Source organism: Tateyamaria sp. syn59 (assembly GCF_007995245.1).
Classification (GTDB): domain Bacteria; phylum Pseudomonadota; class Alphaproteobacteria; order Rhodobacterales; family Rhodobacteraceae; genus Tateyamaria.
This window is the reverse complement of sequence record NZ_VCBA01000005.1, coordinates 223,451-275,655: the sequence shown is the minus strand read 5'-3', so window position 1 is coordinate 275,655 and position 52,205 is coordinate 223,451. Positions and strand designations below refer to the sequence as shown.

Annotated in this window: 49 protein-coding genes (1 of these 49 cut by a window edge); 31 read left to right on the top strand and 18 right to left on the bottom strand. The window is 58.5% G+C overall.

All coding sequences use genetic code 11. The annotated features are described in order from the left end of the window. The 3 genes from FD715_RS11945 to FD715_RS11935 all read left to right on the top strand — a co-directional run. Nucleotides 1-1,053 (top strand): COG4223 family protein (locus FD715_RS11945; protein ID WP_189799481.1); only part of this gene is annotated, 1,053 nt, incomplete at its 5' end. A 12-nt stretch (nt 1,054-1,065) separates the two neighbouring features. Further along, entirely contained in the window at nt 1,066-2,538 is a 1,473-nt protein-coding gene (locus tag FD715_RS11940) for a heme biosynthesis protein HemY (RefSeq protein ID WP_147109864.1), read from the top strand. 141 nt (nt 2,539-2,679) lie between these two features. After that, complete coding sequence (locus FD715_RS11935) at nt 2,680-3,795, top strand: polysaccharide biosynthesis/export family protein (protein WP_223274852.1); 1,116 nt, start codon at nt 2,680-2,682, stop codon at nt 3,793-3,795. A gap of 72 nt (nt 3,796-3,867) precedes the next feature. Here FD715_RS11935 and ahcY read toward each other — a convergent pair whose 3' ends face one another. Both ahcY and FD715_RS11925 read right to left on the bottom strand, forming a co-directional pair. Further along, nucleotides 3,868-5,253, bottom strand: a complete 1,386-nt coding sequence (ahcY, locus tag FD715_RS11930) for an adenosylhomocysteinase (protein WP_147109862.1) — start codon at nt 5,251-5,253, stop codon at nt 3,868-3,870. A gap of 77 nt (nt 5,254-5,330) precedes the next feature. Next, entirely contained in the window at nt 5,331-5,702 is a 372-nt protein-coding gene (locus FD715_RS11925) for an S-adenosyl-L-homocysteine hydrolase (protein WP_189799476.1), read from the bottom strand. A gap of 128 nt (nt 5,703-5,830) precedes the next feature. Here FD715_RS11925 and FD715_RS11920 point away from each other — a divergent pair, with 128 nt between their 5' ends. Then, nucleotides 5,831-6,427 carry an HD domain-containing protein gene (locus FD715_RS11920; RefSeq protein ID WP_147109860.1) on the top strand — a complete coding sequence of 199 codons (597 nt, stop codon included), beginning with the start codon at nt 5,831-5,833 and terminating at the stop codon, nt 6,425-6,427. Then, complete coding sequence (locus FD715_RS11915) at nt 6,424-6,909, top strand: GNAT family N-acetyltransferase (RefSeq protein WP_147109858.1); 486 nt, start codon at nt 6,424-6,426, stop codon at nt 6,907-6,909. The genes FD715_RS11920 and FD715_RS11915 overlap by 4 nt, the downstream gene beginning before the upstream one ends. A gap of 199 nt (nt 6,910-7,108) precedes the next feature. Here FD715_RS11915 and FD715_RS11910 read toward each other — a convergent pair whose 3' ends face one another. Then, the gene (locus FD715_RS11910; RefSeq protein ID WP_039685909.1) at nt 7,109-7,663 is read right to left on the bottom strand and encodes an ActR/PrrA/RegA family redox response regulator transcription factor; all 555 of its coding nucleotides are present in this window, start codon (nt 7,661-7,663) and stop codon (nt 7,109-7,111) included. A gap of 84 nt (nt 7,664-7,747) precedes the next feature. Further along, nucleotides 7,748-8,368 carry an SCO family protein gene (locus tag FD715_RS11905; protein ID WP_147109856.1) on the bottom strand — a complete coding sequence of 207 codons (621 nt, stop codon included), beginning with the start codon at nt 8,366-8,368 and terminating at the stop codon, nt 7,748-7,750. Between the two features lie 91 nt (nt 8,369-8,459). On the opposite strand from FD715_RS11905, the gene regB reads away from it, so the two are divergent. The 8 genes from regB (at nt 8,460) to trxA (ending at nt 20,277) form a co-directional block, all read left to right on the top strand. Next, nucleotides 8,460-9,857, top strand: a complete 1,398-nt coding sequence (gene regB, locus FD715_RS11900; protein WP_147109854.1) for a sensor histidine kinase RegB — start codon at nt 8,460-8,462, stop codon at nt 9,855-9,857. 207 nt (nt 9,858-10,064) lie between these two features. Then, on the top strand, nt 10,065-11,462 hold the full coding sequence (locus FD715_RS11895; protein ID WP_189799475.1) for a PAS-domain containing protein: 1,398 nt from the start codon (nt 10,065-10,067) through the stop codon (nt 11,460-11,462). A gap of 44 nt (nt 11,463-11,506) precedes the next feature. Beyond that, complete coding sequence (gene tsaE, locus FD715_RS11890; protein WP_147109851.1) at nt 11,507-11,980, top strand: tRNA (adenosine(37)-N6)-threonylcarbamoyltransferase complex ATPase subunit type 1 TsaE; 474 nt, start codon at nt 11,507-11,509, stop codon at nt 11,978-11,980. Further along, on the top strand, nt 11,973-12,992 hold the full coding sequence (locus FD715_RS11885; protein WP_223274850.1) for an aminoglycoside phosphotransferase family protein: 1,020 nt from the start codon (nt 11,973-11,975) through the stop codon (nt 12,990-12,992). The genes tsaE and FD715_RS11885 overlap by 8 nt, the downstream gene beginning before the upstream one ends. Then, nucleotides 12,992-13,660 (top strand): nucleotidyltransferase family protein, encoded by a 669-nt coding sequence (locus FD715_RS11880; RefSeq protein WP_147109847.1) that lies wholly within the window; start codon nt 12,992-12,994, stop codon nt 13,658-13,660. The genes FD715_RS11885 and FD715_RS11880 overlap by 1 nt, the downstream gene beginning before the upstream one ends. After that, nucleotides 13,653-16,604 (top strand): double-strand break repair protein AddB, encoded by a 2,952-nt coding sequence (gene addB, locus FD715_RS11875; RefSeq protein ID WP_147109845.1) that lies wholly within the window; start codon nt 13,653-13,655, stop codon nt 16,602-16,604. Before FD715_RS11880 ends, addB begins: the two co-directional genes overlap by 8 nt. Beyond that, nucleotides 16,601-19,918 (top strand): double-strand break repair helicase AddA, encoded by a 3,318-nt coding sequence (addA, locus tag FD715_RS11870; protein ID WP_147109843.1) that lies wholly within the window; start codon nt 16,601-16,603, stop codon nt 19,916-19,918. Before addB ends, addA begins: the two co-directional genes overlap by 4 nt. Before the next feature lie 38 nt (nt 19,919-19,956). Beyond that, complete coding sequence (gene trxA / locus FD715_RS11865; protein WP_147109841.1) at nt 19,957-20,277, top strand: thioredoxin; 321 nt, start codon at nt 19,957-19,959, stop codon at nt 20,275-20,277. 51 nt (nt 20,278-20,328) lie between these two features. Here trxA and FD715_RS11860 read toward each other — a convergent pair whose 3' ends face one another. Beyond that, nucleotides 20,329-21,300, bottom strand: coding sequence for a phosphotransferase (locus FD715_RS11860; protein ID WP_189799474.1), 972 nt, complete (start codon nt 21,298-21,300; stop codon nt 20,329-20,331). A gap of 86 nt (nt 21,301-21,386) precedes the next feature. Here FD715_RS11860 and hslV point away from each other — a divergent pair, with 86 nt between their 5' ends. The 4 genes from hslV (at nt 21,387) to FD715_RS11840 (ending at nt 25,711) form a co-directional block, all read left to right on the top strand. After that, nucleotides 21,387-21,944, top strand: coding sequence for an ATP-dependent protease subunit HslV (hslV, locus tag FD715_RS11855; RefSeq protein WP_147109838.1), 558 nt, complete (start codon nt 21,387-21,389; stop codon nt 21,942-21,944). A gap of 69 nt (nt 21,945-22,013) precedes the next feature. Continuing rightward, nucleotides 22,014-23,321, top strand: a complete 1,308-nt coding sequence (hslU, locus tag FD715_RS11850) for an ATP-dependent protease ATPase subunit HslU (RefSeq protein WP_147109836.1) — start codon at nt 22,014-22,016, stop codon at nt 23,319-23,321. Nucleotides 23,322-23,375: 54 nt separating this feature from the next. Beyond that, nucleotides 23,376-24,476 (top strand): alpha/beta hydrolase, encoded by a 1,101-nt coding sequence (locus FD715_RS11845; RefSeq protein ID WP_147109834.1) that lies wholly within the window; start codon nt 23,376-23,378, stop codon nt 24,474-24,476. Then, nucleotides 24,473-25,711: a nitrate/nitrite transporter gene (locus FD715_RS11840; RefSeq protein WP_223274848.1), complete on the top strand. Its 1,239-nt coding sequence runs from the start codon at nt 24,473-24,475 to the stop codon at nt 25,709-25,711. Before FD715_RS11845 ends, FD715_RS11840 begins: the two co-directional genes overlap by 4 nt. Here the strand turns inward: FD715_RS11840 and FD715_RS11835 are convergent. From FD715_RS11835 to FD715_RS11825, 3 genes are read right to left on the bottom strand one after another with little or no spacing between them, the layout of a single operon-like run. Then, nucleotides 25,694-26,284: a Smr/MutS family protein gene (locus FD715_RS11835; protein ID WP_147109832.1), complete on the bottom strand. Its 591-nt coding sequence runs from the start codon at nt 26,282-26,284 to the stop codon at nt 25,694-25,696. The two genes, FD715_RS11840 and FD715_RS11835, sit on opposite strands and share 18 nt — an antisense overlap. Further along, a complete protein-coding gene (locus tag FD715_RS11830) occupies nt 26,281-27,270 on the bottom strand; it encodes a murein transglycosylase A (protein WP_147109830.1) in 990 nt (329 codons plus the stop codon). Before FD715_RS11830 ends, FD715_RS11835 begins: the two co-directional genes overlap by 4 nt. Nucleotides 27,271-27,311: 41 nt before the next feature. Beyond that, a complete protein-coding gene (locus FD715_RS11825; protein ID WP_147109828.1) occupies nt 27,312-27,971 on the bottom strand; it encodes a Tim44/TimA family putative adaptor protein in 660 nt (219 codons plus the stop codon). Nucleotides 27,972-28,086: 115 nt separating this feature from the next. Between FD715_RS11825 and FD715_RS11820 the strand changes: the two genes are divergently transcribed. Next, complete coding sequence (locus FD715_RS11820) at nt 28,087-28,554, top strand: FxsA family protein (RefSeq protein WP_147109826.1); 468 nt, start codon at nt 28,087-28,089, stop codon at nt 28,552-28,554. Nucleotides 28,555-28,615: 61 nt separating this feature from the next. After that, complete coding sequence (secB, locus tag FD715_RS11815) at nt 28,616-29,101, top strand: protein-export chaperone SecB (RefSeq protein ID WP_147109824.1); 486 nt, start codon at nt 28,616-28,618, stop codon at nt 29,099-29,101. A 33-nt stretch (nt 29,102-29,134) separates the two neighbouring features. On the opposite strand, the gene dnaQ is transcribed toward secB, so the two are convergent. The 4 genes from dnaQ to FD715_RS11795 are packed head-to-tail and all read right to left on the bottom strand — an operon-like array spanning nt 29,135 to nt 31,865. Then, nucleotides 29,135-29,836 carry a DNA polymerase III subunit epsilon gene (gene dnaQ / locus FD715_RS11810; protein ID WP_147109822.1) on the bottom strand — a complete coding sequence of 234 codons (702 nt, stop codon included), beginning with the start codon at nt 29,834-29,836 and terminating at the stop codon, nt 29,135-29,137. Next, nucleotides 29,829-30,422, bottom strand: a complete 594-nt coding sequence (gene coaE, locus FD715_RS11805; protein ID WP_147109820.1) for a dephospho-CoA kinase — start codon at nt 30,420-30,422, stop codon at nt 29,829-29,831. The genes dnaQ and coaE overlap by 8 nt, the downstream gene beginning before the upstream one ends. Then, entirely contained in the window at nt 30,419-31,249 is an 831-nt protein-coding gene (locus tag FD715_RS11800; RefSeq protein WP_147109818.1) for a shikimate dehydrogenase, read from the bottom strand. The genes coaE and FD715_RS11800 overlap by 4 nt, the downstream gene beginning before the upstream one ends. A gap of 16 nt (nt 31,250-31,265) precedes the next feature. Then, nucleotides 31,266-31,865 (bottom strand): nucleoside triphosphate pyrophosphatase, encoded by a 600-nt coding sequence (locus FD715_RS11795; protein ID WP_147109816.1) that lies wholly within the window; start codon nt 31,863-31,865, stop codon nt 31,266-31,268. Nucleotides 31,866-32,276: 411 nt separating this feature from the next. Between FD715_RS11795 and hemJ the strand changes: the two genes are divergently transcribed. The 7 genes from hemJ (at nt 32,277) to FD715_RS11760 (ending at nt 39,596) form a co-directional block, all read left to right on the top strand. Next, the gene (gene hemJ, locus FD715_RS11790) at nt 32,277-32,723 is read left to right on the top strand and encodes a protoporphyrinogen oxidase HemJ (RefSeq protein WP_147109815.1); all 447 of its coding nucleotides are present in this window, start codon (nt 32,277-32,279) and stop codon (nt 32,721-32,723) included. Nucleotides 32,724-32,846: 123 nt separating this feature from the next. After that, nucleotides 32,847-34,118: a transcription termination factor Rho gene (rho, locus tag FD715_RS11785; RefSeq protein ID WP_147109813.1), complete on the top strand. Its 1,272-nt coding sequence runs from the start codon at nt 32,847-32,849 to the stop codon at nt 34,116-34,118. A gap of 22 nt (nt 34,119-34,140) precedes the next feature. Continuing rightward, on the top strand, nt 34,141-35,424 hold the full coding sequence (gene mnmE, locus FD715_RS11780; RefSeq protein ID WP_147109811.1) for a tRNA uridine-5-carboxymethylaminomethyl(34) synthesis GTPase MnmE: 1,284 nt from the start codon (nt 34,141-34,143) through the stop codon (nt 35,422-35,424). A 13-nt stretch (nt 35,425-35,437) separates the two neighbouring features. After that, nucleotides 35,438-37,297, top strand: coding sequence for a tRNA uridine-5-carboxymethylaminomethyl(34) synthesis enzyme MnmG (gene mnmG / locus FD715_RS11775; protein ID WP_223274846.1), 1,860 nt, complete (start codon nt 35,438-35,440; stop codon nt 37,295-37,297). Continuing rightward, nucleotides 37,294-37,905 (top strand): 16S rRNA (guanine(527)-N(7))-methyltransferase RsmG, encoded by a 612-nt coding sequence (gene rsmG, locus FD715_RS11770; protein ID WP_147109807.1) that lies wholly within the window; start codon nt 37,294-37,296, stop codon nt 37,903-37,905. The genes mnmG and rsmG overlap by 4 nt, the downstream gene beginning before the upstream one ends. Next, nucleotides 37,898-38,707 carry a ParA family protein gene (locus tag FD715_RS11765; protein WP_147109805.1) on the top strand — a complete coding sequence of 270 codons (810 nt, stop codon included), beginning with the start codon at nt 37,898-37,900 and terminating at the stop codon, nt 38,705-38,707. The genes rsmG and FD715_RS11765 overlap by 8 nt, the downstream gene beginning before the upstream one ends. 1 nt (nt 38,708) lies before the next feature. After that, nucleotides 38,709-39,596 carry a ParB/RepB/Spo0J family partition protein gene (locus tag FD715_RS11760; RefSeq protein ID WP_147109803.1) on the top strand — a complete coding sequence of 296 codons (888 nt, stop codon included), beginning with the start codon at nt 38,709-38,711 and terminating at the stop codon, nt 39,594-39,596. Here FD715_RS11760 and hemW read toward each other — a convergent pair. From hemW to rph, 3 genes are read right to left on the bottom strand one after another with little or no spacing between them, the layout of a single operon-like run. Beyond that, complete coding sequence (gene hemW, locus FD715_RS11755) at nt 39,593-40,738, bottom strand: radical SAM family heme chaperone HemW (RefSeq protein ID WP_147109801.1); 1,146 nt, start codon at nt 40,736-40,738, stop codon at nt 39,593-39,595. The genes FD715_RS11760 and hemW overlap by 4 nt on opposite strands. Continuing rightward, entirely contained in the window at nt 40,731-41,342 is a 612-nt protein-coding gene (gene rdgB, locus FD715_RS11750; protein ID WP_147109799.1) for an RdgB/HAM1 family non-canonical purine NTP pyrophosphatase, read from the bottom strand. Before rdgB ends, hemW begins: the two co-directional genes overlap by 8 nt. Next, the gene (gene rph, locus FD715_RS11745; protein WP_147109797.1) at nt 41,339-42,052 is read right to left on the bottom strand and encodes a ribonuclease PH; all 714 of its coding nucleotides are present in this window, start codon (nt 42,050-42,052) and stop codon (nt 41,339-41,341) included. Before rph ends, rdgB begins: the two co-directional genes overlap by 4 nt. Nucleotides 42,053-42,151: 99 nt before the next feature. Here rph and hrcA point away from each other — a divergent pair, with 99 nt between their 5' ends. Together hrcA and FD715_RS11735 are read left to right on the top strand one after the other, a co-directional pair. Further along, a complete protein-coding gene (hrcA, locus tag FD715_RS11740) occupies nt 42,152-43,222 on the top strand; it encodes a heat-inducible transcriptional repressor HrcA (RefSeq protein ID WP_147109796.1) in 1,071 nt (356 codons plus the stop codon). A gap of 3 nt (nt 43,223-43,225) precedes the next feature. Next, the gene (locus FD715_RS11735) at nt 43,226-43,789 is read left to right on the top strand and encodes a nucleotide exchange factor GrpE (protein WP_147109794.1); all 564 of its coding nucleotides are present in this window, start codon (nt 43,226-43,228) and stop codon (nt 43,787-43,789) included. A gap of 34 nt (nt 43,790-43,823) precedes the next feature. Here the strand turns inward: FD715_RS11735 and mutS are convergent, their stop codons facing one another. Beyond that, nucleotides 43,824-46,454 (bottom strand): DNA mismatch repair protein MutS, encoded by a 2,631-nt coding sequence (mutS, locus tag FD715_RS11730; RefSeq protein ID WP_147109792.1) that lies wholly within the window; start codon nt 46,452-46,454, stop codon nt 43,824-43,826. A gap of 121 nt (nt 46,455-46,575) precedes the next feature. Between mutS and FD715_RS11725 the strand changes: the two genes are divergently transcribed. Both FD715_RS11725 and FD715_RS11720 read left to right on the top strand, forming a co-directional pair. Continuing rightward, a complete protein-coding gene (locus FD715_RS11725) occupies nt 46,576-48,831 on the top strand; it encodes an NADP-dependent malic enzyme (RefSeq protein ID WP_147109790.1) in 2,256 nt (751 codons plus the stop codon). Continuing rightward, nucleotides 48,831-49,706 carry a ribokinase gene (locus FD715_RS11720; protein ID WP_147109788.1) on the top strand — a complete coding sequence of 292 codons (876 nt, stop codon included), beginning with the start codon at nt 48,831-48,833 and terminating at the stop codon, nt 49,704-49,706. Before FD715_RS11725 ends, FD715_RS11720 begins: the two co-directional genes overlap by 1 nt. On the opposite strand, the gene msrA is transcribed toward FD715_RS11720, so the two are convergent. Then, nucleotides 49,703-50,362 carry a peptide-methionine (S)-S-oxide reductase MsrA gene (gene msrA / locus FD715_RS11715; RefSeq protein ID WP_147109787.1) on the bottom strand — a complete coding sequence of 220 codons (660 nt, stop codon included), beginning with the start codon at nt 50,360-50,362 and terminating at the stop codon, nt 49,703-49,705. The genes FD715_RS11720 and msrA overlap by 4 nt on opposite strands. A 141-nt stretch (nt 50,363-50,503) precedes the next feature. On the opposite strand from msrA, the gene FD715_RS11710 reads away from it, so the two are divergent. After that, a complete protein-coding gene (locus FD715_RS11710; RefSeq protein ID WP_189799473.1) occupies nt 50,504-51,190 on the top strand; it encodes an HAD family hydrolase in 687 nt (228 codons plus the stop codon). Here the strand turns inward: FD715_RS11710 and FD715_RS11705 are convergent. Next, nucleotides 51,183-52,205, bottom strand: the 3' portion of a protein-coding gene (locus FD715_RS11705) for an argininosuccinate synthase (protein WP_147109783.1). It continues 195 nt past the right edge of the window; the window shows 1,023 of its 1,218 coding nt (coding positions 196-1,218); the start codon falls outside the window, past its right edge; its stop codon occupies nt 51,183-51,185. The genes FD715_RS11710 and FD715_RS11705 overlap by 8 nt on opposite strands.

The window sequence follows — 52,205 nt, the reverse complement described above, 5'->3', positions numbered from 1 at the left end:
CCTGAGCCTGAGCCTGAGCCTGAGCCTGAGCCTGAGCCTGAGCCTGAGCCTGAGCCTGAGCCTGAGCCTGAGCCTGAGCCTGAGAATGTGGTCGCTCCGCCACCGCAACCTCAACCCGAAAAACGCAGCGCCGTGCCGCTTGTCCTTGCTGGGGTCATCACGGCGCTGGCCGGGTTTATCGCAGGGCGCACCGACATCCTCGACCCGATCTTCCCACCTCGCGTGTCAGCGGACCCGGAAGTGGTTGCTGCGTTGAATGACACGGTGGCGGATCTGACGGCACAGCTCGACGAAACCACCGCCGACCTCGCGCTGCTCCGCACGCAGGTGCAGGATCAACCGGCAGGTGTCCCGGCTGACTTGGGCCCGCTGGAACAGCAGATCGCAGAACTGGCAGAGCGGATGGACGGATTGGCGGACCGCCCCGCTTCCACAACCGTTGTGCCCGAAGATGCAATTGATGCGGCACTGGCCGATCTGCGCGCCACTGCAACCGCACAGCAGGAAGAGATTGACCGCCTGCTCGCCGATGCGCGGCTGGCGCGCGAAAATGCGGACACTGCGGCATCTGCCACACTTGCACGCGCCGCCATGAACCGGGTGATGGCCGCCGTCGACAATGGCGCGCCTTTTGCCGCGGCCTTGGGTGATCTGGAAGAAGCCGGTGTCTCGGACATCCCGGACATTCTGCGCAGCGCCTCAGTAGACGGCGTTCAACCCCTGTCGGGCCTGCAAGCCACTGTGCCCGACGCGGCACGCGACGCGCTTGCGGCGGCACGACAGGCCGATGGTTCTGGTGGCCTCGGCGCATTCTTTGAACGACAACTGGGAACCCGGTCGATCCTGCCGCAGGAAGGGTCGGACCCCGACGCCGTTCTGTCGCGGGTCGAGGCAGCCACGCGCGACGGCCGACTGGGCGACGCATTGGCCGAAGCGGATGCACTGCCGGACGCGGCAAAAGCGGCCCTTGGGCCTTGGTTGGAACAGGCGCAACTGCGTCACGACGCGGTCACGGCCGCAAACGCATTGGCAGAACGCCTGTCGGCACTCTGAAGGGGCCTTTTTATGATCTGGTCATTGGTAAAAATCATCTTTTTCGTCGTCGCTGTCGCGGCGCTGGCGCTTGGCGCCGGTTGGCTGCTGGAAAGTGAAGGCGGCATTCAGATTGTCGTTGCCGGCAGGGAATACACGCTTGGCCCGCTCCAGTCGGTCATCGCGCTTGTTGCGCTGATCTTTGCGGTTTGGGTACTGCTCAAGCTGTTGGGCCTGCTGCTTGCAGTCTGGCACTTCCTGAACGGTGATGACACGGCCATCTCGCGCTTTTTCGCGCGGCGCAAATATTCCAAGGGCTTCGACGCGCTGGCCGAAGGCATGATGGCGCTCGCCTCGGGTGAGGCGCGCACTGCACTGGCCAAGGCCGAAAAGGCGGACCGCTACCTCGACCGGCCCGAACTGACCAGTCTGCTGACAGCACAGGCTGCGGAAATGGCGGGCGACCGGAAAAAAGCGGAGGAAACCTATCGCAAGCTGGTGACAAACGATGCCACTCGCTTTGTCGGCGTACGCGGCATCATGAAGCAAAAGCTGGCGGACGGAGACACTGACACCGCCCTGCAACTGGCGGAAAAGGCGTTCGCCATCAAACCCAAACATGAAGAGACGCAGGACATTCTGCTCAAACTTCAGGCCGACAAAGAGGACTGGAAAGGCGCGCGGGCCACGCTCAGCGCCAAGCTGAAGCACGGCAGCCTGCCCCGCGACGTACACAAGCGCCGGGATGCTGTGCTGGCACTCAGCGAAGCGCGCAAAATCCTGGAAGAAGATGAAACGATCGAGGCGCGCGAGGCGGCGATCGAAGCAAACCGCCTGTCGCCCGACCTGATCCCCGCGGCCGTGATGGCCGCGCATGGGTATATCGAAAAAGGGCAAAAGCGCTATGCCACGCGTGTTCTGAAAAAGGCATGGGAGGCTCAGCCGCACCCCGATGTCGCTGCGGCCTTTGCAGAAATTGAACCAAATGAAGGGCCCGCAGAGCGGCTCAAGCGCTTTGTTGCGCTGACCAAGACCAAGGCGGACCATCCCGAAACCAAGATGCTGATGAGCGAACTGCACATCGCAGCCGAAGACTTTCCGGCCGCACGTCGGGCACTTGGCGATCTGGCCGAAAGCGATCCGACAACCCGCTCGCTGACCTTGATGGCAGCCATTGAACGGGGCGAGGGTGCAAGCGACGCTGTCGTTCAGGGCTGGCTGGCGCGCGCCGTGACCGCATCACGCGGCCCGCAATGGGTCTGCGACAATTGCCAGAACATCATGGGCGCGTGGGCACCGACCTGCAACAATTGCGGCGCCTTCGACACTCTGACATGGAAACGCCCACCAAGCGCTGAAATCGCTCTGCCCGGCGGCAGTGAAATGCTGCCTCTTCTGGTCGGTGCACCAGAGCAGACCAAGGACGGGACCGACGTCACGGTCGTTGACGACGCCGACGTGATCGAAGCCGAGGATATGGGAAACCCAGCGGTCAAAAGCAGTTGAATTAAGCGGCACTCCCTATTGTCATTCAGCAACGTTTTGGGCGATTGACCGCCCGTGTGCGAAAAATTTGTGTGTGCCCCCGACATTTCCGGATAGACCATTTTCAAACATGACGCCTCCACAGGCTCAGAGGGATAGATCGTGCAAAATCCATTTCGCTTTCTTGCGTCACTCGTATTTCTTTTCGCACTGACCGCCTGCACCCTACCACGCGGCGCCGCCATCGAAGGCGAAGTGATCCGCAATCAGAACAATGAAGATGCGGCATTTTCGGTCATTCCGATCACGCGCGAGAACGTGGCGCAGCTGGCCACCTGGCCTGCAACCGGATGGGAAGGCCAATATCATTGGTTCACCCGCAACCCCGGACCCAAGTCCAACGTCATCCAACCCGGCGACAGCATCAACCTTGTGATCTGGGACAACCAGGAAAACTCGCTGCTCACTGGCCTGCAGCAACAGAACGTCGCGCTTGAGGGGATCGTCGTGTCGCCCAGCGGCACGATCTTTGTGCCCTATATCGATGAGGTGCGGGTCAGCGGATCCACCCCCGACGCCGCACGGCGCAGCATCGAAGAGCAGTTGCGGTCGGTTGTGCCTGATCCGCAGGTTCAACTTGCTGTCCAATCCGGGCCTGACAACTCGGTAGATGCTGTTGGTGGCTTCACCGCACCCGGAAACTTTCCCCTGCCAAACCGCAACTACTCCATCCTCAGCCTGATCTCTGCGGCGGGCGGTATCTCTCCGGAATTGCAGAACCCGCTGGTGCGCGTGACCCGCGGCAATCAGACCTTTGGCATCCGCGCTGACGACCTTTTCAAGCGCCCCTCTGCCAACGTCATCCTGCGCGGCGGTGATCAGATCATCGCGGAAGAAGATGAACGGTATTTCGTCGCGCTGGGTGCCACCGGGACCGAAACCATCGTCCCCTTCACCCAGGAACGCATCAACGCGGTCGAAGCATTGGCACTGGTCGACGGCCTGAACGATTCACGTGGTAACCCCAAGGGCGTGTTGATCCTGCGCGATTATACCCGGCAGGATCTGCGTGCCGATGGGTCCGGGCCGCAAAAGACGCAAGTTGTCTTTGCTGTCGACCTGACATCCGCAGACTCGCTTTTTGCGGCGCGCAAGTTCTTTATCAACCCCGGTGACCTCGTGCTTGCCACGGAAAGCCCGATCAGCTCGGTCCGCACCATCTTTGGCCTGATCGGATCGGTCGTGGGCGTGGGCAACTCGCTTGACGGTGGCAACTGATTAAAAAAAGCCGCGCAAACGCGCGGCTTCTCATATGACAGTGAGGGCGGGGACATCCCCGCCCTTTTTCGATCAGTAGCGGTAGTGTTCCGGCTTGAACGGCCCTTCGGGCGCCACGCCGATATACGCCGCCTGCTCGGGGTCCATCTGGGTCAGCTTCACACCAATGCGGTCCAGATGCAGGCGCGCCACCTTCTCATCCAGATGCTTGGGCAGGATGTAGACGTCGTTCTGGTAATGCTCGTTACGGGTCCACAGCTCAATCTGCGCCAGCACCTGGTTGGTAAAGGACGCCGACATCACGAAGGACGGGTGGCCTGTGGCGTTGCCCAGGTTCAGCAAGCGACCTTCGGACAGCAGGATGATCCGGTTGCCCGAGGGCATCTCGATCATGTCCACCTGTTCCTTGATGTTGGTCCACTTGTGGTTCTTCAGGCTCGCCACCTGGATCTCATTATCGAAGTGGCCGATGTTGCCGACGATCGCCATGTCCTTCATCTCACGCATATGCTCAATGCGGATCACGTCCTTGTTGCCAGTGGTCGTGATGAAGATGTCGGCGTCGAGGTTCTCTTCCAGAAGCACAACCTCGTACCCGTCCATGGCCGCTTGCAGCGCACAGATCGGATCAACCTCGGTCACCTTAACACGCGCGCCCGCACCGCTCAGGCTGGCGGCAGACCCTTTGCCCACGTCACCGTAGCCCATGACGACGGCAACCTTGCCCGCCATCATCGTGTCCGTCGCGCGGCGAATACCGTCGACCAGCGATTCCTTACAGCCATACTTGTTGTCGAACTTAGACTTGGTCACCGAGTCGTTCACGTTGATGGCGGGGAAGGGCAGCTGCCCGTTCTTCACCAGCTCATACAGACGGTGCACGCCAGTCGTTGTCTCTTCCGACACACCCTTAATCTGGTCACGCATCTTGGTGAACCAGCCAGGGCTCTGCTCCATCCGCTTGGCAATCTGGGCCTTGATCACCGTCTCTTCCTCGGATGTCGGAACGGGGATGATGTCTTCTCCCGCTTCGGCCCGCGCACCCAACAGTATGTACAACGTGGCGTCACCACCATCGTCCAGGATCATGTTGGGCCCTTCGGCAAACTGGAACGACTTGTCCAGATAATCCCAATGCTCTTCCAGCGACTGGCCCTTGATGGCGAACACAGGCACGCCCGCTTCGGCAATGACGGCTGCCGCGTGATCCTGGGTCGAGAAGATGTTGCACGACGCCCAGCGCACATCGGCGCCCAGCTCAACCAGCGTTTCAATCAGCACAGCAGTCTGAATGGTCATGTGAAGCGACCCGACGATGCGGGCACCGGCCAGCGGCTTGCTCTCGCCATATTCGGCGCGACAGGCCATCAGGCCCGGCATTTCAGTCTCGGCAATATCCAGTTCCTTGCGGCCATACCCGGCCAGCGCAATATCCTTGACGATGTAATCTTGCGACATCCGTTTGTCCTTTCAAATCGGGCTGTCGCGCAGATAGCATTCACCCTGGTCAGGGGCAATCGCCACAGCGTCGCGGGTCAGGAAGCCCCAGATGTTAGCAAGTCAAGAAAGGCCAAGGCCTCGGCAGGGGCAGCGTCACCCTTGTCGCGCAACATCTGCTCAAAGGCTACGATCGGATCATCGCTCGGTGCCCAATCCTCGCCCTGGCTCAAGACGCAAGCGCGATCGCCGACGCGCAACTCCATCAACGTCCATGTGCCAGTCGCCTCGGACGCCCACAATTGCTGATCCGCGGCCCAGGCCCCGGCAACAGGTGTTTCGCCATACCACTCGATCAGCGCTGCCTCCATTTCGGCGGCGTCCATACAAACAGGGTCGGCAAGCGCGGCAGTTGCCGTCGCGAGCGGTGCAAGGGTGGCCAGAGCAAAGGCTTTCAAAACGTGTCGCATGCCAGATCAACGCCAAACTCTGGATTGCGTTCCCAAGCCCCATCCGGTCGCGACCACCGTGCACATTCAAGCAACCGCTTTCCCACCCCGCGCGGCTGCGCTAGGACAAGGGACGACCGGAGGCAGACATGGCAAAACAACCCCGTGCATGGCAGCGCATGTTGTCGGGCCGCAGGCTGGACCTGTTGGACCCGACGCCCATGGATATCGAGATCGAGGACATAGCCCACGGCCTCGCCTTCGTCGCGCGCTGGAACGGGCAGACGGCGGGGGACTACGCCTACTCCGTGGCTGAGCATTCCCTCTTGGTAGAGACACTTTTTGGCCGGATCACGCCCAGCGCACCCGCAAAATGGCGCTTGGCAGCGCTGCTGCACGACGCGCCGGAATACGTGATCGGCGACATGATCTCGCCGGTCAAGGCCGCCGTCGGGCCCGACTACAAAGTCCTCGATGAACGGCTCGAAGCCGCAGTGCACATCCGTTTCGGCCTGCCCGCCAAGGTGCCGCAAACCATCAAGCGGCAGATCAAGAAAGCGGACCGGATCAGCGCCTGGATGGAAGCCACACAAATCGCCGGATTTACGGAAGCTGAGGCAAGTAAGTTTTTCGGCAAACCGGACGCGAGCATGATCGACGGCTTGCAGATCGTGCTCCGCCCACCGGTCGAAACCCGCAATGCCTTCACCGCCCGCCACGCCAGCCTGCTTGAGGACTGCACATGATTCACGTCCGCCCCGCCATCGCACTCGATACCCCTTCGATGGCCGCGCTCCTCAATGCCATCATCGAACAGGGCGGCACCACGGCCCTGACGACCAAAGTCTCCGGCAGCGATCTGGCCGACTGGATGGCCGCCAATGACGGGCGCGCTGCATGGCACGTTGCCGTGAACGAGGCGGAGCAGGTAGTGGGTTTCCAATGGATCGAAAGCGCCGACTACCTCCCACCCGAAGCAGCCGAGATCGCGACCTTCGTGCAAATGGGCCAGACCGGTCTTGGCATCGGGTCAAAGCTCTTTGATGCGACGCGCAGGGCAGCCAAGGAGATCGGCTACGCCTGGATCAACGCAAATATCCGCGCCGACAACGAGGGCGGGCTGATCTACTATCAATCTCGCGGCTTTCAGGACTATGGCCGGATCGACGGGTACGAGATGGCAAATGGCCAGATCGTGGACAAGATCCTCAAGCGTTACGACCTCTGAGCTCTATGTGCACCACAGCGGTGTACAGGTTGTGCATACCTGGTGCGCATAGTGTGCACACGGCCTATGTCCTAGAAGTTTTCAAAAACTGACGCTCCGCCCTATCAGAAAGCGGGCGTTGGTCCACTTCTCTGTTTCCAAAAAGTCCTCGGGGGGAGGCGCGTCGCGCCGGGGGGGCAGACAGCCCCCCTCTGATCTGTCAACGGGGCGAGCGCTTCGCCAGAATGCGCTGCAAGGTCCGGCGGTGCATGTTCAGCCGACGCGCCGTCTCCGACACGTTGCGATCGCACAGTTCATAGACGCGTTGGATATGTTCCCACCGCACGCGGTCAGCGCTCATCGGGTTCTCCGGGGGCGGGGGCAGGTCGTCACCGGTGGCCAGCAGCGCGTTGGTGATGTCAGTCGCATCCGCGGGCTTCGACAGGTAGTCGGTGGCCCCGATCTTGACCGCCGCCACGGCTGTGGCGATGGCGCCATAGCCGGTCAAAACCACCACGCGCGCGTCCGGCCGCTTGTCGCGTAGCACCTCGACTACGTCCAATCCATTGCCGTCTTCCAGCCGCAAATCAACCACGGCGTAAGCGGGGGGACGGGCTGTAGCGATGGCCTTGCCAGCGGTGACGCTGTCGGCGGTTTCAATCTCGAATCCGCGCTTTTCCATGGCCTTGGCCAGCCGCCGCAGAAAGGGTTCGTCGTCGTCAACCAACAAGAGCGATTTGTCCGCGCCCAAGTCGCGCATTGCCGCTTCGGCCATCGAATTCTCCAGTTCCCGCTTATTTTTGTGGCTGAAGCGGAATATGGCGCGCCCAGACTGCGGGGTCAAATTTTTCCGGCAATATCAGGCGTTTTCTACAAAGCATGCAACACGATCCGCCATCGTTTCTGCATTGATATCGCGACGGAAAAACTCAACGAATCCATGCTCTGGCATGACGAGATAGGTGAAGGTCGAATGGTCGACGAGGTAGAACTCGTCCGACTTGTCATGCGCTTTGTAGTAGGTGCGATAGGTCTTGCTTGCCGCATCCGTCTGTTCCAGCGATCCCGTCAGGCCGATCATCTTTTCGTGCAGGTTGTAGGCGAAATCGCCAACAATCTCGGGCGTATCGCGCTCCGGATCGACCGTGATAAAGATCGGCGTGACCGACATGCCACGCTCGGCCAGAACATCGACAGCCTCAGCGTTGCGGGCTGTGTCCAGCGGACAAACATCCGGGCAGAAGGTGTAGCCGAAATAGATCAGGCTTGGTTCGGTGATCACATCCTGATCTGTCACGGTCTGCCCTTCGGCATTGACCAGTTCGAACGGTCCGCCAATTCCGTTGCCATCACCCGCGATTTGCGTGGAATTGCACTGAGCGAACTGCCCATCCTCGCCCCCGCTCTGTGTAAACCACCAGATACCACCAAGAAAAAGGGCAGCGACAAGTGCGGCGACGGGTGCGATGATACGGGTCATATGCGGCCTCCGGGCTAGAGTTGTACCCTAGCTAACAATCCGTTGCCCGGGTTCAATAAACAAAGCGTTCAATAAACGAAGAAGTGACAGAATGGCGCAACCCGACTTTGGCCTGCTGACCGGCCAGCAAAGATCGAACTGGATCCGCCTGCGCACGATGATCCTGCTGCGCTGGGTGGCCATCGTCGGCCAGCTTGTGGCCCTCACGGTGGCGCAACGGCTCTACGGCCTGCAGCTGGAACTGGGCCTGTGCTACCTCGCCGTCGGTGTGTCAGTCATCGGCAACCTGATCGCCATTTTCGTGTTCCCCGAAAACAAGCGCCTGAACGAGGGCGAGAATATGATGATGGTCCTCTTCGATGTGCTGCAGCTTGGCTTCCTGCTGTTCCTGACAGGTGGTCTGCACAACCCGTTCGCCCTGTTGTTGCTAGGGCCTGTCACGATATCGGCCGCCGTCCTGACCACACGCTCGACCCTGCTGGTCGGTGCCACCGCCATAGTGATCGTGACAATCCTGTCCGAGTACCATTTGCCGCTGCGCACGCAGCAAGGCTTTATCCTGCGCATCCCGGACTTGTTCGTGTTTGGCAATTGGATCGCGCTCGTGATCGCCATCTGTTTTATCGGCCTCTACTCCCGCCGCGTGACGTCCGAAATTCACTCGATGTCGGACGCGCTGTCGGCCACACAGCTTGCCCTGTCTCGGGAACAGAAATTGACCGACCTTGGCGGTGTCGTTGCTGCCGCCGCGCATGAACTCGGCACGCCACTTGCCACGATCAAGCTGACCAGCGCCGAGTTGATCGAAGAACTGGATGACCGGCCAGAACTTAAGGAAGACGCCGCGCTGATCCGCGAACAGGCGGATCGGTGTCGGGACATCCTGCGCGACATGGGCCGCGCCGGGAAGGATGACCTTCACCTCAGGCAAGCCCCTTTGATGACCGTTGTGCAGGAGGCAGCGGAACCGCATACGCACCGCGGAAAGGCTGTAGAATACACGCACGATCCCGATGCAGGGGACGAGATCGACCAACCCGCGATCCTGCGGCAACCCGAGATCATTCACGGCCTGCGCAACCTCGTCCAGAACGCTGTCGATTTCGCCCGCTCCACCGTCTGGATCGAAGCCCATTGGACAGACACTCAGATTACCATTCGGATCATGGATGACGGTCGCGGCTTCCCGCCTCAGCTTCTGGGTCGCATCGGTGATCCGTTTGTGCGCCGTCGCAAATCATCGTCAGAACGGGCTCAGCGCCCGGAATACGAGGGAATGGGCCTGGGACTGTTCATCGCAAAGACATTGCTTGAGCGATCGGGTGCCGAGTTGACGTTCGCCAACGGGGCGGACCCTTACGGCGCGTGGCAGCCAAACGACATTCATATCGGTGCAATCGTCGAGGTCACATGGCCGCGTGAAACCGTCGATGCGCGTCAGGGCAAAAATGCCGTGGCGATTGGTCGAAATGAGCCAATCCGCACGTAGTTTTCGCCCAACGCAAGCCACACGTTAAGCCCGCGTTAACCATCGTTACCCGATAGTGCGGTCGGGATGGCGAAAGGTTGCGAGATGGCAATCCTGGAACTGATTGTTGTTTTTGTCTCTGCCCTGAGTGCGGCGGTGGCTGGCTTTGTGTTTTTGCGCCGATCCCCGCGAACCGACGGTGCAACTCCAGAATTGCAAAACCATGGTATGAGCCTTTTGTTTGAGGGCGTGGATTTGCAACACGCAACTCCCGAGGCGGAGACAACCCTACACCGGCTGCCCAACAAGACCGATTGGCAGGCTTTGAAAGCGGGGCTGGGTGCGAGGTTTCCGGGTTTGCCGGACGCGGCTGAACTGCCCGAACTCGAAACCCTGACGCTTGCGGCCGCAAGCAAAGGCGACGGCGCCGTCCTGCGACTGCAACGCGAAGCCGACATGACGCGCGTCGAGCTGGAAGACACGGCACCCGCGGACCCATCTGCCCAACACAAGTTGAGCATGCTGCAATTCGAACTGGACACCCTGCGACTGGCCGCGACCGAAGCGCCCTATCCCATCTGGCTCGTCGACGATGACAAGACGATTTGCTGGCGCAACACGGCATACCGATCTCTTCAGGCGGCAATGCACGGCACCGACGATGACGCCCAGATCGAAGTGTTCCACTTCACGCCAACCGACGTGAGCGGGAAAACGTCGGTTCGGGTACCGGTCAAGATGGACCGGAGCGAAACAACCGAATGGTACAATGTCACCGCGACCGAGGCGGGCACGTCCACAGTATTTCACGCTGTGGACATCAACGCCGTCATCCAGGCCGAGGTGGCCCAGCGCAATTTCGTTCAGACACTGGCCAAGACCTTTGCGCAACTGTCTATCGGCCTCGCGATTTTTGACCGCAACGGGCAGTTGGCCCTGTTCAACCCGGCCTTGGTCGATTTGACCTCGCTGCCGGCCGAGTTCCTGAGTGGGCGGCCAGACATGTTGTCCTTTTTTGACCGCCTGCGCGACAATCGCGTGATGCCGGAACCCAAGAACTATGGATCCTGGCGGCAAGAAATCTCGGAAATGATCAATGCCGCGTCACATGGCAGCTATCACGAGACATGGAACCTGGACACCGGGCATACCTACCGGGTCAGCGGGCGTCCGCATCCGGACGGCGCCATCGCCTTCCTGATCGAGGACATCACGGCCGAAATCTCACTTACCCGGAATTTCCGTGCCGAATTGGAGTTGGGACAATCCCTCATGGACACGTTTGACGACGCACTTGTGGTGTTTTCTTCAGCTGGCGTCCTGACATTCTGCAACGCGGCGTACCGCGAGATGTGGAAACTTGATCCCGATAACAGCTTTGCGGACGTGACAATTGTGGACAGTCTGCAGGCATGGCAGGAAAAATGTGCGCCCGATCCGGCCTGGGGCGACATGCGTGACTATGTCATGAAATGTGGTGAACGTGCCGCTTGGGACGCGGACTTGGAACACCATGACAAGGGGCCGATCCGGGCGCAGGTGTCACCGATTGCATCCGGTGCGACCCTGATCCGGTTCACGGAATTCGCGCATGTCGCGGACAACCAGATTGCCCAAGTGACCTGACCATTCCAACTTGCAGCGGCAGGCAATGGCGGTAGGTTGACAGAATGACGACCACCCCCCTGAACCTGCATTGGCCGACCGAGGAAGACACCGCATCTGCCGCCCGTGCCATCGGCGCTAGCCTGTACCCGGGAGACGTGCTGTTGCTGGACGGCGATGTGGGTGCCGGGAAAACCCATTTCGCCCGTTCTTTGATCCAGTCTCTTTTGAACGCACCGGAAGACGTGCCATCACCCACATTTACCCTTGTACAAATCTATGAGACGAAAAACGGGCCGTTGTGGCATACGGACCTGTACCGGATTTCGACAGATAGCGAGATTGACGAATTGGGCCTGTTCGACGCTTTCGATACCGCCATTTGCCTGGTCGAATGGCCGGATCGGCTGGGCAATATGGCACCAAAACACGCTCTGACCATCAGCATCCAACCTCAAGGTGATGCGCGGTCGGCTGAATTGTCCTGGACCGACGCACGCTGGGACAAGCGATTGGGCGAGGTGGCCTATCGTGACTGATCGCGCAAAACTGAAAATCCGCTTTCTGGCAGGAATCGGCTGGGAGGACGCGCCACGCATGCTGGTTGCTGGCGACGCGTCGAACCGCAAGTACGAGCGCCTGTCACGTGATGAGCACACACGCATCCTCATGGACGCGCCGCCAGAAAAAGGAGAGGACGTACGCCCCTTTGTCCATGTCACGCAAGCCCTACGGCAGACCGGATTGTCGGCACCCAAAGTCTATGCCCAAGACATCGAAAACGGATTTCTTCTGATCGAGGATTTCGGCGACGACCTGTTTGCGCGTCTGATACACGCAACGCCGTCGCTTGAAACACCTCTTTATGAAGCCGCGATTGATGTCCTTTTGCATCTGCATGGCGCGGCGGCGCCCGATCTGCCGCGATACGATGCCGAGACCATGACTGACGTCGCTTGCCTTGCCTTCGACTGGTATCAGCGTGGGGCGACCGGAGCGGTGGACATGTTGGCGCGAGACAGTTTTGCCACTGCAATGGCGCATGCGTTGGCACCGCTGGACACAACATCACCGGTCCTGATCCAGCGCGACTATCATGCGGAGAACCTGATCTGGCTGCCGGATCGGTCAGGCGTGCAGCGCGTTGGCCTGCTTGACTATCAGGATGCGATGCTGGGCCATCCGGCATATGATCTTGTTTCGATTCTGCAGGATGCAAGGCGCGATGTGTCGCCGGATGTTCAGCACGCCATGTTAACTAGATACATCGCCGGTTCAGGCGTCAAAGCTGACGCATTCAATGACGCCTATGCACTGCTCGGAGTGCAGCGCAATCTGCGCATACTTGGCGTCTTTGCGCGCCTGTCACTGGCGTATGGCAAACCGCACTACGTCGATCTTATCCCTCGGGTCTGGGACCATATCGAGACCAATCTCGCGCATCCCAGCGCATCGCATCTGGGCCACCTGATCAAGGGGCATCTGCCGCGGCCGACCCAAGACATCCTCAACAGCCTGAAGCCTCAATGCAAAACGATACCCCTGCCATAATGATCTTTGCCGCCGGTTTCGGAACGCGGATGACGCACCTGACGAAATCGCAGCCGAAGCCCATGATCCAGGTCGCAGGGCTGCCACTGATCGACCGCGCACTTGGACTTGTGGCCGAGGTGCAGTCGCCCCGCACGGTGGTCAACCTGCACTACCTGCCTGACATGCTTGAGGCGCATCTGAAGGATAAACCCGTCATCACGGTGCGCGAAGAGCCGGATATCCTTGAAACAGGTGGCGGGCTGCGCAATGCGCTTCCATTGCTTCAAAGCGATCCGGTTTTAACGCTGAACCCGGATGTCGTCTGGATTGGGCCGAACCCGCTCAAGATCGCGCTCGGGGCGTGGGATCCGACGCGCATGGACGCCATGCTGCTCTGTGTTCCAAAGATCCGCGTGCATGGGAGGGACGGCGATGGTGACTTTCACCTTGATGAAGACAACCGGCTGCATAGAGGTGGCGATCTGGTCTATGGCGGGGTTCAGATCATGAAAACCGCGCGGCTACACGACGTTCCGCAAGCCACTTTTTCCCTGAACGTCGTGTGGAATGAGATGGCAAAAGACGCGCGGTTGCATGGCATCGTTTACCCCGGCCATTGGTGCGATGTGGGCCGACCCGAAGGCATCCGCATTGCCGAAGATACTTTGCGGCAACACCATGTTTGACCTAAGCGACAGCGCACGACTCTTTGGATGCGCGCCTGGCGTCGACTTTCCACTAGCGGTGGTGCGGGGCCTAGAAACGCGGCTGGAAACAGCGCCACCAGAGGCGTGGGCGCGCATAACGCTTCTGGTCAACACGACCCGCATGGCCCGCAGGTTGCGCGCCCTTTTTGACGCAGGCCCGGCACGCTTGCTGCCACGCATTCGGATGATCACGCAGATTGACGATCTGTGCCCGCACGCGCCCATGCCCCCAGCGGCTACACCCCTTCGCCGTCGCCTCGAGTTGGCGCAACTGATCAAGACTTTGATCGAAAATCAGCCAGAATTGGCCCCGGACGCGGGGCCGTTCGATCTGGCTGACAGTCTGGCGACTCTGTTAGACGAAATGCAGGGCGAAGGCGTCAGCGCGGATGACATCGCGCGACTGGACGTGTCGGACCAGTCGGGGCACTGGGCGCGCGCCCAGCAGTTCATTGCCATTGCGCAGCGCTACATTAACGACAGCCAAAGCGCGCCGGATCCAGAAGCCCGACAGCGGGAGATGGTGCTGCGCCTCGCGGCACACTGGGCCGAGAACCCACCGCGTGACCCGATCCTGATCGTCGGTTCGACAGGTTCGCGCGGCACAACCTTGCACCTGATGGAAGCGGTCGCACGCCTGCCTCAAGGCGCCGTGATCCTGCCCGGTCTCGACACTCACATGCCGCGCCACGTCTGGGATACTCTGGTCGACGACAAAACAGCCGAAGACCACCCGCAATATCGGTTTCAGCACCTGTGCGACGCGCTGGATATGCACCCATCCGATGTCGCGCCATGGACCGACCTGCCGCCTGCATCCCAACCACGCAACACGCTTGTTTCGCTGGCACTGCGCCCAGCGCCGGTGACGGATGCGTGGCGGGACGAGGGGCCAAAGCTGCTGGACCTGGATGCCGCAACCGACGCCGTCACACTGATCGAGGCTGACACCCCACGCGCAGAGGCCATCGCAATCGCCATGCGCTTGAGACAGGCCGCTGAAGACGGGCAAAAGGCCGCCTTGATCACGCCGGATCGTATGTTGACCCGCCAGGTGACGGCAGCCCTTGACCGGTGGGACCTTGTGCCAGACGACAGCGCAGGAACCCCGCTTCATCTGTCACCGCCGGGCCGCTTCCTCCGGCATGTTGCGGGGCTGTTCCAGGCAACGCTGGACGCCGAAGCGCTGCTCACGTTGCTCAAGCATCCGTTGACCCACTCGGGTGCCAACCGCAACCTGCACCAGTTGAACACCCAGCGTCTAGAACTGCGGATGCGCAAGGATGGGCTGCCCTATCCCGAGGCCGACAGCCTGAAACTGTGCGCGCAAAAGTCAACGCGCGCGGTCGATGAGATTGCGCCCTGGGCCGACTGGGTCGCGAGCCTGCTGTGTGAGTGCGAGACGGCAGGCTTGCTACCGCTCGAAACCTGGGTCACACGCCATCGCGCCTTGGCCGAGGCGCTGGCGCAGGGACCAGGCGGAACGGACGCGGGCGAGCTGTGGCAGAAAAAGGCGGGTCAGGCCGCGCGCAAGGTCATGGACAGTCTTTCGGACGCCGCACCCCATGGCGGTGACTTGTCCGCGCGGGACTATGGCAGTCTGATCGCCACCGCCCTACGGCAAGGCGACGACGTGCGCGACCGCGACACCCCACACCCAAACATCATGATCTGGGGCACGCTTGAGGCGCGGGTGCAAGGTGCAGATCTTGTGATCCTCGCCGGACTTAACGACGGCACATGGCCCGAAGCGCCAGCGCCCGACCCGTGGCTGAACCGGAAAATGCGTTTCGATGCGGGCCTGCTGCTGCCAGAACGCCGTATTGGTCTGTCGGCTCACGACTTTCAGCAAGCCATCGCTGCGCCAGAGGTGTGGTTGACCCGCTCAATCCGATCGGACGACGCAGAGACGGTCCCGTCCCGATGGATGAACCGGTTGCGCAACCTGTTGCAAGGCCTCGTCGCATCCGGGCATCCCGATCATTGGACAACCATGCGGGCGCGTGGCGATCACTGGCTTGGATTGGCACGGCAGCTTGATGCAGCGCCCGCCGCGCTAAAGGCGCACCGCCCCTCACCTTGCCCACCGGTCGCGGCCCGGCCCCGTCGTCTGACGGTGACCGAGATACAGACGCTGATCCGTGACCCATACGCAACCTACGCCAAGCACGTGCTAAGGCTGCGAGCGTTGCGGCCACTGGTTCAGACACCGGATGCCCTGCTGCGCGGAATCCTGTCGCATGACGTGATGGAACGGTTTGTGCGCGATACGATGACGAACACAGAAAACCTGACCACCGACGCGCTGATGCAGCACGCCCGGCACGTTCTAAAGCGCGATGTGCCCTGGCCCGCGGCACGCGCTTTGTGGCTCGCCCGTTTCGAGCGCGCAGCGGCGTGGATTGTCGAGACGGAACAGGTGCGCCAGATGCGCGCGACGCCGACCCTGTTCGAGAACGAAGCCGTTGGAAAGCTGACATTGACGGCGATCCGCACGGAACTGGAAGGACGCGCAGACCGGATTGACGTAGACGAGAGCGGTGCCGTGATCCTGTATGATTACAAGACCGGTTCACCGCCCACGAAGGATCAGCAAAGGCACTTTGACAAACAGCTGCTGATCGAGGCGGCGATGGTGGAGGAAGGGGGCTTTGCCGCCCTTGGCCCCCGACCCATCCGTGCAGCGCAATTCATCGGGATGGGCAGCACCCCCAAGATCGAAGACGCGCCGCTGGAGGAGGAACCGCCTGGGCAGGTTCTGGCAGATCTCGTCGGCCTTCTTGGCGCGTATCTGGAGGGCGACAAAGGCTACACCTCGCGCCGGGCGCTTTACGAAGATCGCGAGGCGCGGGATTACGACCAGCTTGCCCGGTTCGGTGAATGGGATGTCACGCAAGATGCTGTGCCGGAGGTGCTGATATGACCGCCGCCTTCCATGACGCAACACTGCGCCAGCAGGAAGCGGCGCAGCCAATGCAATCGACATGGCTGTCGGCAAATGCGGGATCGGGCAAGACCCGTGTTCTGACCGACCGCGTCGCCCGCCTGCTGCTTGAAGATGTCCAACCGCAGCACATCCTGTGCCTGACCTATACAAAGGCGGCGGCGTCCGAGATGCAGAACCGCCTGTTCCAGCGCCTCGGCGCCTGGGCGATGCTGGATGACCATGAACTGCAGAAAGAACTGGCCGAGCTTGGCTTGCCCCGCGCTCCGACGGCAGAAGGGTTGCGCCAGGCCCGCACCCTCTTTGCCCGCGCGATTGAAACGCCGGGCGGGTTAAAAATTCAGACGATCCACTCGTTTTGTGCGTCTCTATTACGACGCTTTCCGCTCGAAGCAGGCGTAAGTCCTCAGTTTACAGAGATTGAGGATCGCGCCGCCGACCTGTTGCGGGCCGAGCTTGTGGACCAGATGGCGGACGGTCCTGATGCCGATGTGCTGGCCGGTATTGCGCGGCAGTACAAGGGTGAGGACTTTCTGTTCCTGACCCGAGAGATCGTGGGTGGCACGGGCTATCGCGACCTCAATTTGAGTGATGCCGTAGAGTTACTTGGGCATCCCCGTGATCTGACGCGCGAGCGTCTGGTCGACATGACATTCGCACCTACCGATTGGCCGATGTTGGAAGAGTTGGTGCCGATCCTCGCCGGACAGGGTGTGACGGATAGGGCGGTTGGGGACATCCTGAAAGAAATGGTGTCGCTTGACCCATCGAGCGTAACGATGGCCGAAGCAGCATTCCTGACTCAGGCGGGCACACGGAAAAAGCGTTTTCCGACAAAGGGTACGCAAACACAGGCCGCGCATCTCATGCCGCAGCTTGAGGCGTTGATCGAACGGGTGGAGGCAGCACGCGACGCGCGTCTCGCGCTGGAGGCGGCCGAACACACTGTGGCGCTGCATCGTTTCGCACATCGCTTTGCCGCCCTTTATTCTGAGGCAAAGAAACGGCGCGGATGGCTGGATTTCGATGACCTGATCCAGAAGGCGCAACAGTTGCTCAGCGATGATCGCGTGGCGGCCTGGGTGCTGTACCGGCTTGATGGCGGGATTGATCACATCCTGGTGGATGAGGCGCAAGACACAAGCCCACTGCAATGGGACGTGATTCGACGGCTGGCCGAAGAATTTTCAAGCGGTGAGGGGGCGCGCGTTGACGTCACGCGGACCATTTTCGTGGTCGGGGACAAGAAACAGTCGATCTATTCCTTCCAGGGCGCCGACCCGAGGGAATTCGACCGAATGCAGCTTGAATTCGGCTCTAAATTGGGCGAATCCGGCCAAAAGCTGTGGGATCGAAGCCTTGATTTCTCATTCCGCTCATCGCCCGCGATCCTGAATCTGGTCGACAAGGTGTTCCAGGACGAAACGGATGCAGGCTTTGCTGGCGGGTCGCATATCGCCTTCAACACGGACCTGCCCGGACGGGTTGATCTGTGGCCGCTGGTTCCGAAACCGGAAAAGGCGCCGGAGCGTGATTGGTTCGACCCAGTGGACCGTCGGAGCCCGGAACACCAGTTTCGCACCCTCGCCATGGCGGTGGCCGGGCACATCAAACAGATGCTGGACGACACCGTTTTGATCCCGCACAAGGACGGTCCTCGGCCCATTCAACCGCGCGATATTCTGATCCTCGTGCAGCGGCGCGGAGGTATCTTTCCCGACATCATCCGCGCCTGCAAGGAATTGAACCTGCCCATCGCAGGTGCAGACCGTTTGAAGGTTGGCGCGGAAACGGCGGTGCGCGATCTGGCGGCACTGCTGGCCTTTCTTGCCACGCCCGAGGACAGTCTGTCCCTCGCCACCGCCCTGCGCTCGCCCTTGTTCGGTTGGTCAGAGCAGGATTTGTTTACGCTGGCGCATCACCGGACAGGGGATGAACTGTGGCGCGCGCTACGGACGAAAACCGACACATATCCTCAAACAATCTCTATCCTGCGCGATTTGCGCAACAACGTGGATTTCCTGCGGCCCTACGATCTGATCGAACGTGTCCTGACGCGCCATCGCGGGCGCCAGCATATGCTGGCGCGGCTTGGGTCAGAGGCAGAGGATGGGATCAACGCGCTGCTGTCTCAGGCCCTGTCCTACGAACGCAACGAAGTGCCCAGCCTGACCGGTTTCCTGACCTGGATGGAAACGGATGATCTTGAGGTCAAACGCCAGATCGACAGCGCATCGAACCAGATCCGCGTGATGACGGTGCACGGGTCTAAAGGCCTGGAAGCGCCCGTGGTGATCCTGCCCGAATGCGGCAAACGGGATGTTCAAATTCGCGATGCAATCATCGACATCAACCAAACGCCTGTGTGGAAAATGCCGTCCGGCCAACTGCCAGCACGCATGTCGGACCGTCTTGAAGAGATGAAAGCCGCCCAACGCGAGGAATCCTTGAGACTGCTTTATGTGGCTCTCACACGGGCTGAAAAGTGGCTGATCGTCGGTGCAGCGGGCGAGTTGAGCAAGGAAGGAAGTGATTGGCACCAACGGGTGCAAGCGGGAATGGAGAACATGGGCGCTGCCGCCCTTGAAACACCGGTCGGCGCCGGATTGAGGGTGGAGCATGGCAACTGGTCACTGACGCCGCAGCAGGACATGGAGGCGCAAGTCACTGAAGCGCCAATGATGCCAACACTGTTCAAGGATGCCGCGCCAAAGGCACAGAAAGAGCGTGAAACGGTGTCACCCTCAGATCTCGGAGGGGCCAAGGCCCTTCCCGGTGATGGTTTGGATGAAGAGACGGCCAAGAGGTTCGGCACTGTTGTGCACGCTTTGCTTGAGATGCCAGGTGCCACCGCACATGTGTTGGCAGAAGCCGAGTTGAGCGACGCGCTGAAGGTCGAGGCCGAACAGCAGGCGCGGCGCGTGCTGACCGATGCCAATCTCGGCTGGCTTTTCGCTGACGATGTGCTGGCCGAAGTGCCAGTGACCGCGCCGCTTGGCCACGCCCGACTGCACGGCACAATTGACCGACTACACATCACTCCAACCACGATCCATATCGTGGATTTCAAGACGAACCGCGTTGTACCGAAAGAGCCGCATCAAACCCCGGAAGGTGTGTTGCGCCAAATGGGGGCTTATGCCTATGCAATCGCTCAGATTTACCCGGACCGCGACATTCAACTCAGCATACTGTGGACCCATACGGGTGAATTGATGCCGCTTCCGCACGATATCGTGACAGCGGCTCTCGCACGCACTCAATATCTTGACGATGCTGTGGGCGATACCTAGGTTGCGACCCTACGCTTGAGCCTGGCAGGAGAACTCACATGGCAACCGTGGCAGTCACTGACGCGACTTTTGACGCCGAAGTCAAAAATTCCGATGTCCCCGTCGTGGTGGACTTCTGGGCCGAATGGTGCGGCCCGTGCAAACAGATTGGCCCCGCTCTGGAAGAGCTGTCCGCCGAGATGGAAGGCAAGATCAAGATCGCCAAGGTCAATGTGGACGAGAACCCCAACTCGCCCGCGCAGATGGGGGTGCGCGGCATTCCCGCTCTGTTCATCTTCAAGAATGGCGAAGTGATCTCGAACCGCGCAGGTGCGGCTCCCAAGGCAGCGCTGCAAAGCTGGATCGAAGACAGCATCTGATCCTGAACGGGACTATAGTTTGGAAAGCGGCCCCTCTATCGGGGCCGTTTTTTATTCTGCGCCAAAAGCCGTTGTTGCAAGCGCAGAGATATTGGCCATGCGCGCCCGTTGCCGCCAACTACGCTCTTGCGGATCAGACGGTATCGCCTTCCAGTCGTTCAGCAACTGAACATAGGGAAGAAACCGCACCGCCGGATCATCAGGATCAACCAGGGTGTAGCCATTGAAAAACGCATCAAGCGTATCTTGCGTCAGCAGCTGACCCTTTGGGAGTGGTTGAAAAAGCTCGGCATAGTCCATCAGGAAACGGACAATATCAAAACCAACAGGCGCGGAACCCGGCGGCTTGAAATCAAGGCCGGTTTCACCATCCGGACCCAAGAGGATGTTTCTGACGTTAAAATCCCCATGCTTTGAAGCAGAATATGTCTGCCGCCCTTCCGCGGCTTCCGCCAGTTTTGGAACAGCCTTGCAACAAGCAATGAAGTGATCGGGTTCCGCGACCAGCGTGGGGTCATCTTCGACCAGTTTTTGCATCCTTTCGATATGCCCAACCATAAAACTTGGCTGATATGTCCGCCGTTCCAGCGGGCCACTGCCATGGAAAGCCGACAGCCATGCGCCAACCCGCTTCAACATCGCACCATGCGTGCGCCCCTTGTTCACATGCTCTTCGAAAGTGCGTCCGGTGGCCTCAGTCATCACGATGAAATCGCCGGTCTCGGTTGAAAACAGAACTTCGGGTGCATGTGCCTTTGTATGGCTCAAAAGCCGTTGATGCGCGTCGCGCAAGGCATTGACTGTATCTGAAAGCGACTTGTCCGCGGCGCCCTGCGTGACCTGCTTGATGATCAGCGCGCGCGGGCCCTTCAGCCTTAGAACAATGTGGCTGCGCGTCTTTTCGTCCTTTTGCCAGATCAACTTGTGCCGAAATGCGCCCGGCTGAAAACCAAGCGTCGGCGCGACCTCTGCCCAGCGCGCCAGAGCCTGCGTGACCCGTCTATCTTTTCGATCAAATACCATGGGCCAAAGATGATCACAACGCGGCACCGGATTGAAGGCACCAAGCGAACCGCGCATAAAAGGCACAACATCAAGGAGTGTGTGACATGGCCAGCTCAGAGTTTCCCGGATGGCACGGGACCACGATCATCGGCGTGAAGAAGGGGGGCGAGGTTGTGATTGCCGGGGACGGGCAGGTCTCGCTTGGCCAGACCGTGATCAAGGGTACGGCCCGCAAGGTGCGGCGGCTCAGCCCCGGCGGCTATGACGTCGTGGCCGGATTTGCCGGATCGACGGCTGACGCCTTCACATTGCTCGAACGGCTGGAGGCGAAACTGGAAGCGACACCCGGCCAATTGGCTCGAGCCAGTGTCGAATTGGCCAAGGACTGGCGCACCGATAAGTACCTGCAAAAACTCGAAGCGATGCTGATCGTGTCCGACGGTGCCGACATGTTCGTCATCACCGGGGCCGGCGACGTATTGGAGCCCGAACATGATGTGACCGCCATCGGATCAGGCGGCAACTACGCGCTCGCCGCTGCGCGGGGCATGATGGACAGCGACCGCGATGCCGAAGCCGTGGCGCGGGATGCGATGCAGATTGCAGCGGACATCTGCGTGTACACCAACGGCAATCTGACAGTCGAGAAGATCGGCAAGTGACCGACAGTCGTTGCGTTTCGGCTGTTTTCGCATAGGTAAGGCGGGACACTTGTAACAAACGAGCCGCTTGTGACTGACCTGACTCCCCGCGAAATCGTCTCGGAACTTGATCGTTTCATCATTGGACAAAAAGACGCCAAGCGCGCCGTGGCCGTGGCCCTGCGCAACCGCTGGCGCCGCAAACAGCTTGGTGACGACCTGCGGGATGAGGTTTATCCCAAAAACATCCTGATGATTGGCCCCACCGGCGTGGGCAAGACGGAGATCAGCCGCCGCCTGGCCAAGCTGGCGCGCGCACCGTTCCTCAAGGTCGAGGCGACCAAGTTTACCGAGGTGGGTTATGTTGGCCGGGATGTGGAACAGATCATCCGCGACCTTGTCGACGCGGCCATTGCCCAGACCCGCGACCACATGCGCGAAGACGTCAAGGCAAACGCTCATAAGGCCGCCGAGGATCGCGTCATCGAAGCGATTGCCGGGACGGACGCGCGGGAAGGGACGCGCGAAATGTTCCGCAAAAAGCTGAAGGCGGGTGAGCTTGACAATACGATGATCGAGCTGGAAGTGGCCGATACCAGCAATCCGTTCCCCACCATGGATATCCCCGGGCAGCCTGGCGGCGGCATGGGCATGATGAACCTGGGCGATATTTTCGGCAAAGCACTTGGCGGGCGCACTGTCCGCAAAAAGCTAACCGTCGCGCAAAGCTACGAAGTTTTGATCGGCGAAGAGGCGGACAAGCTTCTGGACGATGAAACCGTGACCAAGACAGCGCTTGAAGCGGTCCAGGAGAATGGCATCGTCTTTCTGGACGAGATCGACAAAGTCTGTGCACGGTCCGACGCGCGCGGTGCGGATGTCAGCCGCGAAGGCGTTCAGCGCGACCTGCTGCCCCTGATCGAAGGCACATCCGTCAGCACCAAACATGGCCCGGTCAAAACCGACCATATCCTGTTCATTGCCTCGGGCGCCTTCCACATCGCAAAGCCCTCCGACCTGTTGCCCGAGCTGCAAGGCCGCTTGCCCATCCGGGTCGAATTGCGCGACCTGACCGAGGATGACTTTGTCCGCATCCTGGAAGAGACGGACAACGCTCTGACCCTCCAATACACCGCGCTGATGAAGACTGAAGAGGTTACTGTCACCTTCGAGCCGGAAGGCATTCGCGCCTTGGCCCGCATCGCGGCCGAGGTGAACAAAAGCATCGAAAACATTGGCGCACGACGGCTCTATACGGTGATGGAACGTGTGTTCGAAGAGCTGTCATTCACCGCGCCAGATCGGGCCGGGGACAGCATCATAGTTGACGCGGAGTTTGTCGAAACGCATCTCGGCGAACTTGCGCGATCCACGGATGTCAGCCGATACGTGCTCTAGCCGTTTTCCATTCGCTCGGGTACATCGGGGGTATTGAGCGGATAAGGATTTGGAATGCGCGCACTACTGTTGGTCCTGATCCTTGCGCTTGCGTCGTGCAGTGACAGAACGGCGGCGCCCATCATTCCCTCGGCGTTGGACATCGGCACAAACCGGACCGTATTTGTCGGCACAACGCGGGGGATCAATGGCGCCGGTGAATACGGGATTGGTCGATCAAAGACCCTGAACCTTTTGCAGGCGACCGTGTCGATTCCTCCGGGTCGCGCGCTGGGCTCTGTGTCGGACGGGCAGGACCGACCGAAACCGGATCGCGATTTTGTCATTGCCGGGCTTGACCATTTTCCATCGGATCAGAGTTTCCGCGCATCGCTCGAGGCCGACATATTGGCCCAGCCACACGATCAGCGCGAAGTGACACTGTTCGTTCACGGGTTCAACAACAGCTTTTCAGACTCGGCCTTTCGCCTGGCTCAATTGACCGAAGATCTTGAGATACCCGGAACACATGTAACCTATTCCTGGCCAAGCCGTGGGAACCCTTTGGGCTATGAATATGATCAGGACAGCGCGCTGTTTGCCCGCGATGGCCTTGCCGATCTTCTGCGCCTGATCCGATCTGCCGGACAACCTGACATCATTCTTGTGGCGCATTCCATGGGCAGTGCACTGGTGATGGAAACCCTGCGCCAACTTGAAATCGCGGAACCCGGTTGGACGGGGCGCAACATCAATGCCGTTATCCTGTTGTCACCGGACATCAACGTGGATGTCTTTCGCAGCCAGTTTTCCCGCATCGAAAAGGCGCCGGACCCGTTTGTCGTCATGGTGTCGCGCAAGGATGCGATCCTGCGCGTGTCATCGCGATTGAGGGGCGAAAAATCGCAACTGGGCAATATTCAGAACGCTGATGCGGTCGCGGATTTGCCGATCACGGTGGTGGATGTCACGGCCTTCACCGACCGAAAGTCCGGCAACCACTTTGTCGCCGGGGGATCGCCCGCGCTGATCCAGCTGCTACGGAGATCATCGGACCTGGATCGCGAATTCCTGCGTGGGCGTCCCGGCACAGTTCTGACAATCCCCGGTGCGCGCCGCGTCAGAGCGCCGGTGCGCCAAACGCAAACCGACATCGTGACCAGTGAGGCGCGGTGACAGACACGCTGCGCCGACCGGAACCCATTGGCACATTCCTCAAGCACAACCGCCAATGGCTTGCGGCAGGCGCGCTGCTCACCCTTCTATCCTCGTTCGGGCAAACCTTTTTCATTTCGATTTTCGCTGGCCAGATTCAGGACGAGTTCGGGCTGACGCATGGCAGTTGGGGCGCCATGTATGCGCTGGGCACGACGGCCTCTGCCCTCGTCATGGTGTGGGCGGGTGGCCTGACGGATCAGTTCCGCGCCCGGACATTGGGCGTGGCCGTGCTGGTCATGTCTTGTCTTGCGATGGCCATCAATCCTTACGTGATGATCCTACCCGTTGTGATTTTTGCACTGCGACTCATGGGGCAGGGCATGACCAGTCACATCGCCATCGTGGCGATGGCACGCTGGTTTGTCGCCACGCGCGGGCGCGCCTTGGCGGTTGCCACATTGGGATTTTCCCTGGGCGAGGCGATTTTGCCAGTGGTGTTTGTATCGCTGATGACTGTTCTGGATTGGCGCATGCTTTGGATGATTGCAGCCGGCAGTGCCCTGCTGGGTGTTCCAGCGCTTTCAAGGCTTTTGCGTGAAGAACGCACGCCGCAGTCCATGACCACGCAGGATCAAGCCACCGGAATGGACGCCCGGCACTGGACGCGGACCCAAGCGCTAAGCCACCCGTTATTCTGGTTCATGGTACCCGCACTGCTCGGCCTTTCGGCCCTCGGTACTGCTTTTTTCTTTCAGCAGGCGCATTACGCGCAAGTTAATGGCTGGACGCATCTGTCACTGGTCGCACTTTTTCCAGTCTACACCGGCGTCGGCATCGGTGCGATGGTTCTGTCCGGCTTCGCGCTTGACCGTTTCGGTACGGCACGGTTGATCCCGTTCTACCAGGTGCCTCTCATCGCGGCCTTCCTCTGCTTTGCCTGGGCAGATCAGCTTGCGATGGTGGCGGTTGGCCTCGTGTTTTTCGCCATGACCACAGGGGCCAATTCAACCTTTCCCAATGCCTTCTGGGCCGAATTCTACGGCACACGCTTTATCGGGTCCATCAAGGCGATGGCAGCGGCGGTCATGGTTTTGGGCTCTGCAATCGGGCCTCTGATCACTGGTGTATTGATCGACCTTGGGATCCCCTTGAACACGCAATACATCGGCGTTGCCGCTTACTTTGTTCTGGCGTCATTCTGCATGTGGACTGGCATCTCGCGCGCCCGGCGCAGCTTACCGCTGCCTGCGTAGATAGACGTAATAGGCTCCACCACCGCCATGCCGTACATTGGCTTGGGTCACCTGTAAAACGACAGACGACAAGGGTGGCATCGACAGCCATTGCGGCACCTGATGCCGCAACACGCCAAAGCGCACCGGGATCGGTCCGTCGTCATCGCGATGCTTGCCCTTGCCCGTCACCACCAGAACCAGCCGTTTTCCCTGACCGTGTGCCGACATGATAAAGCGGGTCAAAGCCGGGTGGGCACGGTCGGTTGTCAAGCCATGCAGGTCCAGCTTGCCTTCGGGCTGCAACTTCCCGCGTTTCATCCGGGCAAAGGCTTTGCGGTCCATCTGCACTGGCTGCGCCGCGACCTGATCCACGATGGATGGCGTGAGGTTGACCGATGTTTTCGCCCCTGACGTGCGTGCGGTAGACCTCGCTGGCGCAACCTCGAACATCGGTCGGGATCGCGGCGCGGGTGGCGGTGTCGTTACGAAATCATCCGGGTGGAACGGCTTTTCGGGATGCAGGCGATCCGTTTTGTCCGCCACCTTTCGCCACAGGTCTTCTTCCTCTGGCCGCAACTTGCGACGTGTCATATCGCACCCTCGGGCAGCAGTGCATAGGCGCGCTGTATCGGCATCAGCACCATCATGCGCCCAGGATCGCGCAAACGACCGGCCGCACGCCCGGCCTCATCACCGGTACCAAAGAACACATCGGCGCGCTGGGCGCCCTTGATGGCCGAGCCGGTATCCTGCGCAATCATCAAGCGCCGCAGCGGGTCCGCCCCGTCCTTTTCAATCCAGACCGGCGCGCCCAGCGGCACGAATTTTGGATCAACGGCAATAGATCGCATGGTTGTAATCGACCTGTTCATAGCACCCAATGGCCCACGTTCGGCGGGGACCTCGCTCACCTCGCGAAAGAACACATAGGACGGGTTGTGATACAGCAACTCTTTTCCAACATCGGGATTGCGCCGCACGTAGTTGCGAATGACCTGCGCGCTGACCTGATGCGCGGCATAGGTGCCACGGCGCACAAGCTCCGCACCGACCGACCGATATTCGTGCCCGTTAAAACCGCTATACCCAACACGGATCATCTGCCCGCTTGGCAATCGGATTCGTCCAGACCCCTGGATCTGAAGAAAGAACAGCTCAACCGGGTCATCAACCCACGCAATCTCCAGCCCGCGGCCCTGCAAGAACGGCCCTTCCAGGATCTGCCGCCGTGTCAGCCAAGGGCGAATAGCACGCGCTTCGGGCGGCATGGCATAAACAGGATAGCGGTAGCGCGCACTGCGTGTCAGCGATCCGTCTAACTCCGGCTCAAAATAGCCAGTGAACAGGGCAGGCTGCCCATCTTCGATCAAAACAGGCCGGAAGAAGAGTTCAAAGAACGCCCGCGCATCCGGAACGTCACCGGCCAGGGCACACAGCGACGTCCAATCAGGATCATCCATATCCTGGCACGTGTTGCGAAAGGTCGTGAGTGCAGCCGCATGGTCGTCTTGCCCCCAACCGTCGAGGGACGCAAAATCAAGAACGGTGTATTTGATGTCAGAGGCAGCGGCGGTCATGGCCCAGAATGCTGCGCAGACAGCCGAGACCCAAAACCGAATTATGCGTCGGTCGATACCAATATCCAATTCGGATCGTCCGCACCCATCGTTCGGGAGAAGGCCCATGTGTCTTTCTGCCGCTTCACCTCAGTCAGGCTACCTTCTACGATATCTCCACCCTGATCGCGAACAGCGGATTTCAATTCTGCGACAAAGCGGATCGTCAGTTCGCCCTCATTGGTGTCGGGGTCGAATGTGGCGTCCATCAGTTTAAGCTCGCGCACACCGACAAACTCCGCCTCAATCGTCAAGCCCTGGTCTTCGCGCGCGGCAACCCCATCGACGAAGGATTCGTAGATCTCTTCGGACAGGAACGGCTGGATATCGGCCAAATTGCCGTGTTCGTACCCCATCACGATCATCTCATACGCACCACGGGCGCCGCCCAGAAACTCAGCGACGTGAAAGGATGGTTCGACCCGCTTCATCTCTGCCAGCGCTTTGGCGGCAGCACTGTCCTCTTCCACGTGGTCGGTGATGTCCAGGTCGGGACCGCCCTCGATCACCTCAAGGTCGGGCCGGTTCAACCGGTCGCTCGCCTGTTTTGGCACCGGAGGCTGCTCGAACCCTTCGCGTGTCCCCAACACGTTTTTCAGGCGCAAAATCAGGAAAACGGCGATGCCTGCAAGCACCAGCAACTGGATAAGCGGAGAGTTCATTAAATCCTCGTCATTCGGGGTCGGGTGGCGATTGCGCCGTCGGACCCTTATGTAGGTGCGTAAAGGGTGCAAGTCCACTGTACGGCCCCCTGTGGAAAACGAAAGGATTGCTTGGATGTGGCTGTTTTTGGCCTTTCTTCTGGTTCCGCTGATCGAGATTGCCCTGTTCATTCAGATCGGAGGGGCGATTGGTCTTGGCTGGACCCTGCTGATTGTCGTCATCACCGCCGTTTTGGGCACCATGCTGGTCCGGGCGCAGGGCATGCAAGCGCTTGGTCAGGTGAAGTCGTCATTCAATCAAATGCGCGACCCCAGTGAGGCACTGGCGCATGGTGCAATGATCCTGTTTTCCGGTGCTTTGCTGCTAACCCCAGGGTTTTTTACTGACGCGGTGGGCTTCGCGCTTTTGGTGCCGGGCGTGCGCCTCGCCGTCTTCCATTGGGCCCGATCACGCGTCAAGGTCGCGACATTTACGACGCATGGCGCGCGCCAAGCCGATCCGAACACTGTCGACGGTGAATTTACCGAAGTTGACCCGGAGCAGCGCGAAGTTCGTGGCCCCTCCGGCTGGACCAAGCATTGAGGCCAACGGGCCAAGCTGTTACCACAGCTTTGACATTTTATTGACCTCGGAGAGAACCCAGATGGCCGAAGAACAAGCCACACAGCCCGCTGCGCCGCAGATGCGCGTTTTGGGCCAATACATTCGCGACATGTCATTTGAAAACATCGTGTCCCAAAAAGGTGCCTCGGCGGACGTTCAGCCCGACGTTCAGGTTCAGGTGAACCTGGATGCAAAGAAACGCGCCCAGGACAACCAGTACGAATGCTCGATCAAGCTGAACGTGACTTCCAAGGCAAAGGAAGGTGATGCCGTTCTGTTTGTTCTGGAGATCGACTATGTCGGCATGTTCCACATCGAAAACGTGCCAGAAGATCAGATGCACCCGTTCCTGTTGATCGAGTGCCCGCGCATGATTTTCCCGTTCCTGCGTCGCGTTGTCAGCGACATCACGCGCGACGGTGGTTTCCCACCCCTGAACCTGGAAAACATCGACTTCGTTTCGCTTTATCGGAACGAGATTGCACGTCGGCAGAAAGAGGCTGCGTCCTCCGAACCCGTCAACTAATCCGGCCAAATGTAATGAAAAAGGCCCGGTGGTTCACACCGGGCTTTTTTGTTTGGGCCACAGACTGTCGTCCCCCAACGTGTCAACAAAGGCCGCGTGGGCTGCCGCTTCTTCACTTGTAATACGTGTGGGCAAGGTGCGCGGGCGCGCTGGAGGTATCCACGCTTCGACTTCAACAGCACCCACGTTGCCGCCGCCAACGGTGGACAGACCGAAATCAGGCTGCCGCCCCCCGATCAGTTCCAGATACACTTCGGCCAGAATTTCACTGTCGAGCAGCGCCCCGTGCAAGGTACGCGCCGAGTTGTCGATACCAAAGCGACGGCACAGCGCGTCGAGTGATGCGGGGGAACCCGGGAACCGGCGGCGTGCGATGTCCAATGTGTCGATGGCCCGATCAAACGGAATTTCAGGCAAACCCATCCACTTCAGCTCGGCATTCAGGAACTTCATGTCAAAGGCTGCGTTGTGGATCACCAGTTTTGCGTCGCCGATGAAGTCTACGAATTTTTGACCCAATTCGGCGAACTTTGGTTTGCCGCGCAGAAAGTCATCGCCAAGGCCATGCACCTCGAACGCCTCTTGCGGCATGGCCCGTTCAGGGTCGATGTATTCATGGAAAACATTGGTTGTCGGGACGTGACCGATCAGTTCGATAGCACCAATCTCAACGATGCGGTCACCGCTTTGCGGATCAAACCCCGTGGTCTCTGTATCCAGAACGATTTCACGCATCTTTAAGCCTGCCCCTGATCTGTTGGACCGCAGAATGAACTTGTGCACGCGCATGTTCAACCGTGTCCGTCTTGATCACAAAGTCTGCGCGCGCGCATTTTTCCGCACTTGGCATTTGTTTTGCCAAGATGGTTTCAAACTGCGCCTCTGTCATCGAACCACGTGCGAGGACCCGAGCGCGCTGGGTTGCAGCATCCACGTGAACGACCGCAACAGCATCCATGGTGCGGTCGCCACCCGTCTCAAACAAAAGCGGAATGTCAAAAACCACGATTTCGGCATCGACGGCGGCCAAGTAGTCCTCTCGATCTTTCACGACGAGCGGGTGTACAATCGCTTCTATGGTTTTCAGTGCCGTTGGATCGTTTGATATGATCCCGCGCAGTTTCTCACGGGATACGGATCCGTTTGTTATAGCATCCGGGAAATACGCCCGGATCTTTGCAACGGCAGCACCCCCGACATCGTACAATCGGTGGACGGCCGCATCCGCATCCCACACCGCACAACCTTCTTGGGTAAACAATGCCGCTGTCGTTGATTTTCCCATCCCGATCGAGCCGGTCAGGCCAAGTTTGAATGTCATCGCAGTGCCGCGGCACGTGTGGCGCTATCAACGACCGGTCGATGACCAAACCACCGTTCAAAGGCCGGAACCGCCTGATGCAAGAGCATCCCCAAACCATCAACAGCGACGCAACCTGCCGCTTCGGCGGCAGCCAGCAAATCAGTCTTGAGCGGCGCATAGACCAGATCAGTCACGATTGTGCCCGCGCGCAGCCCATCCAGCGGCACCCGCATGGCAGGCTTTCCAATCATACCCAGAGACGTTGTGTTCACGACAAGCGCTGAATCCTCCAGAACGTTGCCAGCCTGAACCCAATCTACGACTGACACCTTTTTCCCAAAATCATCTGCCAGTTTTTCGGCGCGCACCCGCGTTCGGTTGGTCAGTAGAATCTCCGGCACACCCGCATCCAAAAGCGAAGCAAGAACCGCCCGCGCAGCACCGCCTGCGCCCAACACGGTCGCCGGCCCTGCTGTTGGATTCCAATCAGGTGCACCGGCCTTCAGGTTTTCGATGAACCCGTACCCATCCGTGTTGTCGGCGTGGATTTGACCGTCCTTCCGAAAGATCAATGTGTTCGCGGCACCGATCAGAATCGCCCGATCTGTGACAAGATCCGCAATCTCAAGCGCTGCTTCCTTATGGGGAATGGTGATGTTCACGCCCACAAATCCTGCCTTGGGCAAGGTGCGCAAGACGACCTCCAGGTCCTGCGCTGCAACATCCATTGGGATGTAGTCACCCTTCAGCCCAAGCGTTTTCAGCCAGTGGCGGTGCAATTGCGGGGACTTTGAATGTGCTATGGGCGTTCCGATGACGCCCGCCAAAGGAATTTTGTCGCTCATTCCTATCCGCCTTTGATTATCCGTCGATCACCCCACGCAGCGTCAGGAAGGCAAGAAGTTCCAACAGCGGCATTCCCAGGACATTGAAATAGTCCCCTTCAACGCTGTGAAACAGGCGCACCCCCTCGGCCTCAAGTTGATATGCGCCAACTGAGTGGCGGATGTCATCCCAATTTCTGTCAATGTAGTCATTCAGGTAGTCGTCTGACACCTGCCGCATGCGCAGTCGCACCTGACCGACATGCCGCCAGATCGGCTTTCCCTCGTGATAGATGACAGCCGCGGACAAGAGCATGTGCCGCTCTCCTCTCATGGCACGCAACTGATGTGCGGCATCGTCCTGATCAACCGGCTTCGAAAGAATGCGCCCGTCAAAAGCCAGAATCTGATCACATCCGATCACCATGGCACCGGGCACTTTGTCTGCAATCTTGCGCGCTTTCATTTCGGCCAACGCATCCGCAATATCGCGGGGCGATGCCTCCTCTGCGATCAATGCTTCCTTGATCGCATGTTCGTCCACGCGTGGCACTGCGACGTCAAATGCCACACCCGCATTCCGCAAGAGCTGTGCCCGGATAGAAGACCCAGATGCGAGAACAATGGGGGTGGTCATGTGGATATCCCTGTGTGTTGCGACCACCGAAGTGTGGGATCAATACGGCGAAGGCAAGGCACTTCAATCAAGGGTGCCGATCTTCGGTCCGGAACGCACGCTTTGCCAAGCATTCATACCCCATGGGTAAGGACAAGTTGTGACGTGGGGATAAGTCACACTGCCAGACATTGAACACAGATTTGTCCACAACACCCACACATTCAATTTCGTTATAAGTATTTGTTTTTAAAAATTTTATATCCAACTTTCGACTACCTTGGACAAAACGACGAAACCTGTCCCACGGTGGGAGACTGCGTGAACAAACGCATAATCCACAGAAATCCAGATCCCTACAAAATCATCATCTCTTTTCTTTCTTATATTTATTTATAAGGGTGGCCCCGGACGTCACGGACAGGCTCAGACATGGACTTCATCATCTCCCTTTATCCCTGGATCAAGGCATTTCACATCATGTCTGTGATTGCCTGGATGGCTGCGCTGTTCTACCTGCCACGCCTCTATGTCTACCACACTGAAAGCGTGGGTCTTGAGGGGGAGACACATGCCCTGTTTCAAACCATGGAATATAAACTGCTGAAGGTCATCATGAACCCGGCGATGATTGCCACATGGGTGTTCGGCCTTGTGCTTGCGGCAATTCCGGGCGTGATTGATTGGGGCGCGGTGTGGCCTTGGACCAAGCTGATTGGGATTCTTGCAATGTCGGGCTTCCATGGCTGGCTGAGCACACAGCGCAAGGCCTTTGCCGCCGGTGGCCCGGTCAAGACCGGTCGACAGTACCGGATGATGAATGAGGTGCCGACCCTTTTGATGGTCCTGATCGTGTTGTCGGTCGTCGTGAAATTCTGATCTCATTGACTCCGGTCAACACAATGCCTATGTGCTGGCTCGCACCCCGTCCGGGGACCGCATACAGCTTTCACATTTGATTGGACGCGCACCGCTGGATCACAGCGGGCCAAGTATACCCACATGACCGCAGAACGCCTCGCCCTTGCTGACCTCAAGGCACAAAGTCCTAAAGACCTTCTTGCCATGGCAGAAGAGCTTGAGATCGAAAATGCCTCGACCATGCGTAAGGGCGAAATGATGTTCCAGATCCTGCGTGAACGCGCGGATGAGGGATGGGAGATTTCGGGCGATGGCGTGCTTGAAGTGCTTCAGGACGGCTTTGGCTTTCTGCGCTCGCCCGAGGCAAACTATCTGCCTGGTCCCGACGACATCTATGTCTCGCCCGAGATGATCCGGCAATATTCGCTACGCACCGGGGACACCATCGAAGGGGTGATTAAGGCGCCAGATGACAACGAGCGTTACTTTGCTCTGACGAACGCGACCAAGATCAATTTTGAAGAGCCCGAGCGTGCGAAGCATAAGATCGCTTTCGATAACCTGACGCCGCTTTATCCCGACGAACGTTTGACGCTTGAGAAGAAAGATCCGACGACCAAAGACCGGTCTGCGCGAATCATCGACCTGGTTGCTCCGATCGGCAAAGGGCAGCGGTCTTTGATCATGGCGCCGCCGCGGACCGGTAAGACGGTCCTTCTGCAGAACATCGCGTCCAGCATCGAAGAAAATCACCCCGAGTGCTATCTGATTGTCCTGCTGATCGACGAGCGGCCCGAAGAGGTGACCGACATGCAGCGGTCTGTTCAGGGCGAGGTGGTGAGCTCTACCTTTGACGAGCCGGCCACGCGTCACGTTGCCGTTTCGGAAATGGTCATCGAGAAAGCCAAGAGACTGGTCGAACATAAGCGAGATGTTGTTATCCTTTTGGACTCGATCACAAGACTTGGTAGAGCATTCAACACCGTGGTGCCATCGTCAGGTAAGGTGCTGACTGGTGGTGTTGACGCAAACGCCCTGCAACGGCCCAAGAGGTTCTTTGGTGCTGCGCGTAACATCGAAGAAGGCGGATCGCTGACCATCATCGCGACCGGTCTGATTGAAACGGGCAGCCGGATGGACGAGGTGATCTTTGAAGAGTTTAAAGGCACCGGTAACTCCGAGATCGTTTTGGATCGCAAAATCGCCGACAAGCGTGTGTTCCCGGCTATCGACATTCTCAAATCCGGGACGCGTAAAGAGGATCTGCTTGTCGACAAGACAGACTTGGCCAAGACCTTTGTCTTGCGGCGCATCTTGAACCCGATGGGAACAACCGACGCCATTGAGTTCCTGATCTCGAAGTTGAAGCAGACCAAAACGAACAGCGAATTCTTCGACTCCATGAACACCTGATCCAGTCGCCGGAGGTAGAGGGATGGATACAATCTTTGCCCTCGCCACGGCGCAGGGGCGTGCCGGTGTTGCGGTTGTCCGTATTTCGGGCCCGTCTGCAAAACAGGTAGCGCAAACGCTTTGCACCGGTCTACCGCAGTCGCGGACTATGGCGACCCGTGTTTTGCGCGATACAAACGGGCAAGCCTTGGATCACGCATTGATCCTGGTTTTTGACGCGCCGCGCAGCTTTACGGGCGAAGATGTGGTCGAGTTGCACCTGCACGGAAGCATTGCCGTGGTCTCTGCGGTTTTGCGCACGCTTGGTAAGACAGAGGCACGGCTTGCCGACCCTGGCGAATTCACGCGTCGTGCCCTCGAAAACAACAAGATGGACCTGGCCCAGGTCGAAGGCCTGGGTGACTTGATTGAGGCTGAGACAGAGGCCCAGCGGCAACAGGCGTTGCGTACGGTATCCGGCGCGCTTGGTGAGCAGATTGAAACCTGGCGCAGCCTTTTGATCCGAGCAGCGGCCTTGATCGAGGTGACTATAGATTTCGCTGACGAGGACGTCCCGGTTGATGTCACTCCGGAAGTTCAGAGCCTGCTGGCGCAGGTCACAGATGGTATTCGGGAGCAGCTCAAAGGGTTTTCTGCCGCGGAACGCATCCGGTCGGGATTTGAAGTCGCGATTGTAGGTGCACCCAATACAGGTAAATCAACACTTCTGAACGCTTTGGCGCAGCGAGAGGCCGCTATTACCTCAGAAATTGCCGGTACGACCCGCGATGTCATCGAGGTGCGGATGGATATGAATGGTTTGCCTGTCACCCTGCTGGATACAGCGGGCCTGCGTGAGGCGGGTGATCAGATTGAGGCCGAAGGTATTGCGCGGGCTATTGCGCGAGCGAAAAACGCGGATTTATGCGTTTTTCTCGTTGAGCCGGATGAAGAGTTGCCTGTCCTTGTACAATACGGGGATGTCGTGCGCGCGCCTAAAGCGGATCTGAGAGCTGATGACGTTCCTGCAGTTTCGGGTGTGACCGGGTTGGGTGTTGACCATCTGGTTGATGATATAGCCACTGAGCTATCTACGCGTAGCCAGTCCGCAGGCCTGGTAACACATGAACGTCATCGGTCTGCGATGGAGCGCGCATTGACGGACTTATCTTCTGCGTCCGCATTGGTTGCAGCGGGCCCGGATCGGTATGATATCGCAGCAGACGAAATGCACGTTGCGATTCGATCCTTGGAAGCTGTTGTCGGTCGCGTGGATGTTGAAAACCTGCTGGATGAGATATTCTCCAGCTTTTGTCTGGGTAAGTGATGGAGTGTTTCACGTGAAACATTTTGACGTCGTCGTTGTTGGTGGGGGGCATGCCGGAACAGAGGCCGCGCATGCCGCAGCGCGTATGGGTGCTGATACTGCTCTGGTGACCATGAAACGGTCCGGCATCGGTGTTATGTCGTGTAACCCAGCAATCGGCGGCTTAGGCAAAGGGCATCTGGTTCGTGAAATCGATGCCATGGACGGGGTCATGGGCCGTGTTGCGGATGCGTCAGGAATACAATTCCGGTTGCTAAACCGGCGAAAAGGGCCCGCAGTTCAAGGTCCGCGTACGCAATCGGACCGCGCTGTGTATCAGAGCACGATGCTGCGCATCATGGATAACACCGAAAATCTGACCATAGTGGAAGGTGAAGTTATCGACTTCTACATGGTAGATGACGCAGTGGCGGGCGTTATTCTGCGGGACGAAAGTGAAATTTCGGCCTCCGCTGTCATCTTGACCACAGGTACGTTTTTGCGCGGCGTCATTCACATTGGCGACACGTCGTATTCTGGCGGTCGCATGGGAGACAATGCTTCGGTTCCTCTCGCAGATCGTATTGACAGTTTTTCGCTGCCGACTGGACGCCTCAAGACGGGCACACCGCCCCGTTTGGACAGCCGCACAATTCGGTGGGATATTCTGGATGTTCAAGACGCCGATCCTGAACCCAGCCTGTTTTCCTTCCTGTCGACAACCGCGCCGCTGAAGCAAGTCGCATGCGGAATCACGCATACGAACACCAAAACACACGATATCATTCGTGATAACCTTGGCCGGTCCGCCATGTATGGCGGACATATCGACGGTGTGGGTCCAAGATATTGTCCGTCGATTGAGGATAAAATTGTCCGCTTTGCAGATAAGGATAGTCATCAGGTCTTTCTTGAGCCAGAAGGGTTGAACGACCACACGATTTATCCAAACGGGATTTCGACGTCCCTACCTGTTGATGTGCAAACAGAATACGTGCGGTCCATCGTTGGTTTGGAAGATGTTGAAATCCTACAGCCCGGGTACGCGATCGAGTACGACTATGTCGATCCCAGGTCTTTGAACGCAGATTTGGCAGTGCGCGATGTAAAAGGGCTTTACCTCGCGGGTCAGATCAACGGCACAACAGGATATGAAGAGGCGGCCGCTCAAGGCCTTGTCGCAGGTATCAACGCCGCCCGCGCTGTTTCGGGCAAGGATCCTGTCCATTTCCGGCGAGACGAAAGTTACATCGGCGTTATGATTGATGACTTGACGACCCGAGGTGTGACCGAGCCTTACCGGATGTTTACGTCACGGGCTGAGTTCCGTTTGTCTTTGCGTGCTGACAACGCTGACCAGCGGTTGACTGAGTTTGGTCGCAACTTGGGGTGCGTATCTGATGGGCGTTACGCTTCCTTTGTTCAAAAGCGCAGTGAATTGGACGGGCTTCGGGCTTGCCTTGAGAGCGTCCAGTTTACACCTAAACAAATCGCACAGCAGGGCATTCAGATCAATCAGGACGGGACAAAGCGGACGCCATTTCAGGTTTTGGCGTTTCCTGATGTCACCTTTGATCAGGTTGAGGGCTTGGTTCCTGAAGCGGGCGACTTTGCACCTGAGATCAAAGAACAGGTGGCTCGTGACGCACTATACGCCAACTACATCGCGCGTCAGCGGAACGACATCGAAAAGCTTCGAAAGGATGAGCGGCTTAAAATTCCAGAAGACTTCGATTATTCAAACATTTCCGGTCTTTCGGCTGAACTGCAGGCAAAGCTATCTGCGGTTCGACCCTCTGATCTGGCTCAGGCCGGGCGTATTGATGGTATGACACCCGCAGCGCTTGCCCTGATCCTGGGCAGGATCCGGTTCCTGGAAAAGAAATCCGCATGAATGCTATTCCGGAGTGGGCTTCGAGCAGTGTTTCACGTGAAACATTTGAGAAGTTACAGGCATATGCGGAGCTGATCCGTAAGTGGACACCGAAGATCAATCTTGTTGCCAAATCAACGCTTGATGATCTGGAGGTCAGGCACCTTTGGGACAGTGTGCAAGTATTTGAACCGAGAGAAGGTATATGGGCCGATTTGGGCAGCGGAGGCGGTTTGCCTGGTGTTGTGGTAGCGATTTTGGTTCAAGCGAACAATACCAACGCCGAGTGCGCTCTTATCGAAAGTGACCAAAGAAAAGCGACATTCCTCAGAACGTGCGCGCGCGAACTGGATGTTCCGATAAGTGTCATCGCTAAACGCATTGAGGAGGCCTCTCCGCTTCATGCGCAAACCATATCGGCCCGGGCACTTGCGCCCTTAGATACGTTGTTGCATTTCGCCGAACTTCACTTGGCGCAGGACGGGCTATGCGTTTTTCAAAAAGGCGCGCAGTGGCAGAAAGAGGTTGCTGATGCTGAGGAAAACTGGCGGTTTTCTTATGAAGCAACGCCAAGTAAAACAAACAGCGAAGCAGTTGTCCTAAAGATCAAGGATATCCAGCGTGTCTGATCCGACGCGCCCGCCAGGGCCCAAGATTATTTCTGTTGCGAACCAAAAGGGTGGGGTGGGCAAGACCACAACGACCATCAATTTGGCAGCCGCGCTGGTCGAGTTGGGCCACAGAGTTCTTGTCGTGGACCTTGATCCTCAAGGAAACGCATCCACGGGCTTGGGCATCGAGATGGATGACCGCGAACATACCACGTATGATCTGCTGCTTGGTGATATCTCATTGCAAGATGTTATTCTTGCCACTGATATCGAAGATTTGGCGATCGTCCCTGCCACTGTGGACTTGAGTTCGGCGGACATCGAACTCATCTCAAACGAAAAGCGCAGCTTCCTTCTTCATGATGCACTGCGTCAAACAGAGATGGACGCGTATGAATTTGACTTTATCCTCGTTGATTGTCCGCCGTCTTTGAACCTTTTGACGGTTAATGCGATGATCGCATCGCATTCCATTCTCGTGCCGCTGCAAAGCGAATTCTTTGCACTGGAAGGTTTGTCGCAGTTGATGTTGACCATTCGAGAGGTCCGGCAGAGCGGCAATCCAAATTTGCGGATCGAGGGTGTGGTCCTGACAATGCATGATGCGCGGAACAACTTGTCTCAGCAGGTTGAACAGGACGCGCGTGATAACCTTGGTGACATCGTATTTAAGACGCGGATTCCACGGAACGTCAGGGTGAGTGAAGCGCCATCTTTTGCTGTGCCGGTTCTGGCCTATGACAGCACATCAAAAGGCGCGATTGCCTATCGCGATCTGGCCAAAGAGCTGGTCGCCAACAACACAGCAGTAGGGGCCTGATATGGCGAACAGTGACAAAAAGCGAGGTTTGGGCCGCGGGCTTTCCGCTCTTATGGCGGATGTAAACGAACCAGCAGCGCAAGCAACGTCACCGAGTGGTGGTGAGCAGCGTATTCCGATCGAGAAAATCAAGCCAAACCCCAATCAGCCACGGCGCCAGTTTGATGCTGCACCACTTGAAGATCTGGTTGCGTCGATCAAGGAAAAGGGTGTCCTCCAGCCGCTGATCGTTCGCCCGTTGGGCGAAAGCTTTGAAATCGTCGCAGGCGAACGTCGGTGGCGTGCGGCGCAGCAGGCGCAATTGCATGAACTTCCCGTTCTCGTGCGCGACTTCACTGACACCGAAGTTCTGGAAGTCGCGATTATCGAAAACATCCAGCGTGCGGATCTAAACCCGATTGAAGAGGCAGCAGGATACAAGCAGCTGATGGATCGGTTTGGTCACACACAGGAAAAAATGGCGGAAGCGCTGGGTAAGTCGCGCAGCCACATTGCCAACCTGCTACGGCTGCTGCAACTGCCGGAAGCTGTTCAGGCTTTTGTCACGGATGGCGCGCTGAGCGCAGGGCATGCGCGCGCGTTGATCACGGCAGACGATCCGGTCGCTCTTGCCAAAAAGGTGATTGCTGGCGGCCTTTCTGTGCGAGCGACCGAAGCTCTCGTCAAGAAGGGAATGGAAGAGCCGGGAACCAAAGTGTTCACCGGCGCACCAAAACCGAAGGTCGAAAAAGATGCGGATACGCGCGCTCTAGAAGACGATCTGTCTGCGGCCACTGGCGTGAAAGTGTCTTTGACGCATAAGCCGAATGGCGAAGCCGGGATATTGACGCTGCAGTATGAGACATTGGACCAGTTGGATGACTTGTGCCGCCGCTTGAGCGCAACTTAGTCATTCAGGAGTGATCCAAGCACCCCGTTCAGGAGACTAAACCCTTGATAAGTAACGACTAATCTGTTTTTCGACACCGATATTAGGCCCATGGATCTCAACTCATCCAGTTTATCTGGATGAAAGGTGCGCCCGGCAAGCCGTGTATACCGGTCCACGTCGATACCCTCTGCCAGACGTAAGCCCATCATTACATATTCCGTGGCTTGATCCATGTCAGAGAGCCTCTCGGATGTTTCACGATTGACACCCTGCAACCATATTTTCGGCATGCGCTGTTGTTCGGTCGCAATGCGAGTACCGCTCAGCGTAAGCCTGCCATGCGCTCCCGGCCCGATACCGGCATAATCCCCGTATCGCCAATAGATGAGGTTGTGGCGCGATTCCGCTCCGTCGCGTGCATGGTTCGACACTTCGTACCGCGGCATGTTGTGAGCAGCGCAAACATCCTGGGTGAGCGCATACATGTCAGCGGATAGATCATCATCAGGCAGGCCGCGCAGTTTTCCACGTTTGTAGCGGTCGCCGAATGCTGTTCCCGGCTCAACTGTCAGCTGGTACAAAGAGACGTGATCAAGGTCGAGCGCCAACGCTTGCTGAAGCTCAGCTTCCCACTGCGTTAGAGACTGATTTTGACGTCCATACATCAGATCGAAGCTCACGCGATCAAAGACTGATCTGGCGATGTTAAACGCAGCCAACCCTTCGGCTGCGCTGTGCAGGCGGCCAAGCGCGCGCAGATCCGCATCATTCAACGCCTGGATCCCCATCGACACACGATTGATGCCTGCCGCGCGAAAGGCGACGAACTTATCGGCCTCGACCGAGGTTGGATTTGCTTCGAGCGTCACTTCAACGTCATTGGCAATCGGCCAGGTCTTGGCCGCCGTGGACAATATTGCTTCGACCGTGGATGGCTCCATGAGGCTTGGCGTGCCACCACCAAAGAAAACAGACCGCAAGACGCGGCCTTGTGTCAAAGCGCCGACGCGCTCCACCTCTGTAACAAGCGCAGCGCGCCAAGCGTCATGATCGACCACATTGGTCACATGGCTGTTGAAATCACAGTAGGGACATTTGGCAGCGCAAAAGGGCCAGTGGACGTACAGCCCGAAACCGCCAGCTTCCCAATCCTCAGCCAAAACAACCTGCGATCAGTTTCTTGAAACTATCCGCCCGATGGCTGATGGCGTTTTTTTCATCGGCCGACATCTCTGCAAAGGTACGGTTGTGGCCAAGTGGCTGGAACATCGGATCATAGCCATGACCCAACGCGCCGCGAACCGGCCAAACGAGGGTGCCCTCCGCTGTACCCGCAAAAACCTCCTCGTGCCCATCTGGCCAGGCGAGCACCAGTGTGGAGCAGAACCGTGCCGTCCAGGGCTTTCCCGCGTTGCGATCCACTAACTCGGAATGCGTGCGCGTCATCGCCATCATGAAGTCGCGCCCGTTTGGGGTTTCAGCCCAATCCGCGGTGTAGACACCCGGCGCGCCGTCCAGGCCATCCACTTCGATGCCTGAATCATCTGCTAGGGCAGGGAGGCCCGTTGCCTCAACCGCCGCCTTTGCCTTGATCCGCGCGTTTCCGACAAACGTCGTTTCCGTCTCGTCGGGTTCTGGCAGGTTCATCTCTTTGGCGCCAACGACGGACACACCGAAGGGCTGGAACAGCTGTTCCATTTCCTCCAGCTTGCCCGCGTTGTGCGTGGCGACCAGTATCCTGTCGCCGTCAAACCGTCTGGTCATGCAGTTGCGTCCTGTTGCAACGTCACAAGCTCTCCGACGCCTTTTTCGGCCAGATCCATCAATGCATTCATCTGATCGCGCGAGAATGTTGCGCCTTCGGCGCTCATCTGCACTTCGATCAATTGCTTGTCACCTGTCATGATAAAGTTGCCATCGACGCCTGCATCGCTGTCTTCGGGGTAGTCGAGGTCCAACACGGGTTGACCAGCATAGATGCCGCAACTGATCGCAGCCACGGGCGAGATCAGCGGATCGGTGATGACGTCACCAGCGTTCATCAGCTTGTTCACGGCCAGACGCAACGCGACCCAGCCACCCGTGATGGACGCACAACGCGTACCGCCATCGGCCTGCAACACGTCGCAGTCCACGGTGATCTGACGCTCGCCCAAGGCAACCCGGTCGACACCCGCGCGAAGGGACCGGCCGATCAGGCGTTGAATCTCAACAGTCCGGCCGCCTTGCTTGCCCGACGCAGCCTCGCGTCGCATGCGCGTGTTCGTGGCCCGGGGCAGCATGCCGTATTCGGCCGTCACCCAACCCAGACCCGACCCCTTGATGAACGGGGGTACGCGATCCTCGATTGTGGCAGTACACAGAACATGCGTGTCACCCATCTTGATCAGGGCGGACCCCTCGGCGTGTTTGGTAAAGCCTGTTTCAATGGAAACAGACCGCATTTCGCTCAGTTCTCGACCGGAGGGGCGCATGTGATGTCCTTTTTGGTGTGTGCGACGGGGATAGCCCTGCGTCACGCCCGGAGGCAACCCCGATTGACCTTTGATTTCCGACGTCTTTAATACCTGACGATGACCGATACTCAGAAACTACTGGACGAGATGAACGACCGCTCGCGCGAGGTGTTTCGCCGCGTGGTCGAGGGGTATCTGGATTCTGGTGACCCTGTCGGCTCGCGCACCCTGACGCGTGATTTCAGTGAAAAGGTCAGCGCGGCGACCATTCGCAATGTGATGCAGGACCTTGAGTTCATGGGTCTGCTCGACAGTCCACATGTGAGCGCTGGGCGTATCCCAACGCAGCTTGGACTGCGGATGTTCGTGGACGGATTGCTGGAAGTCGGTGTGCCGGACGAGTCCGACCGCGAAAAGATCGACGCGACCCTTGGTACCAATGAACGCGACGTGGCCGGTTTGCTGGACCGCGTCGGTTCCGCGCTGTCTGGCGTGACACAAGGTGCATCATTGGTGCTGACACCAAAGCGCGAAGCGGCGATCAAGCATCTCGATTTTGTGCCACTTGGACCTGAACAAGCGCTGGTGGTTCTGGTCTTTGCCGACGGGCATGTCGAAAACAGGCTGTTTCAGCCACCGCCTGGCCAAACCCCGTCCTCCATGCGCGAAGCGGCTAACTTTCTGAACGCGATGATCGAAGGGCGGACGCTGAGTGAGGTGAAAACCATCATGCAGCGCGAGATTGCCGAGCGGCGACAAGAGATTGATTCGCTTGCGCATGCGCTCGTCGAAAGCGGCCTTGCGTCGTGGACAGGCGAAGGAGATACCCCCGAACGCCTGATCGTGCGTGGGCGCGCCAATCTGCTCGACAATTCGACAGAGGCGGAGGATCTGGACCGCATCCGCTCCCTTTTTGATGATCTCGAGCGTAAACGTGACATCGCTGAATTTCTGGATCTGACCCAGGACGGCGATGGTGTGCGCATTTTTATTGGCTCAGAGAACAAACTTTTCTCACTTTCGGGTTCCTCTTTGGTGGTTTCCCCATATATGAACGCGGACCGAAAGATTATCGGAGCGGTTGGGGTTATTGGTCCCACGCGGCTGAACTACGGCCGGATCGTTCCGATTGTAGATTACACAGCCCAGCTGGTCGGGCGGATGCTGACGGACCGCAACGAAAGGTGACACATGGCTGAGCCGAAGAACGACGAATTCCTTGATGACATCGATATGGCCGAGGAAGAAGTCTATGCCGATGAGATGGCAGAGATTGATGACGAGGCACTGGAACTTGACCAGTTGCGGGCCGAACGTGATGAGCTGAAAGATCGGTTCATGCGTGCCCTGGCTGACGCTGAAAATGCGCGCAAGCGGTCGGACAAAGATCGCCGCGAGGCCGAAAACTATGGTGGGTCCAAGCTGGCCCGAGACATGTTGCCCGTCTACGACAACATGAAACGCGCGCTGGAATCTGCAACGGATGAACAGCGCGAGGTGTCTGCTGCATTGTTGGAAGGCGTTGAGCTGACGTTGCGCGAGCTCTTGAACGTGTTCAAGAAGCACGGGATTGAGCGTATTTCACCTGCGGTTGGCGATACCTTCGATCCGCAACATCATCAGGCGATGTTCGAAGCCCCTGTGCCCGGCACAAAAGCGGGCGAGATTATCCAGGTTTCTGCCGAAGGATTTATGCTGCACGATCGTTTGCTGCGTCCCGCTCAGGTTGGGGTGTCATCGACACCTGCAAGCTAGGGCTTTGCATATTTAAAGAACAATGAAGACGCGGTCAGGCTTTGGCCGCGTCTTTCAGTCTGTAAATCAGATCGAGCGCCTCGCGCGGTGTGAGTTCGTCGGGGTGTATTGCCTCGACCATCTCTAACACGGGCGACTTTTCGATTTTTACCGGTTGCGGCGGTGGCGCGGCTGAGAATAGCGGCAAATCATCGATCAGCGTCTTTTGTGTGGCGCCGCCTTCGCGCTCGCCTGACTCCAATGCGTCCAGTACGACCCGTGCGCGGGCAATAACTGCGGGTGGCAAGCCTGCCAATTGCGCCACTTGCACGCCATAGGATCTGTCCGCGGCACCGCGTTTGACCTCGTGCAGGAAAATGACCTCGCCATCCCACTCCTTGACCGACACAGTGGCGTTTTCCACTCCGTCCAGCTTTCCTGCCAGCGCCGTCATCTCGTGATAGTGCGTGGCAAAAAGCGCGCGGGACTTGTTTACATCATGCAGGTGTTCAAGCGTGGCCCAAGCGATGGACAGCCCGTCATAGGTTGCCGTGCCGCGCCCGATTTCGTCGAGGATCACCAGCGCGCGATCATCGGCCTGGTTCAGAATGGCCGCCGTTTCCACCATCTCGACCATAAAGGTCGACCGGCCGCGTGCCAGATCATCCGACGCACCGACGCGGCTGAAAATCTGGCTGACGAGCCCGATATACGCTGACTGTGCAGGAACAAAACTGCCCATTTGCGCCAGGATTGTGATGAGCGCGTTCTGACGCAGAAAGGTCGACTTACCCGACATGTTCGGCCCTGTCAGAAGCCAAACCGCAGCACCATCTTCTGCGTTCAGGTCGCAATCATTGGCAATGAAGGGTGAACCACCTTGCTGGGATAGTGCGTGCTCAACAACAGGATGCCGACCGCCCGTAATTTCAAATGTGCGAGACGTATCGAGGTTAGGTTTGGTCCAATTCCGGGCCGTAGCCAGCGTCGCCAAGCCGGTGGCGAGATCAATCTCGGCCAATGCATTCGCCGTTTGACTGATTTGGGCCGCGTTGTCCAAAACCATCGCTTTCAGGCTTTCATAGAGACGCTTTTCGATCTCAAGAGCCCTACCGCCAGCATTCAAGATGCGTGTTTCCAGGTCTGACAGTTCCACGGTCGTGAACCGTATCTGATTGGCCGTCGTTTGCCGGTGAATGAAGGTTTCGTTCAGCGGCGAGGACATCATCTTGTCCGCATGGGTCGCCGTGACTTCAATAAAGTAGCCGAGTACATTGTTGTGCTTGATCTTCAAGGATTGAACGCCGGCTTGGGCGGCATAGTCCTGCTGCATCTTGGCGATGACTGATCGCCCTTCGTCTCGCAATTGCCGCGCTTCGTCCAGGTCGATATCGCATCCGGTTGCGATGAACCCGCCGTCGCGGGCCAGAAGTGGTGGATCGGCAACCAGATCATTTTCCAAACGCTCGATGAGGTCCGCATGCCCGGCGAGATCCCGGTAAGCGCGCACCAGCAGTTCGGGCAAATCATCGGGCTGTGTATCAAATAGCGCCTGTGCTTGACCCAATCCGTTGCGCAAAGCGGCCAGATCACGCGGCCCGCCCCGATCGAGAGACAGCCGTGACAATGCCCGATCCATGTCCGGGACACGCTTGAGTGCCTCTCGGGTACCGCGTGCAAATTCAGTGTTCTCGGTGCTGTACTCTACGGCATTCAAACGATCCGAAATCGTCTCTAATACGCGCGAAGGCGAGGAAAGCCGTCGCTCCAGCAGCCTTGCACCTGCTGCGGTGACAGTCTGGTCAATTACTGACAGAAGCGATCCGCTGCGCCCACCTGACAGCGCGGATGTCAGTTCAAGATTGCGGCGCGTGGCGGCGTCGATTTGGACGGTGCGCGCTTGAACCTCTTGCCGGGGTGGGCGGAGGAGGGGCAGTTTGCCCTTTTGCGTGATCTCAAGATACTCGACCAGCGCACCCATAGCGCCAACCTCGGCCCGTGAAAACGTACCGAACGCGTCGAGTGTTTGCACATTGAACAGCGTCCCGACGCGGTTGGCACCCGCAGTGCTGTCGAACGCCGCGCCTCCAAGCGCCGTGATCGAAATGCCGAAATCTTCGACCAAGGGGCGTAGCTCGGCCTCCTTCGCATCGGTGACGATCAGTTCGGAGGGTGCGAGGCGGGCTAATTCAGGCCCTAACATAGTTAAATCAAGTGACATTACTGACAATGCACCGGTTGAGATGTCGACCCAGGCCAATGCGCCTTCGCCCCGCACATCGGCAAAGGCAGCAAGGAAATTGTGCCGCCTCGCTTCGAGCAGCGTGTCTTCGGTCAATGTGCCGGGCGTGACCAAACGCACGACATCGCGCTTCACGACCGACTTCGATCCGCGTTTCTTCGCCTCTGCCGGGCTTTCCATCTGTTCACAGACCGCGACGCGAAAGCCCTTGCGGATGAGTGTTAACAGGTATCCTTCGGCAGAATGGACCGGGACGCCGCACATGGGGATGTCTGCGCCGTCATGCTTGCCGCGTTTTGTCAGCGCGATATCCAAAGCCTCGGCCGCGGCGACGGCATCGTCAAAGAACATCTCGTAGAAATCGCCCATGCGGTAGAACAGAAGCGCGCCGGGGTGCGCTTCTTTGATCTCGAGATATTGCGCCATCATGGGCGTGACCGACATGATATTCCCCCGTTTGCCGCGCGACATTACAAACGCTCTGAGCCGAGTAAAAGCCAAAGTCGATTGAGGCGCCGAACCGGGCACGTTAAGAGGCCTTGGTGCGACGGGAGGACAACCGCAAATGAGCAAGACAAAGGTGACGGCAGAGGAAGCCTTGGCGTTCCACATGGAACCCACACCCGGCAAATTCGAGATCCAGGCCACTGTGCCGATGACGACGCAACGGGATCTGAGCCTTGCTTACAGCCCCGGCGTTGCGGTGCCTTGTGAAGCGATCGCTGAAAATCCGGAAACGGCCTATGACTACACGAACAAGGGCAACCTTGTGGCCGTGATTTCTAACGGCACCGCCGTGCTGGGTTTGGGCAATCTGGGCGCGCTGGGGTCGAAACCAGTGATGGAGGGCAAGTCCGTTCTGTTCAAACGGTTTGCGGATGTAAACTCCATCGATATTGAATTGGACACGGAAGACCCAGATGCCTTCTGTCAGGCGGTCAGGCTGATGGGTCCCACCTTTGGCGGTATCAACCTGGAAGATATCAAAGCGCCCGAATGCTTCATCATCGAGCAGCGCCTGAAGGAAGAGATGGACATCCCGGTCTTCCATGACGACCAGCACGGGACCGCCGTAATCTGCGCCGCTGGACTAATCAACGCGCTGCATATCTCGGGCAAGAAGATCGAAGACGTAAAGATTGTCCTGAACGGGGCAGGGGCTGCGGGTATCGCGTGCATCGAGCTGCTCAAGTCGATGGGCGCGCGGCACGAGAATTGCATCGTGTGTGACACCAAGGGTGTCATTTATCAGGGCCGGACCGAAGGTATGAACCAGTGGAAGTCGGCCCATGCGGTCAAGACCGAGCTGCGATCACTCGAAGAGGCCATGAAAGGTGCGGATGTCTTCCTGGGTGTGTCGGTCAAAGGCGCGGTGACGCCTGCGATGGTCGAAAGCATGGGGGATAATCCGGTGATTTTCGCCATGGCGAACCCGGATCCCGAGATCACGCCCGAAGAAGCGCATGAGGTCCGAATGGACGCCATCGTCGCGACCGGGCGCAGCGACTATCCAAACCAGGTCAATAACGTGCTTGGGTTCCCGTACCTGTTTCGCGGCGCGCTGGACATTAACGCACGCGCCATCAATGACGAGATGAAGATCGCCTGCGCCCACGCCCTTGCCGCGCTTGCCCGCGAGGATGTGCCGGACGAAGTGGCGCTGGCCTATGGCAAGTCGCTGTCCTTTGGACGCGATTACATCATTCCGACACCGTTTGACCCGCGCCTGATCCACCGTATTCCCCCGGCTGTGGCCAAGGCAGGGATGGACACAGGTGCAGCGCGGCGCCCCATCATCGACATGGAGGCGTACGAACTGAGCTTGAAGTCCCGCATGGACCCGACGGCCAGTATCCTCACCGGAATCAACGCCCGCGCTCGCGCAGCCCAGGCGCGCATGATCTTTGCCGAAGGTGACGATCCGCGCGTGTTGCGCGCCGCTGTCACGTACCAACGCAATGGTTTCGGCAAAGCGCTGGTCGTGGGACGGCAGGACGAGGTGAAAGCCAAGCTGGAACAATCGGGCCTTGGCGATGCCGTGCGCGAACTGGAGGTGGTAAACGCCGCCAACACCACGCATCTGGATGCTTACAAATCGCATCTCTATGACCGTTTGAACCGCCGGGGGTTTGATCGGCAGGACATCCACCGGCTTGCCGCGCGGGATCGACACGTCTTTGCGGCCCTTATGCTGGCCCATGGACACGGCGACGGGATCGTCACCGGGGCGACGCGCAAGTCTGCCCACGTCCTGGACCGGATCGGCCATGTCTTTGACGTTCAGCCCAAAAGCAAGACCGCCGGGATCACGGCGCTGATCCAGAAAGGGCGCATTGTGTTCATGGCGGATACGCTGGTGCATGAATGGCCGGATGAAGAGGATCTGGCAGACATCGCTGAACAGGCCGCAACGGTCGCACGCAACATGGGGCTGGAGCCGCGCGTTGCCTTTGTCAGCTTCTCGACCTTTGGCTACCCGGTGTCGGAGCGGGCCGAAAAGATGCACAAAGCGCCGTTGGTTTTGGACGAACGCGGGGTCGATTTCGAATACGAAGGTGAGATGACCGTAGATGTCGCGCTGAACGCGCAGGCGCAGGCGGCCTATCCATTCTCGCGTTTGACCGGTCCGGCCAACATCCTGGTTGTTCCAGCACGGCACTCGGCCAGCATCTCGGTCAAACTGATGCAAGAAATGGGTGGTGCCACTGTGATTGGTCCTATCCTCGCCGGTGTTGGCGGGTCGATCCAGATTTGTTCGGCCGTATCGACGGCCAATGATATCCTCAACATGGCGGTCCTTGCCGCGTGCAAGGTGGGCTGATGGCGGTCTGGAACCTCGGCTCCATCAATATCGACAATGTGTATCGCGTGCCGCACCTGCCCGCTGCGGGTGAGACTTTGGCCGCGACGGAGTTCAGCCAGGGTCTGGGCGGCAAGGGGGCCAACATGTCCGTGGCGATTGCCCGCGCGGCGGCCCGTGTTGCGCACATCGGTGCCGTTGGATCTGAGGGGAAATGGACGGTTGAACGCTTGATGGAATATGGCGTGGACACGCGCCCCATTGAGGTGATGAGCGATCATGCGACGGGCCACGCAAACATCGCGGTGGCTGACGATGGCGAGAACCAGATCGTGCTGTTTTCAGGCTCTAACAGGGTGATTTCGTCGTCTGCTGTTGGTCAAGCCCTCGCCGAAGCATCGCCGGACGACACGTTTATCATGCAGAATGAGACCAACGGTCAGCGAGAGGCAGCAGAGATCGCCAAGCAGTTGGGTCTGCGCGTGGTGTATGCTGCTGCACCCTTCGACCCGGATGCCGTTCAAGACGTTTTGCCCTTCGTCGACTTGTTGGTGCTGAACCAGGTAGAGGCTGAACAGCTTGAGGACGCTCTTGGCAAACCGGTCCATGCGCTGGGCATCGAAGATGTCGTTGTCACGTTGGGTTCGAACGGGTGCCTTTGGCTGAACGGATCAGGTGAGGAAACGCATGTTCCGGCAATTCCCGTCACACCAGTCGATACAACCGGTGCCGGGGATACGTTCACGGGCTATCTCGTAGCTGGTTTGGATCGCGGTATGCCCATGCAGCAGGCGCTGAATCTCGCGACACAGGCCGCAGCGCTTATGGTCACGCGGTTGGGAACTGCCGATGTCATCCCCGATCTGAAAGAGATCGAGGACGCAAAGCTGGGTTAGCTCCCAGCAAACGGTGCCGCGTCGCCCCACAATTGGCGCACTCGTTCATCCCGACCGCATGCGTCGCGGTAGGCTTTGTAAGCGTTTGCTTTCGATTTAGGGCCGAAGCGGGTCAGGATGATGCCAGTTTGTTTGTAGTAGTCCTGATGATAGCTGTCTGCTGGGTAGAATTCTGATGCGTTCAGGATGGGCGTCACAACGGTCTGACCAAGTGCCGCCTGCGCGTCCGACTTTGCCTGTTCTGCGGCAGCCTTTTGATCCGGGCTGGCGAAGATAGCCGTCCGGTAGCTTTCACCCCGGTCGCAGAACTGGCCGCCAGCGTCCGTAGGATCAACGGAACGGAAAAACAGGTTGTAAAGCGTATCGGCGGACACCTTGGACGGGTCATATGTGATCTGCACCGCTTCGTAGTGACCCGTTCCACCCTTCACCACTTGCTTGTAGGTTGGGTTGGCAACCGTGCCACCGGCAAAACCTGACACGGCTTCTGTCACGCCATTCACCTTTTCAAAGTCAGCTTCGACACACCAGAAACAGCCACCTGCGACGGTGATGGTTTCAAGTTGCTGCGCGTGACCGGTTTTTGCCTGCGCGAGAAACCCCAGCGCAATCATGAAGCCAAGTGAGACGGTTTTGAGTGTGCGAACGGATGTCATAATATGCCTCCTCTGTCCCCACGAAGGTTAACGCGATGCACAAGACGCTCAACTCACAGGACGGAGAGGTCGCGCAAGCGTGAGATTGTTTACCGTCCGCGTGAACCCGCGTAGCGTCGCGCCATGACGAAACGCATTGCCATGTGGTCCGGCCCCCGCAACCTGTCGACGGCCATGATGTACAGCTTTGCCGCACGGGGAGATTGCCGGGTGGTGGATGAGCCTTTCTACGCCGCCTATCTCGCGCAAACGAGCGTCGATCATCCGATGCGGGAAGATGTGTTGCGGACGCAGGACCAAGACCCGGATCGCGTTTCGAAAACGCTTATTTCCCCTGTGTCAGAGCCTGTTTTTTACCAGAAACATATGACCCACCACATGTTGGATGAATGGAGTACGGAGTGGATGAACCATGTCACGCACGTGTTTCTGATCCGGCACCCGGCACGGGTTGTCGCCAGTTATGCCCGCAAGCGTGAAGCACCGCTTTTCGAGGATTTGGGTTTTGCCCAGCAAGCTCGGATATTTGACCAGCTTGGCGGAGGTATTGTTGTGGATTCGAGCGACATCCGCGCTGATCCTGCAGGAATGTTACAGACGCTTTGCAACGCACTCTGCATTTCTTGGACCGAAAGGATGCTGTCATGGCCTGCCGGTGGGCACCCCGACGACGGAATGTGGGCTGCGCATTGGTATAACGCGGTTCATGCCTCAACCGGATTTGATGAGGCTGAGGAGCCTCTGCCGGAGTTAGCGGGTAAGTACGCAGATTTAGTGGATGCGGCGATGCCCTACTATGAGGCGCTCGCCACACAAAAGATCACTTGAGCCCACGGTCCCGCGCGGCCAACAGCTTGAGCCGCAGAGCGTTCAGTTGGATGAACCCTGCTGCGTCCTTCTGATCATAAGCACCAGCGTCATCTTCGAACGTCACATGCGCTTCGGAGTAGAGGGAGTGATCTGACCAGCGACCGACTGTACGTGCCAGACCCTTGTACAGTTTCAGGCGGACGGTGCCGGTCACATGCTCCTGGCTTTTGTCGATCAGGACTTGCAACATCTCGCGTTCGGGCGAGAACCAGAACCCGTTATAGATCAGCTCTGCATAGCGCGGCATCAGTTCGTCCTTGAGGTGCGCGGCCCCGCGGTCCAGCGTGATCTGCTCGATCCCGCGATGCGCCTCCAGCAAGATGGTACCGCCGGGCGTTTCGTAGATGCCGCGGGATTTCATGCCGACAAACCGCCCTTCCACCAGATCCAAACGACCAATGCCGTGCTTTCCGCCGAGCTCGTTCAATTTGGTCAGAACGGTGGCTGGAGACATCATTTCGCCGTTGATAGAGACTGCATCGCCCTTCTCGAACCCGACTTCGATGTACTCGGGTGTGTTCGGCGCATCCTCGGGGTTCACCGTGCGCTGATACACATAGTCGGGCGCGTCCTCGGCCGGATCTTCCAGCACTTTGCCCTCGGATGAGGTGTGCAGCAGGTTGGCGTCTACGCTGAACGGCGCTTCACCACGCTTGTCTTTGGCGATCGGAATCTGATTTTTCTCTGCAAAATCGATCAGCTTGGTCCGGCTGGACAGGTCCCATTCCCGCCAAGGCGCGATCACCTTGATATCGGGGTTAAGTGCATAGGCAGCCAGTTCAAAGCGGACCTGATCGTTACCCTTACCTGTAGCACCGTGAGCAACGGCATCCGCGCCTTCGGCGGCTGCAATTTCGACGAGGCGTTTTGAAATCAGCGGGCGCGCGATGGACGTACCCAGAAGGTACAGGCCCTCATACAGCGCATTGGCGCGGAACATCGGGTAAACAAAGTCGCGCACGAATTCTTCACG

Coding starts and splice junctions, on each gene's coding strand:
- FD715_RS11940 (WP_147109864.1), top strand. CDS start 1,066: ATGATCTGGTCATTGGTAAAAATCATCTTTTTCGTCGTCGCTGTCGCG.
- ahcY (WP_147109862.1), bottom strand. CDS start 5,253: ATGTCGCAAGATTACATCGTCAAGGATATTGCGCTGGCCGGGTATGGC.
- FD715_RS11925 (WP_189799476.1), bottom strand. CDS start 5,702: ATGCGACACGTTTTGAAAGCCTTTGCTCTGGCCACCCTTGCACCGCTC.
- FD715_RS11920 (WP_147109860.1), top strand. CDS start 5,831: ATGGCAAAACAACCCCGTGCATGGCAGCGCATGTTGTCGGGCCGCAGG.
- FD715_RS11915 (WP_147109858.1), top strand. CDS start 6,424: ATGATTCACGTCCGCCCCGCCATCGCACTCGATACCCCTTCGATGGCC.
- FD715_RS11910 (WP_039685909.1), bottom strand. CDS start 7,663: ATGGCCGAAGCGGCAATGCGCGACTTGGGCGCGGACAAATCGCTCTTG.
- FD715_RS11905 (WP_147109856.1), bottom strand. CDS start 8,368: ATGACCCGTATCATCGCACCCGTCGCCGCACTTGTCGCTGCCCTTTTT.
- regB (WP_147109854.1), top strand. CDS start 8,460: ATGGCGCAACCCGACTTTGGCCTGCTGACCGGCCAGCAAAGATCGAAC.
- FD715_RS11895 (WP_189799475.1), top strand. CDS start 10,065: ATGAGCCTTTTGTTTGAGGGCGTGGATTTGCAACACGCAACTCCCGAG.
- tsaE (WP_147109851.1), top strand. CDS start 11,507: ATGACGACCACCCCCCTGAACCTGCATTGGCCGACCGAGGAAGACACC.
- FD715_RS11880 (WP_147109847.1), top strand. CDS start 12,992: ATGATCTTTGCCGCCGGTTTCGGAACGCGGATGACGCACCTGACGAAA.
- addB (WP_147109845.1), top strand. CDS start 13,653: ATGTTTGACCTAAGCGACAGCGCACGACTCTTTGGATGCGCGCCTGGC.
- addA (WP_147109843.1), top strand. CDS start 16,601: ATGACCGCCGCCTTCCATGACGCAACACTGCGCCAGCAGGAAGCGGCG.
- trxA (WP_147109841.1), top strand. CDS start 19,957: ATGGCAACCGTGGCAGTCACTGACGCGACTTTTGACGCCGAAGTCAAA.
- FD715_RS11860 (WP_189799474.1), bottom strand. CDS start 21,300: ATGGTATTTGATCGAAAAGATAGACGGGTCACGCAGGCTCTGGCGCGC.
- hslV (WP_147109838.1), top strand. CDS start 21,387: ATGGCCAGCTCAGAGTTTCCCGGATGGCACGGGACCACGATCATCGGC.
- FD715_RS11845 (WP_147109834.1), top strand. CDS start 23,376: ATGCGCGCACTACTGTTGGTCCTGATCCTTGCGCTTGCGTCGTGCAGT.
- FD715_RS11835 (WP_147109832.1), bottom strand. CDS start 26,284: ATGACACGTCGCAAGTTGCGGCCAGAGGAAGAAGACCTGTGGCGAAAG.
- FD715_RS11830 (WP_147109830.1), bottom strand. CDS start 27,270: ATGACCGCCGCTGCCTCTGACATCAAATACACCGTTCTTGATTTTGCG.
- FD715_RS11825 (WP_147109828.1), bottom strand. CDS start 27,971: ATGAACTCTCCGCTTATCCAGTTGCTGGTGCTTGCAGGCATCGCCGTT.
- FD715_RS11820 (WP_147109826.1), top strand. CDS start 28,087: ATGTGGCTGTTTTTGGCCTTTCTTCTGGTTCCGCTGATCGAGATTGCC.
- secB (WP_147109824.1), top strand. CDS start 28,616: ATGGCCGAAGAACAAGCCACACAGCCCGCTGCGCCGCAGATGCGCGTT.
- dnaQ (WP_147109822.1), bottom strand. CDS start 29,836: ATGCGTGAAATCGTTCTGGATACAGAGACCACGGGGTTTGATCCGCAA.
- coaE (WP_147109820.1), bottom strand. CDS start 30,422: ATGACATTCAAACTTGGCCTGACCGGCTCGATCGGGATGGGAAAATCA.
- FD715_RS11800 (WP_147109818.1), bottom strand. CDS start 31,249: ATGAGCGACAAAATTCCTTTGGCGGGCGTCATCGGAACGCCCATAGCA.
- FD715_RS11795 (WP_147109816.1), bottom strand. CDS start 31,865: ATGACCACCCCCATTGTTCTCGCATCTGGGTCTTCTATCCGGGCACAG.
- hemJ (WP_147109815.1), top strand. CDS start 32,277: ATGGACTTCATCATCTCCCTTTATCCCTGGATCAAGGCATTTCACATC.
- rho (WP_147109813.1), top strand. CDS start 32,847: ATGACCGCAGAACGCCTCGCCCTTGCTGACCTCAAGGCACAAAGTCCT.
- mnmE (WP_147109811.1), top strand. CDS start 34,141: ATGGATACAATCTTTGCCCTCGCCACGGCGCAGGGGCGTGCCGGTGTT.
- rsmG (WP_147109807.1), top strand. CDS start 37,294: ATGAATGCTATTCCGGAGTGGGCTTCGAGCAGTGTTTCACGTGAAACA.
- FD715_RS11760 (WP_147109803.1), top strand. CDS start 38,709: ATGGCGAACAGTGACAAAAAGCGAGGTTTGGGCCGCGGGCTTTCCGCT.
- rdgB (WP_147109799.1), bottom strand. CDS start 41,342: ATGACCAGACGGTTTGACGGCGACAGGATACTGGTCGCCACGCACAAC.
- rph (WP_147109797.1), bottom strand. CDS start 42,052: ATGCGCCCCTCCGGTCGAGAACTGAGCGAAATGCGGTCTGTTTCCATT.
- hrcA (WP_147109796.1), top strand. CDS start 42,152: ATGACCGATACTCAGAAACTACTGGACGAGATGAACGACCGCTCGCGC.
- FD715_RS11735 (WP_147109794.1), top strand. CDS start 43,226: ATGGCTGAGCCGAAGAACGACGAATTCCTTGATGACATCGATATGGCC.
- mutS (WP_147109792.1), bottom strand. CDS start 46,454: ATGTCGGTCACGCCCATGATGGCGCAATATCTCGAGATCAAAGAAGCG.
- FD715_RS11725 (WP_147109790.1), top strand. CDS start 46,576: ATGAGCAAGACAAAGGTGACGGCAGAGGAAGCCTTGGCGTTCCACATG.
- FD715_RS11720 (WP_147109788.1), top strand. CDS start 48,831: ATGGCGGTCTGGAACCTCGGCTCCATCAATATCGACAATGTGTATCGC.
- msrA (WP_147109787.1), bottom strand. CDS start 50,362: ATGACATCCGTTCGCACACTCAAAACCGTCTCACTTGGCTTCATGATT.
- FD715_RS11710 (WP_189799473.1), top strand. CDS start 50,504: ATGTGGTCCGGCCCCCGCAACCTGTCGACGGCCATGATGTACAGCTTT.